At 38.4% G+C, this 42,949-nt stretch carries 34 protein-coding genes, 3 pseudogenes and 1 riboswitch; of the genes and pseudogenes, 11 read left to right on the top strand and 26 right to left on the bottom strand.

All coding sequences use genetic code 11. From position 1 onward, the window contains the following. Positions 1-474: winged helix-turn-helix transcriptional regulator (locus tag P20652_RS17395; protein WP_033017058.1), on the bottom strand; the 474-nt coding region annotated here is incomplete at its 3' end. A 169-nt stretch (positions 475-643) separates the two neighbouring features. Between P20652_RS17395 and putA the strand changes: the two genes are divergently transcribed. Both putA and P20652_RS14935 read left to right on the top strand, forming a co-directional pair. Further along, complete coding sequence (gene putA / locus P20652_RS14930) at positions 644-4,447, top strand: bifunctional proline dehydrogenase/L-glutamate gamma-semialdehyde dehydrogenase PutA (RefSeq protein WP_008166221.1); 3,804 nt, start codon at positions 644-646, stop codon at positions 4,445-4,447. A gap of 116 nt (positions 4,448-4,563) precedes the next feature. Next, entirely contained in the window at positions 4,564-5,757 is a 1,194-nt protein-coding gene (locus P20652_RS14935; RefSeq protein WP_008166220.1) for an HD-GYP domain-containing protein, read from the top strand. 53 nt (positions 5,758-5,810) lie between these two features. Here P20652_RS14935 and P20652_RS14940 read toward each other — a convergent pair whose 3' ends face one another. From P20652_RS14940 to P20652_RS17390, 6 genes and pseudogenes are all read right to left on the bottom strand, one after another. Next, positions 5,811-6,848: a general secretion pathway protein GspB gene (locus P20652_RS14940; RefSeq protein ID WP_008166219.1), complete on the bottom strand. Its 1,038-nt coding sequence runs from the start codon at positions 6,846-6,848 to the stop codon at positions 5,811-5,813. A gap of 11 nt (positions 6,849-6,859) precedes the next feature. Next, positions 6,860-7,777 (bottom strand): ExeA family protein, encoded by a 918-nt coding sequence (locus tag P20652_RS14945; RefSeq protein ID WP_008166218.1) that lies wholly within the window; start codon positions 7,775-7,777, stop codon positions 6,860-6,862. 165 nt (positions 7,778-7,942) lie between these two features. Continuing rightward, complete coding sequence (locus tag P20652_RS14950) at positions 7,943-8,461, bottom strand: DUF1566 domain-containing protein (protein ID WP_008166217.1); 519 nt, start codon at positions 8,459-8,461, stop codon at positions 7,943-7,945. Between the two features lie 9 nt (positions 8,462-8,470). After that, positions 8,471-10,117, bottom strand: a complete 1,647-nt coding sequence (locus tag P20652_RS14955; protein ID WP_008166215.1) for a DUF1566 domain-containing protein — start codon at positions 10,115-10,117, stop codon at positions 8,471-8,473. A 67-nt stretch (positions 10,118-10,184) separates the two neighbouring features. After that, positions 10,185-10,517 (bottom strand): hypothetical protein, encoded by a 333-nt coding sequence (locus P20652_RS14960; RefSeq protein ID WP_008166213.1) that lies wholly within the window; start codon positions 10,515-10,517, stop codon positions 10,185-10,187. Positions 10,518-10,537: 20 nt separating this feature from the next. Further along, positions 10,538-11,241: pseudogene (locus P20652_RS17390) on the bottom strand (DUF2982 domain-containing protein). Positions 11,242-11,487: 246 nt separating this feature from the next. Between P20652_RS17390 and P20652_RS14965 the strand changes: the two are divergent. The 3 genes from P20652_RS14965 (at position 11,488) to msrA (ending at position 16,262) form a co-directional block, all read left to right on the top strand. Then, a complete protein-coding gene (locus P20652_RS14965) occupies positions 11,488-12,540 on the top strand; it encodes an efflux RND transporter periplasmic adaptor subunit (protein ID WP_008166206.1) in 1,053 nt (350 codons plus the stop codon). Between the two features lie 3 nt (positions 12,541-12,543). Then, positions 12,544-15,642 carry an efflux RND transporter permease subunit gene (locus P20652_RS14970; protein ID WP_008166205.1) on the top strand — a complete coding sequence of 1,033 codons (3,099 nt, stop codon included), beginning with the start codon at positions 12,544-12,546 and terminating at the stop codon, positions 15,640-15,642. Between the two features lie 83 nt (positions 15,643-15,725). Further along, positions 15,726-16,262 carry a peptide-methionine (S)-S-oxide reductase MsrA gene (gene msrA / locus P20652_RS14975; RefSeq protein ID WP_008166204.1) on the top strand — a complete coding sequence of 179 codons (537 nt, stop codon included), beginning with the start codon at positions 15,726-15,728 and terminating at the stop codon, positions 16,260-16,262. A gap of 90 nt (positions 16,263-16,352) precedes the next feature. On the opposite strand, the gene P20652_RS14980 is transcribed toward msrA, so the two are convergent. Further along, on the bottom strand, positions 16,353-18,182 hold the full coding sequence (locus P20652_RS14980; RefSeq protein WP_008166203.1) for a TonB-dependent receptor domain-containing protein: 1,830 nt from the start codon (positions 18,180-18,182) through the stop codon (positions 16,353-16,355). Positions 18,183-18,214: 32 nt separating this feature from the next. Then, a riboswitch (cobalamin riboswitch) is annotated at positions 18,215-18,397 on the bottom strand. A gap of 159 nt (positions 18,398-18,556) precedes the next feature. Next, complete coding sequence (locus tag P20652_RS14985; RefSeq protein ID WP_008166201.1) at positions 18,557-19,039, bottom strand: YajQ family cyclic di-GMP-binding protein; 483 nt, start codon at positions 19,037-19,039, stop codon at positions 18,557-18,559. Between the two features lie 152 nt (positions 19,040-19,191). Here P20652_RS14985 and P20652_RS14990 point away from each other — a divergent pair, with 152 nt between their 5' ends. Beyond that, on the top strand, positions 19,192-19,545 hold the full coding sequence (locus P20652_RS14990) for a VanZ family protein (protein ID WP_008166200.1): 354 nt from the start codon (positions 19,192-19,194) through the stop codon (positions 19,543-19,545). Further along, a pseudogene (locus P20652_RS17385) lies at positions 19,538-20,439 on the top strand (ketopantoate reductase family protein). The gene P20652_RS14990 and the pseudogene P20652_RS17385 overlap by 8 nt, the downstream one beginning before the upstream one ends. A gap of 26 nt (positions 20,440-20,465) precedes the next feature. On the opposite strand, the gene thiI reads toward P20652_RS17385, so the two are convergent. Continuing rightward, entirely contained in the window at positions 20,466-21,923 is a 1,458-nt protein-coding gene (gene thiI / locus P20652_RS14995) for a tRNA uracil 4-sulfurtransferase ThiI (protein ID WP_008166197.1), read from the bottom strand. Between the two features lie 96 nt (positions 21,924-22,019). After that, positions 22,020-22,673, bottom strand: coding sequence for a TetR/AcrR family transcriptional regulator (locus P20652_RS15000; protein ID WP_008166195.1), 654 nt, complete (start codon positions 22,671-22,673; stop codon positions 22,020-22,022). 197 nt (positions 22,674-22,870) lie between these two features. Between P20652_RS15000 and coaD the strand changes: the two genes are divergently transcribed. Continuing rightward, positions 22,871-23,365 (top strand): pantetheine-phosphate adenylyltransferase, encoded by a 495-nt coding sequence (gene coaD, locus P20652_RS15005; protein ID WP_008166192.1) that lies wholly within the window; start codon positions 22,871-22,873, stop codon positions 23,363-23,365. 260 nt (positions 23,366-23,625) lie between these two features. Here coaD and P20652_RS21415 read toward each other — a convergent pair whose 3' ends face one another. The 9 genes and pseudogenes from P20652_RS21415 to argC all read right to left on the bottom strand — a co-directional run bounded on the left by P20652_RS21415 (position 23,626) and on the right by argC (position 32,302). After that, on the bottom strand, positions 23,626-23,922 hold the full coding sequence (locus tag P20652_RS21415) for a hypothetical protein (protein WP_008166187.1): 297 nt from the start codon (positions 23,920-23,922) through the stop codon (positions 23,626-23,628). Then, positions 23,915-24,250: a hypothetical protein gene (locus tag P20652_RS17375; RefSeq protein WP_008166185.1), complete on the bottom strand. Its 336-nt coding sequence runs from the start codon at positions 24,248-24,250 to the stop codon at positions 23,915-23,917. The genes P20652_RS21415 and P20652_RS17375 overlap by 8 nt, the downstream gene beginning before the upstream one ends. 1,213 nt (positions 24,251-25,463) lie before the next feature. Continuing rightward, the gene (locus P20652_RS20465; RefSeq protein WP_033017049.1) at positions 25,464-25,997 is read right to left on the bottom strand and encodes a hypothetical protein; all 534 of its coding nucleotides are present in this window, start codon (positions 25,995-25,997) and stop codon (positions 25,464-25,466) included. 15 nt (positions 25,998-26,012) lie between these two features. Beyond that, the gene (locus tag P20652_RS15010; RefSeq protein ID WP_008166180.1) at positions 26,013-26,213 is read right to left on the bottom strand and encodes a hypothetical protein; all 201 of its coding nucleotides are present in this window, start codon (positions 26,211-26,213) and stop codon (positions 26,013-26,015) included. A gap of 257 nt (positions 26,214-26,470) precedes the next feature. Beyond that, a pseudogene (argH, locus tag P20652_RS15020) lies at positions 26,471-28,335 on the bottom strand (argininosuccinate lyase). 49 nt (positions 28,336-28,384) lie between these two features. After that, entirely contained in the window at positions 28,385-29,587 is a 1,203-nt protein-coding gene (locus P20652_RS15025) for an argininosuccinate synthase (protein WP_008166173.1), read from the bottom strand. Next, a complete protein-coding gene (locus tag P20652_RS15030; protein WP_008166171.1) occupies positions 29,584-30,516 on the bottom strand; it encodes an ornithine carbamoyltransferase in 933 nt (310 codons plus the stop codon). The genes P20652_RS15025 and P20652_RS15030 overlap by 4 nt, the downstream gene beginning before the upstream one ends. A gap of 7 nt (positions 30,517-30,523) precedes the next feature. Then, the gene (gene argB / locus P20652_RS15035) at positions 30,524-31,291 is read right to left on the bottom strand and encodes an acetylglutamate kinase (RefSeq protein WP_008166170.1); all 768 of its coding nucleotides are present in this window, start codon (positions 31,289-31,291) and stop codon (positions 30,524-30,526) included. Beyond that, positions 31,292-32,302, bottom strand: coding sequence for an N-acetyl-gamma-glutamyl-phosphate reductase (gene argC, locus P20652_RS15040; protein ID WP_008166168.1), 1,011 nt, complete (start codon positions 32,300-32,302; stop codon positions 31,292-31,294). Positions 32,303-32,524: 222 nt separating this feature from the next. On the opposite strand from argC, the gene argE reads away from it, so the two are divergent. Next, entirely contained in the window at positions 32,525-33,679 is a 1,155-nt protein-coding gene (gene argE / locus P20652_RS15045) for an acetylornithine deacetylase (protein WP_008166166.1), read from the top strand. 79 nt (positions 33,680-33,758) lie between these two features. On the opposite strand, the gene panP is transcribed toward argE, so the two are convergent. Further along, positions 33,759-35,384, bottom strand: a complete 1,626-nt coding sequence (gene panP, locus P20652_RS15050; RefSeq protein WP_008166163.1) for a pyridoxal-dependent aspartate 1-decarboxylase PanP — start codon at positions 35,382-35,384, stop codon at positions 33,759-33,761. A 277-nt stretch (positions 35,385-35,661) separates the two neighbouring features. Here panP and P20652_RS15055 point away from each other — a divergent pair, with 277 nt between their 5' ends. Further along, complete coding sequence (locus tag P20652_RS15055) at positions 35,662-37,548, top strand: bifunctional diguanylate cyclase/phosphodiesterase (protein ID WP_008166160.1); 1,887 nt, start codon at positions 35,662-35,664, stop codon at positions 37,546-37,548. Here P20652_RS15055 and P20652_RS15060 read toward each other — a convergent pair. Genes P20652_RS15060 through mpl form a run of 5 tightly spaced genes read right to left on the bottom strand, consistent with a single transcriptional unit; the run spans position 37,534 to position 41,882 of the window. Beyond that, on the bottom strand, positions 37,534-38,208 hold the full coding sequence (locus P20652_RS15060; protein WP_008166157.1) for a tRNA (guanosine(46)-N(7))-methyltransferase TrmB: 675 nt from the start codon (positions 38,206-38,208) through the stop codon (positions 37,534-37,536). The two genes, P20652_RS15055 and P20652_RS15060, sit on opposite strands and share 15 nt — an antisense overlap. Continuing rightward, positions 38,208-38,975: an ABC transporter permease gene (locus tag P20652_RS15065; protein ID WP_008166155.1), complete on the bottom strand. Its 768-nt coding sequence runs from the start codon at positions 38,973-38,975 to the stop codon at positions 38,208-38,210. Before P20652_RS15065 ends, P20652_RS15060 begins: the two co-directional genes overlap by 1 nt. After that, positions 38,976-39,905 (bottom strand): ABC transporter ATP-binding protein, encoded by a 930-nt coding sequence (locus tag P20652_RS15070; RefSeq protein ID WP_008166153.1) that lies wholly within the window; start codon positions 39,903-39,905, stop codon positions 38,976-38,978. Next, complete coding sequence (locus tag P20652_RS15075) at positions 39,905-40,525, bottom strand: flavin prenyltransferase UbiX (RefSeq protein WP_002961027.1); 621 nt, start codon at positions 40,523-40,525, stop codon at positions 39,905-39,907. Before P20652_RS15075 ends, P20652_RS15070 begins: the two co-directional genes overlap by 1 nt. Before the next feature lies 1 nt (position 40,526). After that, on the bottom strand, positions 40,527-41,882 hold the full coding sequence (gene mpl / locus P20652_RS15080; protein WP_008166151.1) for a UDP-N-acetylmuramate:L-alanyl-gamma-D-glutamyl-meso-diaminopimelate ligase: 1,356 nt from the start codon (positions 41,880-41,882) through the stop codon (positions 40,527-40,529). Between the two features lie 248 nt (positions 41,883-42,130). On the opposite strand from mpl, the gene P20652_RS15085 reads away from it, so the two are divergent. Beyond that, complete coding sequence (locus tag P20652_RS15085) at positions 42,131-42,919, top strand: hypothetical protein (RefSeq protein WP_008166149.1); 789 nt, start codon at positions 42,131-42,133, stop codon at positions 42,917-42,919. The last annotated feature ends 30 nt before the right edge of the window (positions 42,920-42,949 follow it).

The raw sequence follows: 42,949 nt of genomic DNA, 5'->3' as shown, positions 1-42,949 counted from the left end.
GATTAGCAACCCTTCGTCTTTTTTAATCTTTTCGATCACCATATAAGTATGATGAGTACCCACGCCGGGAATATCGACTAAGTCGCCAAGAACTTGTCTGTATTCTTCCATATTAGAAACGCGGATTTTTAATAAATAATCATAACCGCCTGCCACCATGTCGCATTCTACGACTTGTTCTATCCTTAATATGTGCTCTCTGAACACTTTAAATACAGCAGTGTTTGAAGTAACAAGCGATACTTGCACATGCGCCACTAAGCTCTGATTAAGCTTTGCTTCGCTAAGCTTAGCGTAGTAGCCTTCGATATAGCCTTCTTGCTCTAATCGTTTTACACGATCAAGACACGGGCTTGCACTCAAGTTAACCTGTTTTGCGAGGTTAACATTTGAAATTCTGCCGTTCTTTTGAAGAACGTCTAATATGGCTAAATCAATACGATCTAGCATGCGTAATCTATTTGGAATTGTCATAACAGAATTTTATGCGGATAAGTTAAATTTATGCCCTGTAAATTATCGTAAAACGCGAAATTTAACCAGCATATTCTGCTGAAATTTAATTAGAATGCACTCATTATATCACTGGTAATTTACTGGTAATTTATTTTACTTTAAATCTAAACACTCCTGGGAGTTGCTCATGTTATTCAAAGGCGATTTAACTACAAACTGTCCTATCAGACAGAAAATTCGTGACTTTTACCGCATAGATGAAAATGCGGTTATTGATCATATTTTACCGCTTGCAGAAGTAGGCGTAAAAGCACGAAGTCGTGCCTGGGAAAGAGCCCGTCAAATTGTTTTAAACATTCGTAAAGAGCAAGATGGACAAGGCGGTGTTGATGCGCTTTTAAACGAATTCTCACTCTCTAGTGAAGAAGGCGTTGTATTAATGTGTTTGGCCGAAGCACTACTTCGCGTCCCAGACAAAGCAACACAGGATGTTTTGATACGCGACAAACTTGCCAAAGGTGATTGGAGCTCTCATTTAGGAAGTAGCGATTCTTTATTTGTAAATGCATCGTCTTGGGGATTATTAGTTACCGGTAAGATGGTTAACTACACAGACAAAACGAAAGAACAACAGTTCGGCATGCTTAAAAAGACCATTGGTCGTTTAGGTGAGCCAGTTATTCGTAAGTCTGTAAACTTTGCTATGAAAATTATGGGTAAGCAATTCGTAATGGGCCGTACCATTGACGAAGCAATTGAACGTGCTGCCGATACAGAGCAAAAAGGCTATGTATATTCTTATGATATGCTAGGCGAAGGCGCACGCACAATGAAAGATGCGAAGCGTTACTTCGACAGCTACATGAACGCTATACACTCTATTGGTAAAGCGGCAAACAGTCGTGGTCCAATAAAAAGCCCAGGCATTTCAGTTAAGCTTTCTGCAATCCACCCTCGTTATGAGTTCACTCATAAAGACCGTGTGATGGAAGAAATAGTCCCTAGGTTAAAAGAACTTGCACTTGCAGCTAAAAAATACGATATCGGCTTTACCGTTGATGCCGAAGAAGCTGACCGTTTAGATATCTCTCTTGATGTAATTGAAGCCGTATTTAGCGATAAAGACTTAGGCGATTGGCAAGGGTTTGGGTTAGCGGTTCAAGCGTATCAAAAACGCGCTATTTTCGTTATTGAATGGCTAACAGACCTTGCAACCCGTGTTGGTCGTAAAATGATGGTACGTTTAGTTAAAGGCGCGTACTGGGATACAGAAATCAAAACCACACAACAAGATGGTTTAGAGCATTTCCCTGTATTTACTCGTAAAGCAACAACCGATGTTTCTTACAAAGCATGTGCAATTAAAATGCTCGAAGCGCGCGACGTACTTTATCCGCAATTTGCAACGCACAACGCTTACACTGCCGCGACTATTTTAGAAGTAGCCAAAGGCGACAACACTGGTTTTGAATTTCAACGTTTACACGGTATGGGTGAATCATTATTCGACCAAATCGTTAACGAAGAAAAAATTCAATGTCGCGTGTACGCACCTGTTGGTCAGCACGAAGACCTACTTGCGTACCTTGTTCGTCGTTTGTTAGAGAATGGTGCTAACTCATCATTTGTAAACGCGATTGTAGATACAACAAAACCTGTTGAATCATTACTACCAGATCCTGTAGAAACACTGCAAGGTTTACGTAACAAGTACAATACGCAAATAAAAATGCCCATTGATTTATACGGTGAAGAACGTGCTAACTCTAAAGGCATGGATTTAACCGACATTAACGTTATTACCCCTTTCAAAGAGAACCTTGAAAGCTGGTTTAACGCGCATTTAATTGAGCAAAGCCAAGTACCTGAAGGCTCATTGGCTGTTAAAAACCCAGCAAATCATAAAGAAATCATTGGCCACGTTAAACTGCAAACTGGCGAAGAAATGAAGGTGCTGCTTGCTAACGCTGAAGCTGCTTTTGAATCATGGTCACAAACTTCAGTAAAAGAGCGTGCTAATTTACTGCGTCGCGTTGCTGATATTTTAGAGCGTCATAACGACGAGCTAGTCGCTATTTGTATTAAAGAAGCCGGTAAAGTAGCGCAAGATGGTATTGATGAAGTACGTGAAGCAGTCGACTTTTGTCGTTACTATGCAGCCCGCGCTGAAGACTTATCACAAGATGAACGCTTTGAAGCCCGTGGCGTTATTTTATGTATTAGCCCGTGGAACTTCCCGCTTGCAATCTTTTTAGGTCAAGTTGCTGCCGCCATTGTTACAGGTAACACTGTAATTGCTAAACCTGCTGAGCAAACAAGCTTAATTGCCCTTCGTGCAATTGAACTTATGTTATCAGTTGGCTTACCTGAACATGTTGTGCAACCTGTTATCGCTCATGGTAGCGAAGTAGGCAAAACAATTGTTCCTGATGAACGCATTCAAGCAATTATGTTTACAGGCTCTACTGAAACAGGCACATTAATTTCCCAAACACTGGCTGCTCGTAATGACATTCAAGTACCGTTAATTGCAGAAACAGGTGGCCAAAACTGTATGATTGTTGACTCGACTGCGCTTCCTGAGCAAGTAGTTGATGATGTGATCAGTTCTGGTTTTCAAAGTGCTGGGCAACGTTGTTCTGCTCTTCGTGTTTTATTCATTCAAGATGATGTAGCAGATGGCATTATCGACATGCTTAAAGGTGCCCTGGCTGAGTTACACATTGGCGACCCATCGTTACTATCAACTGATGTTGGTCCTGTAATTGATGAAAAAGCACTTAAAAACTTAAATGAACACGTTGAGTACTTAAAAGGTAATGCAACACTGCATTACGAATGTAAAATTCCTGATAATACGCAAAATGGTGCATACTTTTTTGCTCCTCGTTTATACGAAATCAAAGACTTATCAGTGCTTAAACGTGAAGTATTTGGCCCATGTGTTCATATTATTCGCTTTAAATCGAATGAGCTTGATGATGTGATGGATCAAATAAATAACACGGGCTATGGTCTGACAATGGGTGTTCATTCACGTATCGAAGAGCGCTGTGAGTACCTTGCTAAAATGTCACGTGCGGGTAATGTTTACATTAACCGAAACATGATTGGTGCTATTGTTGGTGTGCAACCGTTTGGTGGCCGTGGTTTATCAGGTACTGGCCCTAAAGCCGGTGGCCCTAACTACCTACAACGTTTAGTAAAAGAAAAAGCATCACCAGATAACGTGCAAATGACTAACCTAACGCCAGATGAGCTTGATTTACACCACTACAGCGGTGCGAATGAGCAAGTTAAAAAGCTAATGGCTAACTCAATGCGCGATGAAAAAATTTGGCGTGCAACACCACTAAATGACCGTGTTTCGGCTGTACGTCAGTTGCTTGCTAAAATCGCGACGGTAGAAATTATCGACGATTTAGCTGACGATTTAGCATTAACACTATCAGAAGCACGTGCACAGCTTAACCGCCTTGAAAAGCACATGCGTAAGTTTACTACCCTGCCAGGGCCAACGGGTGAGTCTAATACACTTCATCTAGAAGCACGTGGTTGCGTAGTGTGCTATGCAGATAAGAGCACATCATTTAACTTCTGGGCATTGTCTATCATTACCGCTATTGCCGCAGGTAATACGGTAATTACTGTAGCGTCTGAGCTGTTTTATGATGAAGCTGTTGCCTTTAAAGATAAATTTATCTCTACAGGTGTTGCAGAAGGTGTTTTCCAAGTAGCTAAACCGAATCAGTTACAAGCTATTTTAGCTCACCCTCACCTAGCGGGTGCGGTAGTTGCTGCTCGTTCGTCTCGCTTAGGCTACTTTAGCCAGCAGCTTGCACAGCGTAAAGGCGCAATTTTACCGGTTATTAGCTCTGAGTATTACGATACATTAATCAAACGCCTTATTACTGAAAAAACAATCAGTATTGATACAACGGCGTCTGGTGGTAATACATCACTAATGACACTTGTTGAAGATGATGAATAATTAATCTAACATTTTTCATTAAAAAATAATAAAGGCACTCAAAAGTGCCTTTTTTATTAGGTAACATCGTATAAATTTGTTAGTTTTATACTAGATTAGTAACTGAAGTTGTAAATTTGAAAACTATTCCTATCAATAATTTAATCCCAGGCATGTTTGTACAACGCGTTACAAAGCAAACAGGCAGTATTAAAATTAAAAATCAAGGCTGGGTTAAAACTCAATCTGGTATTAATAATCTAATAAAAGCAGGTATTTTAGAAGTAGAAATAGACCCTGATAAAACCCTCATTGACTCAGTCCCTGAAAAAGATCCTATCGCTATACCTACAACAAAATTAAAGCGTGACCCTTGGCAAAAATCACATAGCGCTGAGCAAGAAATTGGAAAAGCTAAAAAGCTTTACGATGAAGCCAAAACATTACAAATAAAAGCATTTAAAGATATTAAAGCAGGCCGCGATATAGATATTGCGCCATTTAGGGAGCTTGCTAGTGGCTTTATGGACTCGGTTTTTAGAAACCAAGATGCCCTTGCGTGTTTGACGCAAATGCGCCAAAAAGACGCCTACCTACTTGAGCACTCCATTAATGTTTCTATATTAATAAGTATTTTTGCAAAGCATTTAGGTATAGACAAAGATATTATCGAGCAGATGACAACCGGTGCTCTTTTACATGATATTGGCAAAATAAAAATTCCCGATGCAATACTCAATAAGCCGGGTCGCTTTACCGATGATGAATTTAAAATAATGAAAATGCACTCGCTTTTCAGTAAAGAAATATTAGAAGAGTCTGGCTTAACGGGTATTGCAGTTGATATTGCAGGTATGCATCATGAAAGGCTTGATGGTAAAGGCTATCCGTTTGGTAAAAAGGGCGACGAAATAAGTCAGTATGTACGTATGGCATCAATTGTTGATGTATATGACGCACTTACCGCAGAGCGAGTTTATAAAGCAGGTATGGAGCCAATAAAGGCATTTAAAATATTAAAAGACGGATGTCCAGATAGCTTTGACCCTGTGCTGCTTAATAAGTTTATTCAATGTATTGGTATTCATCCGGTAGGAACGCTTGTAAGGTTATCGAGCCAAAAAGTGGGTTTGGTTACCGAGAGTAATCCGGGGGCACCACTAAAACCTGTCGTTAAAACATTTTACAGCGCTAAGCACAGTCGCTATACCGAAGTAAAAGATATTGATTTATCTAATAAAAAAATTGTAGACACTCTTGAGTCAGCGGTTAAACCTAAAGAATATAATATTGATTTAGAACGCTTTTACAAAAATTCTATACTTTCCTAAAAATAATTAAGAGCTCAATACTTTACCGAGCTCTCAATTAAATAACTAAGGGTTTATTCAGGCCAGTCTTGCAAGGCTTTTAAACTAAACTCATAACCATCAAAATCAAGCACACTTTGCTCCGGTGTAATCTCTCTTACAGTTAGAGCGCCAATGCTCTCACCTTCATGAAGCTCCCGGCCATTTAGCTTTATCCAACGCTTATCAGCACTCGATGAATAAATATGCGCTTGATATTTAATACTAGGCAACATTGATTGCAAACCATCCGGTAGCAATTCTACAGGCTCAACGCGTGATGACGTTTTTGATGCGTGGGTCACTTCATAATCTTGATTTTTTTCGGCGTCTTGTACTGCCTGCGCAAACGCATTTTTAAGCGTTGTAGGCACCTCATCAAGCTCAGGATCGCTCATCTGTTGAGATTGGTTACTGCCATTAATAGGCTTACCCAGTACTTTATATTTACTCATATCTAGTTGAGCCGATGCTGTATTTTGACTTTGCCCAAATACCGAAGCGTTTTGTGTATTATTTGGATTGTAATTATTTTGTGGATTAAATACTGGCTGATTATAATTTTGAACTGGTATTACTTGTTGCACGTTCTGCTGATTATAACCCGTTGCGTTCGTGACCTGACTCGATGGCATAGGAATATATTGCCCATTAGGCGTTAATAACATTTGCTGTACACCGTTAGGTGTTTGCACATGGACAAGTTGCCCTTCAATCGTTGCAGTATTTGTTGGAGCTACTTTAGCGGGTTCTAACTTAGCTATTTGCTGTTTTTCAACTTCAGCATCTACCTCTTTAACTTCTTCTTTAGGTGACGATTTTTCGCTTTCAACCACCTTAATTACAGCGGGTTTCGATGTGTTTAATAAAGTAGTACCTTGAAACCACTTACCAGCACTAAACCCACCAGCTACAGCAATAAATGCAGCTAAGCTTGTACCAAATACTAACGCTAATCGTCTATAACGCTTAAGTGCTTGCTGTTGCTTTAACTGCTCTGATTGTAAGTCGTATTGCTCAGCACTCATATCTGATTGCTGCGACTGCTTTAGCGCATCTAATAAATAAGACATAACTTACCTAACTATAAAATAAATGAAAGCCCAATGCCTACGGCAAATAAAGCAGCGAATGCAAGGCTATATGGTACAAATGACGTTGTTTTGTTAGCCCCATTAACTGGCGCTACAAAATCCATGGGTAATGACTCATGTGCTGATTTTTTTATTATATCGCTATCAACTATCAACTGCTGCTTTGCAAAAGTGCCTACCAAAGCTCGCTCACAAACCAAGTTCATTAATCGTGGCACACCACCTGTTAGCTGATGAACAGCTTGCATGGCATCCATCGAAAAAATGCCTTTATCACACCCTGCAACATGTAACCGATGCTTTATGTAAGCAACTGTTTGGCCTTGCGTAAGTGGCAATAAATGGTAACGAGCTGTTATTCTCTGGGCGAGTTGCCTTAATTCGTTGCGCTTTAAAAGCTCTTGTAGCTCAGGTTGACCAACCAATACTATTTGTAATAATTTTTTATGATCGGTTTCTATATTTGTCAGCAAGCGTAATTGCTCAAGCACATTAGGGGCAAGTAACTGTGCTTCATCAATTATAAGTATGGTGTGCCCACCCGATTTATTATTGGTCTCTAAGTGCTTTTTTATAATATCGGTAAGACTTTTAAGCGTCGCATTATGAACATCGTAACTAATGTTGAGCTCATCACAAATACTAGCTAATAACTCCAGCTCTGAAAGTGCGGGGTTATAGATCATCGCTACTTGCGTGTTTTCAGGTAACTGCTCTAACATACTGCGGGTAATTGTAGTTTTACCAGTACCCACTTCGCCTGTTAATAATACAAAACCACCGTCTTCACCTAATCCATAGGTAAGGTGTGCTAAGGCTTCTTTATGTCGTTCACTTAAAAATAAGTAATGAGGGTTGGGCGAAATTGAAAAAGGTTTTTCATTCAGGCCAAAATAGCTTAAATACACCGTGATGTTCCTTCGTAATTAAATCACGGCCTATAATGGCAAAAAAACGCGCTAAGTGACAACGTTGTGAGTGCTTTATTATTGAAATAACGTAAATTTATGTAAAACAAAAAAATGCAGCTGTTTTAAGGCTGCACTTTCATCTATCTAATCTTAGTATGTGCTTTATTCTTCGTAGCGAACTAATCGTAAATACACATTACTCGTTTTAGCATGTAAGCTATTCAACCCACTATCAAATTGATAAACCCACGCTGAGCTCATTGTGCTTACACCTGAGGTATTTGACCAATAGTTTTGAAGCTTAGTGCCCAAAAATATATCTTCATTAATACTCGGCTCTGTGCAACTGTGCTCTAAAATACTCGCCAATTCTTTAATGTTAGGCATTTGCCAATCATCGTAATCTGCGGTTGTATCATTTTTAGCACCACGAAGTGCCTCTTGCCAAGTAAGAGAAGGTGTTGATCCTTCGCAAAGCTGCGTCTCTGTATTATAAATTTGCCCATAACTACAACGTTGCCACATAAGACCCGTTTCGGTATCAGATACTGTACCATCTGTATTTATAGTAAACCTATCTGTTGGTGTTGTGGTATCTGCACCGTCGTAGCACGTTTGCGCCGCTGTAATATTAAAGCTCAAGCTTATAGTTGCTAGTGCACAGAGTAATTTTAATCTCATTATTTTCTCCTAACGGCTTCTAACTAAACGAACATAAGCGGTGTTTTCTTTTGGATAAGCAAGATCGTTACCATCACTCATATCTATAATGTACGCTTGCGATAAACTGGTACCATCGACTGCGGTTTGTGAAGTCCAATAACGTAAATGGCTTAATGCACTTTCACTTGGCATATTGGGGAAAAATGACTCATCAATTAATATACTCTGGCCTTGTTTCCCGTAATCAATTAAACCTAAAAGCTCTGTATAAGTAGGTAATCGCCAGTTTGTACCACCACAAAAATCTATGCTGTTCACTTCGTTTATATAGCTTTGTACTCCACAACTCGTATCATTCGGACAAGTTGAATTGGCTGTACTGGTGTCTGTAAAGGTTGTATCACCTAAATCCCAAAAATAATGATTTTGACCATCACGCACTAACGTATTGGGCACGGTACCAGAGGCAACACTTTTAACCTCCCATACTAAACCAGTCACATTATCACGCACACAACTAAAAGAATTGCTGTCATCAGCAACCTCATCGGCAAACTCATTGAGCTTTGTATAGTCAAACGCTAAATTACCCTTCCCAACTTTATCTAAACGATTAGCAAAACTATCACGACCAAGCTCTGCATCTTGCGCTGGGAAATCATCACTGTCACAGTTAATACGCAGTGTGTTGTTATAGCACTCACCAACACCACTATCATTTATAAGCCCAAGCGCTTTTGGTGACACATCAATAAATAAAGAATCTGTATCAGTACGCCCTTTCGAATCTGTTACTGTTACTTCAAAGCTCAATATAGTGTCAATATCAATATCTGAGGCAATAAATGTCGTTGTACATTGGCTGCTATTACTTAATGTTTCGGCATTACCAGTCAATTGTTGCCAACGGCATTGATAAGTATCAGTGACCGATTCACTCTGGGTTGCATCGAGAGTGACCTGTTCAAATTCTTCGACATTTTGATCAGCGCCTGCATTTGCATCTACTAATTCATTTGTTTTATTAAGCGTCATTGAATATTCTGTGCTCGCCTCACCCCCTTCATCATCAGTGACGGTTAACTGCCAAGATAAATTTACGTTAGTTTCTAATAATGGGTGAGAAAAGCTCAGTGTTGACTCATTAAAGCTCGTAATATCTAAATCAGGACCCGACAATAATTGCCAAAAATAACTATCAATTTGGCCATTTTCATCTGGATCACTCGACTCAAGAGCACTTAAAGTAATTGTGTCTTTGTATACAGAAGGAAGTGTTTCAGGCAAGGTTTGTGTCACAACAACAAGGGGAAGTTGGTTATTAGAGCTCACTGAAATAGCAATATCATCACTAACAGCGCTACTACCCGTACTTTGATAGCTTACTCTTAGGATTATTTCACTGTCTGCTTTTACATCAGGTGCTGTAAGTGTTTGTTCAGCGCCATCAAGCGGAAAACCTTCTAAGCTTGGGCCACTGACTTGTTGCCACGTAAACGTACCATCAACGGGAGATCCCTGTGCTGTAATGGTAAATTCACTTTTTTCAATAACCTGTAAATCTGTCCCAGCATTAACGGATGTTTCTAAAGCTGTATTATCACCACCACCACCGCCTCCACACGCACTAAGCAAACCACAAGAAATGAGGGGGATTAAAGCAAACGCTTTCATACGCAGCACCTTTTATGTCAATAAATCACTATGTGTAATTACAAGCAATAAAGATGCCATTAAAATGCTACATATAAGCATCTTGGTGAATACGTACAAATAACTTGGTGCCTATTTTACTATAATCAACTTTATACTCACGACCATCTAAAGCTTGAATAAAAAGTAACTGTTTCTCTTCGCCAAACACGTCTGCACTACTAACATGAACAAGTTCTAGGTAACGCTCTTTTGCATCTCGACGATTTTTTGGCAGCTCTTCTTTAAACGGCTCTAAGCCATGCTGAGTTACTTTAATTCGAGGATGGACCTCAGAATTGACAATCACTAAATCAAGTTTTTTGTCTTTATGTATTATGGTATTTCGACCACTTTTTAAAAAGGCTCTTTCTTGGCTCATTTTATTTCCTAAGCCGCTGTTTAATTATTAACTTGCGACGATATAAACTGACGGGGATTGCACTTCCACTTATTTAAATTAGCGCTAAATACCCAAATATCTCTATCTAATACACTGGCAGGTAACAATAAATCATAACCAGTTAACAGCTTAAGGTGCTTAGCTCTGTTAGCAAACATAGCTATAAGCCCGGTATAGCTGATTCCCTTTTGAGATGTGTATTGTGTGTCTTCTATTAACCATTCTGATGGGCAATTGCCATTTTTGCAATGTTTTTGAACGGCTTGAATAAATAAATATCGCTGCTCTATTAAGAGTTTTCCTGCGATCCTTGGTGCAATATTAACTAAAAATCATCTATATCATTTACTTTTACACCAACCGCATTTAACTCCACGTAATCACTACCGTTCTCGACTTTAGGTATTCCACTGTACTGATAGTTATTGTGGGGAATACTTACAACCCCATATTTGTGACAGTAAACTAACTCTGACTCACTCAATATTAAGCTGTAAAATGGCTCTTGAGTTTTTAAAAAACCAATAAAAACAGCTGCTATGCATAGGCTTACTATAAATATCTCAGGTATGGTTATCTTATCTGGTCTTAATAAATTAAAAATCATAATAAAAACTAACCCCATAGCGCCTACTACAAGAGTTTCCATACCATGACTTGCACCTTGTGCTCGATATTTAATTATATTGTTGTCTTTATCCATATTGATAAAACACCATATAAAATATAAACATAATAACAGCCCATAAAACAACTTTTCTCGTTGTTATACATACGCTGCAGGAAGTCTTAAATTTCATGCATAACCACCTTTTCCTCAACAAAATAGGGATAATAAATAAATCTTATTTACTTTTACGCTTAACGCACAAATTAACGAGACACATAACAGTCTTTTCTCGGTCTTATTTCGTACAATACGTATAATTAATTTTCAGGTGTGAAAACGATGTACTCAAAACAATCAGGAAAAGCGCTTTTTCCATTTATTATTGCGTTACTTTTAATATTTAGCGTTTATTTATATTTACCATCAAGTCATGGAAAACAAACAGACTCTTCTCAAAAAATTACGCAGGTATCTGCGCACACAGTGACCTCACAAGAAAATGCAGTAATGATTGAAGCCATCGGTAGTGCCCGCGCTAACCAAGCTATTTATATTAACAGTGCGCAAAACGATTATGTCACAGGTATTTACTTTAAAGATGGTGATTTAGTCAGCAAAGGGCAAAAGTTAGTTCAATTACAAAATAAGCAAGAGCAACTTATAGTTAAAGAACTTAATATTAATTTGCAAGAAGAAAAACGCCAACTTAATCGTCTAACTGAGCTTTCTCGATCACAATCAACGGCTAAATCATTACTAGAGGAACAACTCTCTCGTGTTGATGCTACAAAAGCTCAGCTAGAAAATGCTAAAACAAAACTTGATGAAATGCTAATCACGGCTCCTTTTTCAGGCCTTTTAGGTAAACGCGAAATATCAATTGGTGCGTATGTTGATAGCACAACAATTATCACAACCCTTGATGATGTTAGTATTATTAAGGTCGATTTTAAAGTACCAGAAAAATACTTAGCGCAACTTATTGTTGGTTTGAAAGTACTCACTCAAAACGATGCTTACCCTGATCAAACTTTTACAGGCAAGGTTACGCATATTAGTTCTCGTATTGATTCTGTAACACGTAGCGTCGAAGTAACTGCAAGCTTTGCTAATAAATCAGGTCTATTACGCCCTGGTATGCTTTTAAATACCGCACTAGAACTAAGCAGTAATCAAGCACTGATGGTGCCAGAAAAAGCCGTTATACCGTTACAAGACAAACACTTTGTTTTTCAAATTCAAGATGGAATAGCCAATAAAATTGAAGTACATGTAGCTAGCAGAAACAATGGCTGGGTTGCTATTGACGAAGGCTTAACTGATGGCGAACAAATTGTTACTGAAGGGCTAATAAAAATTCGCTCTGGAAGTAAAGTAAGCGTAAAGGGGTAATACGTGAAAATTACTGATACTAGCGTCAAACGCCCTGTTTTTGCCATTGTAATTAATTTACTCCTTCTTACTTTTGGATTGGTTGCATTTACTATGTTGCCACTTCGAGAGTACCCAGATATTGAAACGCCGATTGTAAATATCAGCACTGAATACACAGGTGCTTCAGCCGAAATCATAGAAACTAAAATAACCCAAATAATTGAAAACCGTATTTCAGGTATTGAAGGTATAAAAAGTATTAACTCTTCGAGCCGTAATGGGCGTTCAAACATTACCATAGAGTTTGATATAAGCCGCGATATAGATGCTGCTTCTAACGATGTACGTGAGCGTGTTGCACGAGCACTCGATAGCCTCCCTGAACAAGTACGCCCGCCAGAGGTGTCTAAATCAAACAGTGATGAAAGCCCTATCGCATGGTTTGTATTAAACAGCGAAACAATGGATTCGCTAGAGTTATCTGATTACGCGCAGCGTTTTATTGTTGACCGCTTAGCCGTAGTCGATGGCGTATCTAACGTACGTATTGGTGGAGAACGTCAATACGCGATGAAAATTTGGCTAAATCGTCAAGCAATGGCTGCACGTGGTATTACATCAAGCGATATAGAAAACACACTACGCACTGAAAACGTTGAGTTACCAGCCGGTGAAATAGAATCGATTGACCGTGATTTTACCGTGCGTACAGCACGTAGCTACAAAGATCAGCGCGATTTTAATAACCTTGTAGTTAAACGTGGCGAAGAAGGTTATCTAGTACGTTTAGGCGAAGTTGCTGATGTACGTTTAGAGGCTGCCGATGACGAAAGCTTATTTCGTGGTAACGGGCGAAATATGATTGGCTTAGGTATTGTAAAACAAGCCAAGGCAAACACACTTACCGTAGTAGATAACGCACGCAGTGAGCTTGAAAAAATAAAACGAAACCTTCCGGAAGGTACCACGATTCAGGATAGTTATGACTCATCTGTATTCATCAAAGAATCAATAAGTGAAGTATACAGCACCCTAGCCGTTTCGATGGGTTTGGTAGTACTCGTTATATTTTTGTTTTTAGGCAATATTCGAGCAACCCTTATTCCCGCGGTAACAGTACCTGTCGCCTTAGTAAGTAGCTTCATGTTTTTACTCGCTATGGGTTACTCAATCAATTTACTAACTTTACTTGCATTAGTGCTCGCAATTGGCTTGGTTGTTGATGACGCCATTGTAATGCTTGAAAATATTCACCGTCGTATTGAATTAGGCGAGCCTCCACTATTGGCAGCATTTAGAGGCGCGCGCGAAGTTGGCTTTGCCATTGTCGCAACTACACTTGTGCTCATATCGGTATTTGTTCCTTTGGTATTTATGGATGGCCGTATTGGTGCATTATTTACTGAGTTTGCTATGGCGGTAAGCGCCGCTGTATTTTTCTCAAGCGTTACCGCACTAACACTTGCACCGGCTCTGTGCTCTAAAGTACTAAAAGCATCTGACAAGCCAAATAAATTTAGCCAGTGGATGGACCGCCAATTTATAAAAATAGAATCGAGCTACCGTAAATCACTGACCACGAATATGACCCGCAAATGGGGTTTAATGGTGAGCTTATTACTTGCAGGGTTTGTAAGTTACTCACTCTTTTTACAAGTTCCATCGGAACTGACACCTAAAGAAGACCGTGGTACATTCTTTATTATGATGAGCGGCCCAGAAGGCGCGAGTTACGAAAATAATGCCGCTAATATGGCTAAAATTGAAGAGCGCTTAATGCCTTACTCTGAATCGGGTGAGCTAAGTCGTGTACTTGTTCGAGTGCCTGGTTGGGGCGGAAGCGGCGGTGTTGCGATTGTTGGAATGGCCGATTGGGATAAACGCAAACGTTCAACGTGGGAAGTAATGGACGAAATAAGCGGTAAAATGCAAGAAGTTACCGATGTTCGTGCATTTGCAATTATGCGCCGTGGTATTGGCGGTGGTGGCTCATCTCGCCCAATTGAGTTTGTATTGCAAGGCAACGATTATGCACAACTAGCTGACTGGCGTGACCGTATAATAAAGCGTGCAGAGTTAAATCCTGGTTTAGTAAGAATCGATCATGACTACAAAGAAACCTTCCCACAGTTTTTAGTCAGCATAGATAAAAACAAAGCAGCAGATTTAGGTGTTTCGGTATCAGATGTAGGCCGTACACTAGAAACAATGCTTGGTCAGCGCCGTGTTACGACCTTTATTGACCGTGGTGAAGAGTATGATGTAATTTTAAAAGGCACAAAAGAAGACTTTGCTAACCCTACTGACATTTCAAATATATACCTTAAATCACGAAGTGGTGAACTAGTCCCACTTGACAGTCTTATCAGTTTAAAAGAAGAAGCAACCGCATCGCGCTTAAACCGATATAACCGCATGCGCGCAATTACACTAAGCGCCAATCTTGCTGACGGTTATACGCTTGAGCAAGCGCTTAACTTTTTAAACGAAGTAGCCGCGCAAGAAAACGATATAGATGGCGCAATAGACTACAAAGGAGAGTCGCAGCTTTATTACGAAGGCGCATCAGCAATGACCTACGTATTTATACTTGCACTCACCGTTACCTTTTTAGTACTGGCAGCGCAATTTGAAAGCTTTATGCATCCGTTTGTAATTATGCTTACCGTACCACTTGGTTTAATGGGCGCTATGTTCGGACTTTGGGCTACAGGACTTACCTTAAATATTTACAGCCAAATAGGTATTGTCATGCTCATAGGTTTAAGTGCTAAAAACGGTATTTTGATTGTAGAATTTACTAACCAGCTGCGCGATAAAGGCGTTGAATTTAGTGAAGCTATTTTGCAAGCAGCAACTCAGCGTTTGCGCCCTATTATTATGACCTCGCTGACCACGGTTATGAGTTCGGTACCTTTAGTACTTGCTTCAGGCCCGGGCGCTGAAAGCCGTATGGTTATTGGTGTAGTCGTGTTTACAGGGGTAGTCGTATCGACCTTACTAACTCTTTTTGTTGTACCTGCAGCTTATTATGCATTAGCGCGCAACACACAATCACCAGAGTTTTTGCAACAAAAACTCAATAAGCAAGCCGCAGAAAAACCTTTAGAAGAGATCTAACCTGCGTATAGCGCCGTAACGTTATTGTTACGGCGCATACAATTTATGCTTGGCATAACCTTATACACATTTTAGGAATACTTATGAGCTCAACAACGCAAGTAGCAACATTTGGTGGCGGCTGTTTTTGGTGTATAGATGCCGCATTTAGACGCGTAAATGGCGTATTAAATGTAAGCTCTGGCTACACAGGTGGAAGCACAGAAACGCCTACCTATAAATCAGTATGTTCAGGCACAACCGGTCACGCTGAGGTAGTTAAAGTGGAGTTTGACAGCTCAGTGGTTACTTATGAGACTCTTCTTGCTATGTTTTTCACACTGCATGATGCAACGCAGCTAAATAGACAAGGTAACGATGTAGGCACGCAATATAGAAGTGTTGTTTATTATCATGATGCAACACAGTTAAAACAAACCAATGACATTATAGCTCAACTACAAAGCCATGTAAGTGATCCAATTGTGACAGAAGTAAGTCCTGCTACCACTTATTATCCAGCTGAGCACTACCATCAAGATTACTATAATGAAAACCCAGAGCAAGGTTACTGCAGCATTTTAATAGCACCTAAATTACATAAATTTGAAACCGTGTTTGAAGAGTTCTTAGCTGACTAGCTAATGTGAGTAGTTAAATTGATAAGTTAAACTTAGCTACACATTAAAAAGCCCGACATAAGCCGGGCTTTTTAATATTAATAAATACCGTTAAAACTGATAGCTTGCGCCTGCAAAAAAGCGACGCTCTGGCGTGTTGTAGTAATACACTTCACCCGTTGTAAAATCAGTATTTGAATCAACAGCGTTATATTCTTTATCAAATAAGTTTTCTACACGAAGCGAAACTTCAATATGTTCATTTACTTGATAATTACCCGCTAAGTTCCAAAGCGTGTATGATCCTAAACGAGTCACAGCACCTTGTCGGTCGCTACGGTATTGCATGTCTAAGCTTGCATCAAAAGCACCAAACTGTTTTGCAAGTTCCCAGTTAAAAGTACGTTTAGCAACATTACGCAACTCTGCGCCCGTTTCTTCGTCTTCAGCGCTTAAGTAAGCAAAGTTAAGGTTGCTATCAAAACCAAAAAGCTGCTGTGAAAGAGTAAACTCAACGCCTTCATAGCGCGCTTCATTTAAGTTGATAGGAAAAAAGTTAGAATCTAAAGATATCTTATCTTCAATATCATTTCTAAAAATAGCAACGTCAATACTTGCTATATCAAAATCTACATTTAACCCAATCTCTTGATTTAATGATTTCTCAGGCTCTAAATCAGGATTAGATGAAGGTGGAAAACCAGGAAATGCCGGAAAGTATAAATCGTTAAATGTAGGTGCTTTAAAACCAGTGCTTTGGCTTATGCGGAACGTGGCGTCTTCAGATAAATGATAACCCGCAGCGGCTGTATATGTTGTTTCATCACCAAACTGTTCATCATCGTCTTGGCGAATTGTTAAATTAGCTAACACTTTTTCAGCATTGTAATAAGCCCCAACAAATACTGCTAATACATCACGATCTTGCATATCATACTGCGTTGAACTGTGCGATACATCATCGTTGTACCAGTTAACACCACCGCTAATATTAAGCTCTTCAGATAATGTATATTGACCGTTATAATCAAATTGCACACGTTTCGTTATAAAATCATTTACACCAAATGCTGAAGTATCGTGAGAATCATCTGTTGAAATAGCAATATCAATACTATGCGATTGGTTAGTGTAGTTTTTACTCCAACCTGCAGAAAGCTGATAGTTTTTAAAGTCACCTGTTTCGATAGTACTTGTGGCTGGACTAAAACGACTGTCGTAATCTGCATAGCCTTCACTGTATTGGCCTAATAACTTAAAGTCGCCGTAATGTGCATCGGTGTAGTTTATTTTAAAACCAAGGTTTTTATTTTCATAGCCATCTTCATCTGGTGCAACGCCTTGCAGCGCATCAAAGTTATCTGTTTTTTCAAAGCCTGCGTTAAATGCTGTTGTTATATCATCTGATTTTACAGAGCCTGCAACTTGATAATTTTGATAAGAGTCTGAACCAAGTGTAGCGCTTAGAGATAAGTTATCTGACTCACGCGTAATAATATTAATAACACCAGCGAGTGCATCAGAGCCATAAACAGCCGCGCGAGAGCCTTTAATTATTTCTATGCGTTCAATACTATTTAGAGGGACATTATTTAGTGCTTTTTGACCTAGTGTTGCTGAGCCTGTACGAACACCGTCAATCAAAATCAACGTATCGCCTGAGCCCGTACCACGAAGTGACACACCTGTATTTTGACCAAAACCACCGTTTGGATTAACCTGAAAACCCACTCGCGTGCTTAAAAGTGTAGGTAAATCGCGTACGTTACTTGCTTCTATTTCAGCACGTTCAATAACGTCTACACTCGCTAAAACGTCATTAATTGATTGTTCGAACTTGTTAGCAGTAACCGTTATTTTTTCAATTGAGTGATCAACAGCAGATGCAGAAAATGAAAGCGCAGCACAAATTGCAACGCCAAGAGTTGTTTTATTTAACATGATGTCCCCTATCCTTGCCCACCGCAAAGACTTAAGTAAGATTACATCAAGGCCGGTCTCCGGACTCAGTGACACATTTTTTTGCATTACTTTACCGTTGCGGGGGCAGTGTTGGAATTAAAATCATCATGACTATGCACCAACTTCCCGATTATCTTACTAAAAAAATCATTACATTGAAGTGTTTAGCAAGCACCTTGAAAATAGGCGGTTATTGTGAGTACTTTATTAAAAAATGTCAATGGACGTCTATACAGCTAAAATTAAAATAATGATATTTAAGCTAATACGATCGGCTTATAAAAAAAGCCAAATTACCCTAGGCGCAATTTGGCTTTTGTATTTATAAAACAGCCTAAATAGGCACTTTATAATTAATCTCGGAAATTTTTAAACTGAAATGGCTGACCTAAATCGGCACTGCGTACAACTTGCATGGCTTCTTGTAAGTCGTCTCGCTTTTTACCCGTTACACGCACTTCTTCACCTTGAATAGCGGCTTGCACTTTAACTTTAGAATCTTTAATAGCTTTAACTACCTTTTTAGCCATGTCTTTTTCGATGCCCTGCTTTAAGCCCACATTACGAAAAACATTTTTACCTGCACGGCTAATATCTTGAAGTTCTAGGCTTGATACATCCATACCACGCTTTGATATTTTGCTCGCTAAAATGTCGAATAATTGCATAACCTGAGAATCAGCTTCAGCTTTAAGCTTTATTGTTTTATCGTTTAACTCAATAGATGCATCAACGCCTCTAAAGTCAAAGCGAGTCTCTAGCTCACGATTTGCGTTATCTACTGCGTTTTTAGCTTCGTTCATTTCTACTTCAGATACAATATCAAATGAAGGCATTGGTTTGCTCCTAACTATTTAATCTTAATTTTATGGCGCAATTATAACGCTAAAATTATAAATATTTACAATTTTCTGCATCTTGTTCAGGTGCGATACTAATTTAGTTTGATATACTCCAGTTTCTTTTTTAAGCGATTTTAGGATTTGTCGTGACAAGGCGTGTTTATCAAGCAATTTTTTTAATCAGTATCGTAGCATTTACCTTTTTATTTGCTAAAGAAGTAAAAGGCAGTGTTACAAATTTATTCCCTCATGTTGATAAAGTAGCCCACTTTGGGGTTTTTTTCATACTTGCAATTATTATGGATAGAGCGTTTAAGCTTCCTTTGTACGCACAAATTTTTATACTTGCAGGTTATGGTGCCTCAATTGAAATAATGCAAGATGCACTTCCTTACAGGCAAGCGTCACTGGGTGACTTTGCTGCTGATTTTATCGGCGCTGCGAGCTATTTCTTACTAAAAGTGATTTTCACCACTGGCAAAAAGAACCCATATGACTAATATTCTTGTTGTAGGTGATGGCGCAATTGGTTTATTACTTAGCCATTTTTTAAGCGCCCAACATAATGTAAACGTGTTGACACGTAAAAACACAAACAACACACGCTTTTATAGTCGAGATAGCTATGCCTCAAAAAAATAAATGCCCGTTTTGTCTCGTTAAATCAACTACGTAACTTAACCGAATTTGATATCGCTTTATTCACCGTTAAGGCATTTCAAGTGCAAAATGCATTTGAACAAGTAAAGCCTTTTTTATCAAAGCATACTAGCGTAATACTCTCGCACAACGGCATGGGGAATGTTGGAACGCTAAAACAGGAATTAAGTAAGCATCAAGCGTTATATTTTTTAACCACGACGATGGCTGGATTTAAATCAAATCAATACATCGTACAGCACACGGGTGATGGGCAAAATGTAATTGGTGGATGTAATGAATTAGCACTTAAAAATACTGCAAACATAACTGAGCAATTAAAAGAAATCCCCCACTTAACAGCCACAAATAACATTCAACAATTACGCTTTGAAAAGCTAATGATTAATATTGCAATTAACCCGCTAAGTGCTTTACATAATGTTAAAAACGGTCAGTTACGTGCGCCTCAATACAACTCAACTATTATTAATTTATTAACTGAGGCATGCAATATAGCGAAAGCGCAAAACCTTAACATTACTTTAATTAACGCACTTACAACAGCGTATAAAGTAATGACCCTCACCGCAGAAAACTTCTCGTCAATGAACCAAGATGTAGCTCATAATAGATCAACTGAAATAATGGCTATTTGCGGTTATATTAGTGAGCAAGGTAAGCTCTATAATATTAAAACACCCTATAACAACGATTTGCTTGCTAAAATTATGGCAAAAAAAAGCGTGGTATAAACCACGCTTATATTAACGCATTAACGTTACGGGCGGTAAACTTTAACAGTTTCATAGCCTTGCTCATGCAGCATAAGTGTTTGAAGTTGGCTCATTACCCCTCTGTCGCAATACAAATAGTAGTCTGTGTTTTTTGGTAAATCACCAAACTTAGTTGCTAGACGAAAAAACGGCAAATGCACTACTTCAATACCGTCGATTGCAAGCGGTGCGGCTTCCTCTTCCTCTGGTGAGCGAATGTCCACAACAACGGAGCCTACGGGTAAATCTGCAACAGATTCAGCTTCTTTTAATTCTTGTTTAGCTTCTACGTCAATATCACGCACATCCATTACACGTGCTTTATCTACAACGGTATCAAGTACATCAAAATCGAATTTTTCCTCTTCACCAAGAATTACATCAATTTTAGCTTTAACTGTTGGCTTTTTAGAAATTACACCACAGTACTCAGGCATCGTTTCAGCCATCTCAGCGGTGCCGATTTGACGAGCAATATTAATAATTTCTTGTTTATCATGTTGAATTAGCGGGCGTAAAATAAGCGTATCAGTAACGCGGTCAATCACGCTTAAGTTAGCAAGTGTTTGACTTGATACCTGACCAATACTTTCACCTGTGACAAGTGCTTGAATATTTAATTTTTCAGCAATCACACTGCCCGCGCGCATCATCATACGCTTAAGTACAACACCCATTTGGCTGTTTTCAACATTTTCTAAAATTTCAGCAACAACAGGTTCAAAATCAACAGTTACAAACTTAACTTTATGAGTTGAACTGTATTTTTTCCATAAGTAGTAACTTGCTTGTTTAACACCAATTTCGTGCGCAGCCCCGCCTAAATTAAAGAATAAAAAGTGTGTGCGGGCACCTTTGCGGATCATTTGATAACTTGCTACACCAGAGTCAAAACCACCCGACATTAGCGAAAGCACATCTTCTTGAGTTGGCAACGGAAAGCCCGCCATACCAAAATGCGTTTGCGAAACAATGTAAGCTTTGTCGTCTTTTATTTCTAGGCGTATTGTTATTTCTGGCCGGCTAAGCTTTACGCTTGCGCCTTCAATATGCTGGTTTAAACCACCACCAACATAACGTTCTAAATCAGTTGAAGTAAAATCGTGTTGCCCTATACGTTTTGCACGAACACAAAAAGTTTTACCTACGATTGTATGCCCAACTAACGCTAATGTTTTTTGATAAATATCATCAAGCGTTTCAAATTGGGTCTCGGTGACTTCAATAAACTGAACAATACCTGGTATGCGCTTGAGGCTGTCAATAAAATCAAGACGAACTTGCGGGCCCTCAACTTTAGTTACAACTGAGATATTGTCCCAGTTATTCATTACTTGTACTTTCTCGTCAACACGACGCAATACAATCTTAATGTTATTTTCTAACACTTTAGTAAAGCGTTTACGAACCGAACGGCTTTTAATGGCTATTTCGGGGTGTAGTTTGACGATAAATTTAAGCATAGTTCACTCTTAGACTGCGGGAATTCGCGCTCCCTGATATTTGGCGCGCGATTATAGCAAAAAATCTAGCGTCTAGGAAATAGCCAACGGCAGTAACTACACAACAGCGGGAGCTTGTTGCGCTAATTCAGTGTACTTGTCTCGTAGTAAGTTCATCTTATCGATGCTTTTATCCGTACTGTACGCCCTAAATAACGTAAGTACTTTTAAAATACCGTGATATATATCTTGTTCAGCCAATTCGCCACTTGGTCTACGAGCTTTAATGTAAGGCGTCCAAAAACTAACTGTTAACTTTAATGTATGCGCCAGTTCAATGACATCGTGTTCATCAATCGCGATCATTTCGCTATCGCGAAGGCCAAGTATAACTTTACGAACCTGTTCAAGTAGCTCGAGTTGAAAATCAATGTAGGCTTGTTTTAAATCTGTATCTCTGGAGAGTATATCGCCAAGATTGTCGTAAAAAAAATGATAGCGCCACATCAATTCAAATAACGAATCGAGATAAGCGGTTAAATGGCTAAAAGCATCATCATCTTTATTAATTGGTTTGAAGTGAGTATTTAAATGATCACGATACAACGCAAAAATATGACGAATAATGTCTTCTTTATTTTTAAAATGATAATAAAGATTACCCGGGCTCATCCCTAATTTTGATGCAATATGGTTTGTTGTTATTGCACGTTCACCTTGCTCATTAAATAGCGAAATACTGGTGTGTATTATTTTATCCTTGGTATTCATATGCTAACACTCTAATTATATTATGGATTACATTACATTAATAATAGGCTACGCAGTATAAACAAATATTTATGAATAAAACACTCTTACACTATTTCACACCTTTTGGTGTATTAGTAAATGAGCCTTTTTTAGCAAAGCTGATTTGTGTAAAAAACACTGTTAGACTAGCGAAAAAATAATAGATAGTGAACTTTATGAACATTACTGCAATTTATCCTGGCACTTTTGATCCACTTACAAATGGTCATACCGATCTTATTCAGCGCGCTGCAAAAATGTTTGATACCGTGCTAGTCGCTATTGCACATAATCCAAGTAAAAAACCCTGCTTTACCCTTGAAGAACGTGTTGAACTTGCTAACACTATTTTAAGCCACATAGACAATGTTAAGGTGATTGGTTTTTCTGGTCTGCTCGCTGATTTAGCAAAAGAGCATAGCGCCAATGTTTTGATTCGTGGAATTAGAGCAGTGTCTGATTTTGATTACGAATTTCAATTAGCTAACATGAACCGCCGCCTGAACCCAGACTTAGAGAGTGTATTTTTAACACCTGCAGAGCGAAATTCATTTATTTCATCAACACTCGTTAAAGAAGTAGCTCGTCACAATGGGGATGTTAGTGAGTTTGTAGACCCTATGATAGTAAAAGCACTTAAAACTAAACTTGGTGATGGCGCAAGTAATTAGCTTACACTCTCACCTTACATTAGCGTATAGACATATACGCTAACTCGATTGTTCAACAAAACGAGGTTTTAGCTTTTTGATTAGCCATACCAATTTTAACAAGTCTTTGTTTATAATAAGCACAAGTGCCATGGTGAAATCAATAAAATACATACCAAAGACATAGACCGTCCAAAGCCACCAATAGCAGCATGTTTCAGCAATTACAGTGTCGTAATGCATACCTAAAAACAAAAATGCGTTAATAGAAAGACCTACAATTAAGTAGTAAAAAGCAGTTGGTACTGTTTTTTATATGCAAATAACCAAAGCAGTAAAATAGCAATGGTAACAAAGTCATAATAAAAGTAATTTAAATAAGGGGGTGCAGTACTTGTACCCATAAACAGGCTAGAAATATACGATACCAACATTATAAGTGACAAATGAACTCTGCTTTTATCAACTTTATTTATACTAGCAGACAGGTTATATAAAAATGCAATTAAGATAAACCAAGTAAATAGTATGCCCACATTGGCTCCTAAATCAACAATTCCCCAAAGTATGTCAGCCATTAACTTTTCCCTTAACAGTACTATTTATTAGCCATTTTTTAGCCTTATCTAAACCCAAGAAATCTTTTTTTATAAAAAATATAGCTATCATCAAAAAATCCACAGTGTTTACACCTAATATGTATACCCACCATAACCACCAAAACTCATCGTTATACAAAACGTCATAATCAATATACATCGCAAAAAAAAGAGACATGTTTATAGATAAACCAAGTATCAAGTAAGTCGAAATTATATTTTTTTTGATATAAAAAGTAGAAAAAACAATAACTAAAAGAGTAAGAAAATCAAATAAGAAAAAATCGAAGTAGGTAATAGTACCCATGTTAATAAATATACTTGATGAATAGGAAAGTGACATAATTAACGATAATCAAACGTTACCTTTATTAGGATTATTAATTGAGTAGACTAATGAATACAAAAATGCCATTAAAAAACCCCACTGCACAAGTCCCCCTGTGTAGAACAAAAAATCGGTATTTACAAGGAACTCAATCATATACAGCCTTTAGTAAGTTCGGTAAAAATATTCAACTCATTTAACAGTGATGATGTTTAATCAAAACACTATAATTTGCACGTATTCACGTATTTATTTTAAGTAATCGTAAATTAAATTTATGTAGGCTAAGAGAATTTTTATTTATGAAAAATATAGCTATCATTGATAAATCGACCACATTAATACTTATTGAATAGAATGACCAAAACCACCAAGGTTCGTAATTATTAAAAACTGATACATCTATATACATACCAAGAAATAATAATGAGTTTATAGTCAACCCTAACAACAAGTAGATCGATATAAGATTTTCAATAATGAAAAACCTTAAAATAAAGATGGCGAAAATAGTTGTTATATCAAAAAAAAGAGTTGAATGTACGATATGTCTTGTATATCGATAAACAGGCTTGAGGAGTAAGAAATTGTCATAGCCAATGATAACCATACAGCTTCTTTCTTGGGTGTGTTAATACTTACAACTAATGAGTACAAAAAAGCAATTAAAAAGCCCCATTGTACAAATGCACCTATGTAAAAAGAAATTGCTGGATTAACTAGAATATTATCCATTATTTTTGAAACTTTTATTGAACACTAGTGACAGAATCATAAAAACATCAAACATACTTACACCAATAGAATAAACACTCCAATACCACCATGGCTCATAGTTATATAAGACATCTATGTCATAATGAATTATTAGAGTAAGAACAGCATTTATTGTTAACGAAAAGATAATGAAGTAAAAAACTGCAGAGCGTTGGAGCACTTTGAAGTACTGTAAAGTTAACAGAGCTAAAATTGTAATGAAATCATAAAGCGCCCAGCTTAAATATAAACTTTTTAATAAGTTTATATAACCACTAGAAATATATGAGCAGAGCATAAGCGCAGATAAATAAACAGAGGATTTGTTTTCTGTATTTATACTGGAGGCTAAACAATACAGGAAGGCCATTAAAAAGCCCCATTGTGTGAAAGCGTTTACATAATATAAAAAAGCGCTAGTTAAGTACATTGTAAACTAGGTTACTTTGTGGGTATCATTTGACTTGAAGTAACTGATGGTTTTGTTCTTTAATTTATGAAGAGCAAGGAGGTCTCTGTCAAAAATGAGGGACACTACCATGAGTAAATCTATAACCGTAACACCTACAGTGTAAACATCCCAAAGTAACCATGGCTTTTGATTATGGAGAATAAAGGCGTCTAGGTGCATTGATAAAGTTAGTAATAAATTTACTGATAAGCCGATTAATAGGTAAATGAATGATGGAGTCGTTTTTTTTATTATTTTATATGCAATACAAAGCATTGCTATAGTAAAAAAATCATATAAAGCCCAGTCGAAATAAGTTAACTCATTAATTGATAACCATGTTAAAAAATAATCCGACGAAGAATATGAAACCATCATTACAAAAGAACTTAACAGTAAAGTAGTATCCCTTTTAACCCCTAATGAATAAACGAATATATTAAACAAAAAAGCCATTAAAAATGCCCACATATTTAGGGCTGAAAGGGAAAAGTAACCAAAGAATTCAGTTAAAAACATCTAGAACCTTATAAACTATTTAGGACGAAGGTGACCTGGTAAAATAGTTCCCGAACGTTGCAATTCATCGCTCGCTGCACTCATCGCCTCTTGCGAAAAACTTACTGTATCAGATTGTAGGGTTTTAGGGCTAGCAGTTTGTTCCATTGCAGGCTTTAATTGTTGTGTTTTGTTGTATGCTTGCATTTGTACTTGGCTATTAGCTGAAACTTGCATGTAATTGATCCTTTTAATATTTAAATGTAATTGACGAAGTATCTACTTGCGTCATTATGTTGATATATGCATTACCGGTTTAAAATAGCTCTTATGCTATATCCATTAATATAAAGCAACCAATGTGCCAACTTTTTTTGGCGCACTAAATTCATCTAAAAAACATTTATTCAATCAAACTAAACAGCTCCGACCAGCTTGCCGCAGACATAAAAAAACGCACAGGGGTAACCGTACGTTTTTTGTATCCAGGGAGTTTAAGCTACGTATTTACACGGGATCTCCGTACTTTTACTTAGCTTTAAAATATATTCCATTGCTACCTCGTCACAATTTTCTTTACGAAGACAAAGTTCACAATCTTTCATTACTTTTTCAGGCAGGCTTTCTTTAGAGCAAAACGTGAAACGCTGCTTTTCGAAAAAGTCAGGGACACGCGTTAACACTATCACGCGATTAAGCGCCAATTTTTTGGCTTTAACCAGTAAATGGTCAACTAATTGCCGCCCTTGACCGCTAACTGCACTTTGTGGGTCTATGCCTAACGAGCGTATCTCAGCTAAACCTGTGTCGTATATATACAGCGATGCACAGCCTGAAACCTTACCGTCTATTTCAGTAACGGCAAATTCATTAATAGAATGAACCATATCACTTTTCGCACGTGGCAAGTTTTCGCCTACCGTTGCCCAATGTTGAATTAGCTTAGCTATTGATTCAACATCATCTAGGTTGGCGTCACGAACAGTTATCTGTTGTTTTTTTTGGCTGCCTTAATAGCACCGGTTACTTGTTCAATTGATGTACCGCCAAGTGCTTGACGCGCTTTTATACACGCGTCAATTTCAAGTACCGGATAAACATCATTCTCAAACACGTCGCTTACCGATTTATATTGGTCAAGCGATAGCTCTTCAAGTGTTTTTCCTTCACTAATAGCAAGCTGAACAAGCACACCTACAATATGATGCCCTTCTCTAAAAGGTACGCCTTTAACGACTAAGTAGTCAGCAAGTTCTGTCGCATTTGCGTGGCCACCTTTTGCCGCAGCAAGCGTACGCTCGCCTTTTACTTTTACGCCTTTAATACAGGCTTGTGCCATATGAATACACGCAAGCCATGTTGGCATAGCATCAAAAATACCTTCTTTATCTTCTTGCATGTCTTTGTTGTAGGCAAGCGGCAATGCTTTTAGGGTCATCATCATGGCGCTAAAGGCACCAAATACGCGACCCGTTTTACCACGAATAAGCTCAAGTGCATCTGGGTTCTTTTTTTGTGGCATTAAAGACGAGCCAGACGTTACGTTATCCGCAAGCTCTATAAACCCAGCTTCGCCTGAGTTGTAAAAAATCAAATCTTCAGACATACGCGATAAATGGATCATTGAAATTGACGCACAGCTTAATAGCTCAACAACAAAATCGCGATCTGAAACCCCATCAAGGCTGTTTTTAGTGGCGCCAGTAAAACCTAAACCTTGTGCAAGCGCTTGACGGTCAATTGGATAAGCAGTGCCAGCCAACGCGCCACTGCCTAGCGGACAATAGTTCATACGAGCTTTAGCGTCTTGCAAACGGCTTTCATCACGCTCTAGCATCTCTACATAAGCCATACACCAGTGGCTAAATAGTACTGGTTGTGCACGTTGTAAGTGCGTGTAGCCAGGTAAAATAGTACCAAGCTCTCGCTCAGCTAATGCAACAAACTCTGCTTTTAGCTGCGCAATCGCTTTTAAAATATGATCGGCGGTATCGCGGCACCATAACCTAAAATCGGTAGCAACTTGGTCATTACGGCTTCTGCCTGTATGTAACTTTTTAGCTAAGTCACCTACTTTTTCGATTAATGCAGCTTCGACATGTGAATGAATATCTTCAGCACCTGAGGTTGCTACAGCGGTTGGATCTGCTTTTACTTCTTCAAGTAGCTCATATAATGCCGATACTAATTCTTTGTGCTCATCACTTGATAATACGTTCACTTGTTCAAGTGCGCCAGCCCATGCAACAGAGCCAATAATATCTTGCTCTGCTAACTGGTAGTCAAAGGGAAGAGAGTCGTTAAATTGCTTAAACGCCTCATCTGGACCCGTAGAAAAACGTCCGCCCCATAATGCCATGAAATCTCTCCAAACCCTGTAGTGCCCCTTTTATAAGAGGCGTAATAAATTACTTTTTAGCGAGTGCTGAAATTCTGCTTGAAAGCGAGAACAAGCGAATAAAGCCTTCAGCGTGTGACTGGTCGTACACATCATCTTCGCCAAATGTCGCAAATGCTTCGCTGTATAAGCTATTTGGTGACTGCTTTTGAACTGCAGTTACCTGACCTTTGTATAATTTGAGTACCACTTCACCTGTTGCTACTTTAGAAAGTGCTTCTGCACCAGCTAAAATAGAATCTTTAAGTGGCGTAAACCAACGGCCGTCGTATACTAAATGCGAGAACTCGCCGCCTAACACTTCTTTCCACTTACGGCTTGCTTTATCAAGTACTAGCTCGTCTATTGCTTGAAGCGCCGCCATGATAACGGTACCACCTGGGGTTTCGTAACAACCGCGTGATTTCATACCGACTAAACGGTTTTCTACAATATCAACACGTCCAACACCATGAGGCGATGCAATATCGTTTAATTTAACTAAACAATCGTAAGGTTTAAGCTCTTCGCCATTTACAGCGACTACTTCACCTTCAACAACTTTTAATGTTACTAGTTCTGATTTATCTGGGGCTTGCTCTGGAGAGTTAGTCCAAGTCCAGACTTGTTCAGTTGGTTGACACCATGGGTCTTCAAGCTCACCACCTTCGTGCGAAATATGCCATGCGTTAGCGTCACGGCTATAAATTTTTGTAGCAGATGCTGAACACGGAATGTCACGCTCTGCTAAATAATCAAGTAATGATTCACGGCTCGATAAGTCCCACTCACGCCATGGCGCAATTACTTTTAAATCAGGTGCAAGGGCTGCAAAACATGATTCAAAACGAACTTGGTCATTACCTTTACCAGTACAACCATGCGAAAGTGCATCAGCACCTACTTTACGCGCAATTTCGACCTGTGCTTTAGCAATAATTGGGCGCGCCATAGACGTACCTAATAAATAAGTACCTTCGTAAATTGAGCCTGTTTTAAGTGTTGGGTAAATGTAATCACTTACCATTTCATCTTTTAAGTCAACGACATAACATTCAGATGCACCAGAGGCAATTGCTTTAGCTTCTACGCCTTCAAGTTCTTCAGCGCCTTGACCTACATCGGCAACAAACGCGATTACTTCACAGCCGTAGTTTTCTTTTAACCATGGCACGATAGCCGACGTATCAAGACCACCTGAATAGGCTAAAACGACTTTTTTAATTGAACTCATAGGTGTTCCTTAACAAAATTTGGATTTAATAATGTAACTAGCAGAGCATTTTGCGCATGCATACGATTTTCTGCTTGTTGAATAATTTTTGATGCTGGGCCGTCCATTACCTCAGAGGTAATTTCAAACTCACGGTGTGCCGGTTGGCAATGTAATACCGTAGTCGCACCTGTTTGATCTAGCAATGCCTGGTTTAATTGATAAGGCATGTATTTTTCTTTTACTTGCTCAAGCGGTGTTGTATCACCCATTGATACCCATGTATCTGCGTATACAACGTTTGCACCAACGGCCGCTTCAACTCTATCGCTCACCATAACTGATGCGCCATTCATTGCTGCAATTTGCTCTGCTTTTTTTAGTATTTGTGAATCTGGCGAACACCCTTTTGGTGTTACCGCTACAAAATCAGTACCTAGCGTTGCAGCGAGCAACATCAATGAATGAGTCACGTTATTGCCTTCACCTAAGTAAGCAACTTTAAGCTCACTAACATCGCCATGTACTTCTTGAAGCGTTAAAAAATCAGCAAGTGCTTGGCAAGGGTGGTACAGGTCACACAGACTATTTACTACAGGTACTGATGCATATTCACCTAATGTGGTTAATGTGCTGTGCTGGTTTACACGCGCCACAATACCGTCAGCCCAAGTAGAAATATTAAGTGCAAAATCTTTAATTGATTCACGTGCACCCATAGCGCCATTTTGCTGATCTAAATAAACAGCATGACCACCTAAACGATTAATACCAATATCGAATGACAAACGCGTACGTAAACTTTGTTTTTCAAATAACGTTACGATTGATTTGCCCGCTAATACTTGGCTGTATTTTTCTGGTTTTGCTTTTATATCTTGCGCTAACTTTAATAAATTAAGTGCGCCTTCTTGGTCTAATTCTAAACCCGTTAAAAAATTTTCAAACATAATAAACCTATGGTGTAATTTTAGTTCCGACATGCTTGCCTTGGAGCAAGTCAGTTAAATTTTCTGGCTTTTGCCAGCTGGAAATATACACACCGCGTCGTAAATGTTGGGCAGCGTGAAGACTGGTCTTAACTTTGACCTCCATCCCGCCCACAATTACTCCTTCATTTATTAAAGTATCAATGTGTTTTGTGTCAAGTTGATGTAACGGTTGTTTATTTGCATCAAGTACTGCTTCCACATCCGTCATAAAAATAAGCTCTGCATTTAAATTACTGGCAATAGCTGCCGCTGCTTCATCTGCATTTACGTTGTACCATAAACCTTGTTCATCAAAGCCGATAGAGCTAACAATAGGTAAACGATTAATTTTAAGTAAATCGTTAATAATAGAATCATCGTTGCTAGTGCATTTACCCACCAAGCAAAGTGCTTTTAATTTTTGGGTTGCTGTAACACCCGCCTCAAAAAGACTTAAGCCGACAGGCTTATGCCCTGCGCTTATAGCTTGAGTCATTAATTGTTTATTAGCGCAACCTGCAAGTGCACCCACTATATAAGGCATTTGCTCTGCTGGACTAATACGTAAACCTTGGTGTTTAGCACTAGCAAAACCCGCTTGCTTTAGCCATGTATCTACTAAAGAACCACCGCCATGAACAATGACAAACTCATCATTTTTTTGCTCGCTTAGCACGTCAAATAACGCTTTTGCTGCATTTTCTGTATTAAGTACTGCACCACCGAGTTTAATAACCCACGTTTTTTTACTCATTTAAAACGCTCCTTTTAAGCCCGTCGTGTGTTCTAAATTCATAGAAATATTAATACACTGCAAAGCTTGTCCAGCAGCGCCTTTTAATAAGTTATCGATGGCAGATATTACAATTAACTGCGTGCCTTGTTGCTGCCAACCAATATCAACAAATGGTTGCTTAGCAACACCTTTAATTGAAGGTATTTTATCGCCTAACAAACGAATTAATGGTTCGTTAGCAAGCACTTGATAAGCCGATGCAACGTCTTCCTTGGTAACACCTGGCTTAAGTTGTACATAAATAGTTTCTAAAATACCACGCGGAAAGTTACCCAAATGCGGAGTAAATAATACTTTGTGGCCAAGGTGTTGTTCTATTTCAGGACCGTGGCGATGGTTAAACAAACCATAAGGTGCAAGCGATACCTCACAAAAATGTGTTCCTACACTCGCTTTACGCCCTGCACCTGTAACTCCCGAAACGGCATTAATAATAATACTTTGCTCGCTCAATAAGCCTGCTTGTTTAAGCGGTTTAAGTGCATTAAGTGCGGCAGTTGGGTAACAGCCTGCAACAGCAATTAGCTTTGCATTGGCTATAGCATCATGGTTCCACTCTGCTAAACCGTAAGCCGCTTCGTTTAAAAGCGCTGGATGTTGATGCTCAAAACCATAGTAAGTAACGTAGTCGTCATTGCTTGCTAAGCGATAGCCACCTGACAAATCAAATACTTTTTTACCCATAGCTAAAAATTGAGGCGCTAAATCAACACTTACTTTGTGATCAGTACATAGACATACGTAGTCAGCATCACTTTGAATGTCATCAAAAGCTGATGCGCTAAGAGGAAGTAAAGGATTATCTAATAGACCAAGATGCTCTGGGTATAAATCACTTAGTAATTTATTTTTATCTAAGCTACCTTCTGATACATAACAGCCTGTTAAGGTAAGGTTTGGATGATTAGCAACTAAGCTTGCTAACTCTGCGCCGCTGTAACCGCTTGCGCCAATAATCACTACATTCATTTGTTACTCGTTATCTTAAATTAATTACTACTTGTCTATAATGTTCGATTAAACTAGCTTAGACGCTAATTAAGTCTTTTTTATTAATGAAGTTTGATTATCGTCGCATTATTTTCATAGCGTTACTTTAATATATTTATGCTTAAAAAGTGAATTGATATTCATCATAAATACTTTTATATTGTTATGCAATTAAATTGAATACTTATTTTGGATTTTTTTATGCCTTTGCCTTCGTTTATTTCTATGTACCAACAATTAATTGCAGCCCCTTCTATTAGTGCAATTGAAGACAGCCAATGTATGAGTAATAAAAGTGTTATTGAGCTACTTGCGCAGTGGTGTGAAACTCTTGGTTTTACGTGTGAAATTATTGAATTAGAAGGGGGTAAGGGCCGCTATAATTTATTAGCTAAACGTGGAAAAGGCGATGGTGGTTTAATGCTTGCAGGGCATACCGATACAGTGCCGTTTGATGACAGCCGCTGGAATCATAATCCGTTTAAACTTACCGAACTCGACAACAAACTGTATGGGCTTGGAAGTATTGATATGAAAGGTTTTTTTGCTTTTGTGTTGCAGGCTATTAGCGAACTTGATGAAAAACAGCAAACTCAGCCTATTTTAATACTCGCTACCGCCGACGAAGAAACGACAATGGCAGGCGCACAGCAAATTTGTAAACACCCAAATTTAAAACCTGCACACTGTATAATTGGTGAACCCACTGATATGACTCCAGTATTTACTCATAAAGGACACATGAGTACAGCAATCAGAGTGGTTGGTCGCTCTGGGCATAGCTCCGATCCCGAACGTGGCCTTAACGCCATCGAAGTTATGCATAAAGTGATTGCAAAACTACTGATATTAAAAGAGCAATTAAAGCATAAGTATTCAATAGAACACTTCGAAATACCTTATCCGACATTAAATTTTGGTAATATTCACGGTGGCGATAACGCGAATCGAATTTGTGGCTGCTGCGAAATGCACATAGATATGCGCCCACTACCCGGACTAAGTGTACAAGAGTTACAAGCCTTATTACTTGATGCAACAAAAGAAATAAATCAGCAATATCCAAATGCCGTGAGCGTTATTGATTTGCATGAACCAATTCCTGCCTTTACTGGCAATACCGACAGCGCGTTGGTGATATTAGCTGAAAAAATAGCAGGGCAAAAAGCCATTGCTGTTAATTACTGTACTGAAGCACCTTTTATTCAGCAATTAGGATGTGAAACCATTGTAATGGGGCCTGGCTCTATTAACCAAGCACATCAACCCGATGAATTTTTAGCAATGGAAAAAATAAAACCATCACAACAAATTATCAGTAATATAATTAAAACGAGCTGTTTTAGCCCTTCTTAAACTCTTGTTAAAAATCAACAAAAAAGGCGCTAACTTGAATAAGAGCGCCTTTCTTAATTATAAATAACGATGTTTATAATTACATATACTTACTTAAGTACTTTTTAAATACAGGATCGGTTTTAGCTAACTCTTTTTGCTCTGCTAAAATCTCTTTTAAAATAGCACCTGATGTAAGCGGGTTTGCAAGTACGACTCTAAATACAACAGTAGGTTGATTGTCGTATTTAGAAGGTGTTAAACGCGTACGCGATACAAATGAGCGACCAGATTCTCGTTGACGTTTTTGCATACTCGCAGTGAAGCGATTTAACGAGGCAAAAATATCTAACCGAGTTGCGGCATCGGCATCAGCTATAGCCTGTTTAATTTGCTTAGGTACATAACGGTACGTCAGTAAACATAACTCGGGCTCTGAAATAAGCTCAAAGTCTTCATCTTCTTTAATTAAATTGGCAAAATAATGTGCTTTTTTAATACTGCGATCGATTAGCATTTCGTAGCCTTTACGACCTATAACGCGTAAGCAAGCATGTACTAACATTGCCATACCAGGTCTGCTGCCCTCGAGTGTATGACTGCCTAAGTCTTTAGAACCTTTACGTAAAATATATTCTGCATGATGCTCTATTGCATCAGTTGCAGCAGGATCTTTAAATAAAACTAAACCCGCACCCATTGGTACATACATTTGTTTATGTGCATCGATAGTAATTGAATCAGCACGTTCAATGCCTTTTAATAAAGGGCGATGTGTGTTTGATAATAGTGTTGCTCCACCCCAGGCTGCATCCACATGAAAATGACATCCAATCTCTTCGCTCAAATCAGCCATGTCATCTAATGGGTCAATATTACCGGTTTCGGTTGTACCCGCTACACCAATAATAGCCATTACTTTAATGCCTTGTGATTCAAGCTCAAAAGCTTTTTCGCGCATAGCATTTACATCTACTTTGTTGTCTTCACTGGTTTTAATACCAATTAAGTTATCGCGACCAATGCCTAATAAATCAACCGACTTACCGAGTGAATAGTGCCCACGTTCAGATATTAAAACAGCTAACCCTTTATAGCCGTAATGTAGCATTCCAGCAATAAGACCCTGTGCGCCTATGCCTCTAAAATCGCCATCGGGTTTTAATAAGCGGTTTCGCGCAATCCAAAGCGCTGTAATATTAGCAACCGTGCCACCGGAGCAAAATGCACCTAATGATGTTTTAGCACTGTGCATCCATTTAGAATAAAACGAGTCATCCTGTGCGTATGCTAAATGGTGCATCATGCCTAAAACCTGACGCTCAAGAGGCGTGAATGCTTTTGAGGTTTCTATTTTTACTAAATTTTGATTTAGCCCGACCATCAGTTTTGACAGTGGTAATAGAAAATGCGGCAAAGCAGAGGTCATATGACCAATAAAACTGGGAGCAGCAGTATGCACAGAATGCGCAACAAGTTGCTCCATTATGTCTTGTGCATACGCAGATACAAACGTTGGATCCTCAGGGATCACGGCAGATTGAAAATCTTTTTCTATTACATGTAATGGTTTTTCAATTGCCGCTATATTTTCATTTAAGAAACCCGCTAAATTACTCGAAATTTCAAGCTCGATTTTGCTTAAAGTTGAGTCTGGCGCTTCAGGTACAGTAAATATACGCTTAAGGCTTTCTTTAGAGGCGACGGCACAGCGCTTTTGATCCATCTTAATACCTAGTGTGTGTGTGTAGCTAGAACACTTAATCACCTATAAAAAAGCCCAAATTTCGACTTTATTTTAAGTAATTGTGTTTTTAAATAATTGCGCTAACTTTACTGCAATATAACTAAAATGTCTCGCTTAAAGCCATAAAAGCAGTCAAATGCATGACAAAAAAATGATAATTTAATTATTATTTCATTCAGCACAATAAGTTGGAATTAATTATTGGGCATTTATATATTTTGCGTATAATAAACATGACTACAAAAAAGGGACATACATGCTTAAAGGAAGAGTAAAAATAAGTTGGCTAATGGCTGGATTCACATTGTTTTTTGTCAGCCTACTTACCTACGTTTATTATACTTATCAAACTACCCGTGCTGATATTATGCAATCGATTGATAATCGCCTACTCAATGCCGCCACCAGCGTTAAACATATATTAGGTGAAGAGTATTTAAGTGACGTAAATAAAGGCGAATCCATTAACTTTGCAACTTATCATAATAAAAGTAAACAGCTCTCTGAATTTGCTCAAGCACTTGATATTGCTTATGTATACTCAATGATTTTAAAAGATGGTAAAGTTTTTTTTAGCTCATCAAGCTACACGCAAGATGATCAAAATAATGGCAAAGTAACTCAGTTTTTAGATCTCTACCCTGAAGCCACCGATGCTAACTTAAGTGCTTTTTATTCAACAGAGCCTGTATTTGAAATATCGAGCGATCAGTGGGGCCACTTTAAGACTATTTTTATTCCTTACGTTGACCCTATTAGCGGCAGTACCTATTTAACGGGTGCCGATATAACTATTTACAATTTAAACGAGCAACTTAAAGAAAGCGTATCAACAGCTGCGGCAATGGCTAGCTTCTTCTTTTTTATAGCAATACTTGTTGCTGCAATTTATGTTTATTTATTAAAACGCTCTTTAGCAACCGACTCGAGTACTGGTTTTGCCAATCATATCGCCCTTGAGTATTTTCTTAAAAAAAATAATGCCCACCATATGCAACTTGCTGTAATTTGGATTAATGAAATAGAAGACATAAATAGTTTTTACGGTACCGAAGTAGGCGATAAAGTAATGAAAAATTTACTTATGTATTTTAAAAACCGCAGTTCTATACGTTGTCATATATATCGCTTAGCGACCAACAAACTTGTGCTTCTTGCACCAAAAGAAATTCCATATGATGAGTTTAATGACTTAATTGAAACTTATAATTTTAATACTCCACTGTTAACTGACCCATTTATTTATATTACTTTATGTGCAGGTATCGCTAGTGGTAACAAATCGCTACTGCTAGAAAATGCCCATATTGCGGCGCTTCAAGCTAAACAAGGTCGACATACTGTCGTCAATTATTCCAAAGCATTACACGATGTAAAAGTGCAATATCAATACAACGTAGAAATGGCTAAAGAAGTACGTGAAGCGTTTGATAACAACCGTATTGTCCCCTATTTTCAACCTATTTTTGATATAGATACAAATCAAATAGTACAGTATGAATGTCTAGCGCGCATGCTAACCAGCACTGGTGAAATACTAAAGCCTGACGCATTTTTGAACGTTATTACCCGTTCAAGAATGGATGGTTTATTAACCCGCACTATTTTCTCGCAATGTATTAGCCGCTTTAGAAAAACTAATGTTTGTTGGAGCTTAAATATAACAGCCCAAGATATGCTCGACCCTAATTTAAGTGAATATATAGCTGATGAACTAAAACGCTACCCACAACCGAGTAACATCACGTTAGAACTTTTAGAAACTCAAGCTATTGCTAACTTCTCAGAAGTAAAAGCATTTATAGCAAAGGTTAAAACAAGGGGAGTTAAAGTTGTTATTGACGACTTTGGCAGTGGTTATTCAAACATATCAAACGTATTAAAACTTGAAGTTGATGGCATTAAGTTAGATGGTGCTTTAATCAAACAAATTGTAAACGATAAAGATATTTACTTATTTATTGAGCACATAGCCAGTTTTGCTAATCAACTTGGTTTGCAATTAATAGCAGAGTCGGTAGAAAACGCAACAATTGTAACGGCACTAAAAAAAGCAGATGTGACGCTGATGCAAGGCAATTACTTTGCTCACCCAGCGCCTTATGTTAACTCGGAAAATGAAGACGTATTAACAATCTGCTAGATTAACAATGAGTCGGTGGCTTTGCTGGCCACTGGCCCAATATTTACGCTCAAAAGGTGTAATTGCATCGTCCGACTCATAAAGTGTTACATCGCAAGGGTTACCTGTTAATTCAAGCGCCCGAGCAAACTCTTTAACGTAAATATCCCAATTGCTGCGCACTTCTAATGCACCGCCTAACTTAACGATGAATGGAAAAATAGCTGCGCCATGCCAGCGTCTTCTAATATGCTTAGATTTAGGCCATGGGTTTGGATACAACAAATAATGATGGCTAGGCTGCCAATTAGCAGCAACCGCTAAACGCCAAAAGTCATTTAAATCAGCTTGCACTAAAATGTACTGCCCACTGTCGGTTTGCTTATATTCAACATCGTGCTTATCAAGACGATGCGACGATTTATCAATACCAATTACAAGTGCATCAGGATGGCGCTTAGCTAAGTTAGCTGAGCTTTCACCCACGCCACAACACGAGTCTAAAATAAGCGGGCCACTAAAGGCTTGTACTTTAGCATTAACTTCATCAAACGCAGCTTGAGTATGCGCTGCAATTGGTTTTTTAAACTCAGCCTCTAAGTGCTTTTTTACTATTTCATCAAGCTTTTCGTGAATACCCGCTTGATTAGATACAATACTACGTGAATTTGCATCACTCATTAATGTCTTAGCCCCACACCTTTTTTGATCAATGTAAGCGCTAGTGTAAATAACGCTGTTATAAATACTAAAATAACCCCAAGAGCCAAGCTCAAATCAACATCCGACACACCTAAAAAGCCATAACGAAATGCGTTAACCATATAAATTATAGGGTTGATTTGTGATACATTTTGCCAAAACTCTGGCAATAGCGTGATTGAATAAAACACCCCGCCTAAGTAGGTTAAAGGTGTTAAAATAAAGGTGGGGATAATACTTATATCGTCAAAGCTATTTGCGTAAATTGCATTTATCAAACCGCCTAATGCAAATACAGCAGAAGTTAAAATAACCGTCGCCATAATCACAAAAATATTATGAATTTGAATATCAACAAAGAACAATGATACGCAGGTGACTATGAAGCCCACCATAATACCGCGCGTCATACCACCACCCATATAACCCAGTACAATGATGTAGTTAGGTACAGGTGCAACGAGTAGCTCTTCAATGCTTTTTTGAAACTTTGTTGAGTAAAAACTAGAGGCCACATTGGAATAAGAGTTAGTAATAACCGACATCATTATAAGGCCAGGTACAATAAATTCCATATAACTAAAGCCGCCCATGTCGCCAATGCGTGAACCAATTAAGTTACCAAAAATAACAAAATATAAACTCATCGTAATTGCAGGTGGTACTAAAGTTTGCACCCAAATACGTAAAAAACGAATACACTCTTTAATCCATAAACTTTTTAAGGCTACGCCATACTTAAACATTTATTCGCCCCGCCCTTGCTCTAATAATCCTACAAATAACTCTTCTAATCTGTTTGCTTTATTTCGCATACTCAACACGGTATTACCTTGAGTTGTAAGCGCACCGAATACCGCATTTAAACCCTGTGATTTAGCAACTTCTACTTCAATAGTGCGGTCATCTGTCATCGTAAATTTATATCCATCAAGCGTGACCGGGTTTACCGGCATTTTCAAATCGAGGATAAATGTTTCTTTATCAAGTTTTGCAAGAAGCGCTTTAATGGTCGTGTTTTCAACAATTCGACCACTGTCGATTATGGCAATGTTTTTACACAACAACTCTGCTTCTTCAAGATAATGCGTAGTTAAAATGATGGTTACACCTTGTTCGTTTATCTTGCGTAAAAATTCCCACATTGAACGACGAAGCTCTATATCAACACCTGCTGTTGGCTCATCAAGTATAAGTAACTTTGGTTCGTGCATCAGTGCGCGAGCAATCATTAAGCGGCGCTTCATACCACCTGAAAGCGTACGTGCTTGCTTGTCTTTTTTCTCAAGTAACCCAAGTTGCGCTAAGTATTTATCGGCGCGTTTATGAGCTTCACCACGTGGCACACCATAATAACCGGCTTGATTAACAAGTATTTGGCTCAGTGTTTCAAACTGGCTAAAGTTAAACTCTTGCGGCACTAAGCCTAAATGCGCTTTTGCAGCTTCTAAATCAGTATCAATATCGCAACCAAAGACTTCTACTTTGCCTTTTGTTTTATTAACAAGTGAGGAAATAACCCCAATAGTGGTTGATTTACCCGCTCCATTTGGGCCAAGCAAAGCGAAAAAATCACCTTCGTAAACTTGTAAATCAACGCCTTTAATAGCCTCAACACCATTTTTATAAACCTTAGTAAGGCCTTCTATATTTAAAGCAATACTTTGCTTAACCATTACTTACCCTCACCATAACCCCAACGTTTTGTTAGGTTATGTTCAATGTTTAAATGATCTAAAATTCTTGCCACCATAAAATCGACTAAGTCTTCAATACTTTGTGGCTTATGATAAAAACCAGGCGCGGCTGGCATAATAGTTACCCCTAAACGAGATAACTTCAGCATATTTTCTAAATGAATTTCGTTAAATGGTGTTTCTCGCGGTACTAAAATTAGTTGTCCGCGTTCTTTAATAACAACATCGGCGGCGCGCTCTAATAAATTATCTGACGCCCCTACCGCAATTGCAGAAACAGATCCTGCGCTACATGGGCATACTACCATTTTTTTAGGAGCAGCAGAGCCCGAAGCCACAGGGCTGAACCAGTTATCTTTACCATATACTTTTAACTGTTCGGGTTTAGCATTAAACAGCGTACTTAACTGCTCAGTTGCTTTATCTTCATTACCAGAGAGCTTAATATTTGATTCTGTATCAAGCACCACGCGTGCTGCACTTGAGATGAGTACGTAGACCTGAAATTGCTGCTCTAGTAATACTTCAAGTAACCTTAACCCGTAGGGCGCACCCGATGCACCACTAAAAGCGAGCGTAATTCTATCTTTAAATTGCACACTATTCTCCGCTGTATTTATCAGCTAAACCATCAACAAGATGTTGATGAAGGCCATTAAAACCGCCATTGCTCATAATTAAAATATGTTGATTAGGCTCAATATTTTCAAGCACTTTATCAATAATTGCTTGTGTGCTATTAAAGCACTGCATACCTGCTTTATCTGCTTGCTCTTTTAGGGACCAGTTTAAGTTCTCCGGCTCAAAAAGTAGCACGTCGTTAGCATCACGTAGTGAATCTAACAATGTATGTTTGTGCACGCCCATTTTCATGGTATTTGAGCGAGGCTCCAAAATAGCGATAATTTTTTCATCGCCTACTTTGGCACGTAAACCCGCAAGCGTTGTTTTGATCGCTGTTGGATGGTGCGCAAAATCGTCATACACTTTTATATTATTTATATCGGCTTTGAGCTCCATACGTCTTTTAGGGCTAATAAACTCCCCTAACGCATCAATACTATGATCAACGGCTATACCCACATGACGCGCAGCTGCAATAGTCATAATCGCATTTTTAACGTTATGCTCGCCTATTGCTTGCCAGCGAACAGTGCCCTGCCTTTCGTTGTTTAAAAGTACATTGAACTCACTGCCATCTGCTTTTAATAACTCATAATTCCAATCATCGCCAAGAGTTTCGCTTTCGCTCCAAAGCCCTTGTGCTATTACGTCATTAAGCGCTACGTCTTGCTTAGGCCAAATTACCTTGCCGCTTTGAGGTAATGTACGCATTAAGTGATGAAATTGTTTTTTTATTGCGTTTAAATCTTCAAAAATATCAGCATGATCGAATTCAAGGTTATTTAAAATAAGCGTACGCGGAAGGTAATGCACAAACTTACTGCGCTTATCAAAAAAGGCGGTATCGTATTCATCCGCTTCTATTACAAAAAACGGTGTTTTGCCCACTTTGGCCGATACGCCAAAATTTTGAACTACACCACCAATTAAAAAACCAGGCTTTAGACCCGCATATTCTAATACCCAAGCTAACATACTCGCTGTCGTTGTTTTTCCATGCGTGCCGGCTACAGCAAGCACCCAAGAGTTTTGTAATAAGTTATGCTTAAGCCACTCAGGGCCTGAGGTATAAGGTAAACCTTTATCAAGCACATATTCAACACACGGGTTGCCACGGCTCATTGCATTACCAATAACCACCATATCTGGTTTTGGCTCTAATTGAGATATGTCGTAACCTTGAGTCAACTCAATACCAAGCTCTTCAAGTTGCGTACTCATTGGCGGATAAACGTTTTGATCAGACCCTGTAACCTTATGACCCAACAATTTTGCAATGGCTGCAATACCGCCCATAAACGTGCCACAAATGCCCAAAATATGTATATGCATATACTTTCCTTAAATCGTCCGCCTACTTTACAGCTGTGCAAAGTTTAATGGCACTATAATGCCAAAATTCGTGCTTAGTTACTATGTACGTCTCAACAATTCCCGTGTGTAAAAAACACGTTTATTAATTTTTAAGCGTTAAAAACTCATATAGGCATTCTCACTTGCCTCGAATTGCTTTTAATCAATTATTATCAATGCTATAAACCAGCTTGCTGTATAACTTTAAAACTTAAAAAGGACTTAATATGAAAAAACTATTCTTTATAGCCTGTATCTTACTATGCCAAAAAAGCCTAGCTTTGGAATTTGCTAAGTACCCAATAGAACTTAGTTCAGGAGAAGGCGTTAATGTTGTTATTGCCCCAACAACAGATAAAAAACAAGCTTTAGTAAAAGTTACAGGCATAAACCATGATATTGATGGCGTTGTATTTTTAACCGATTTAAAACCCCATGGTAGTAATAAAGCTTACAAATATACTTACGATGGTACACAAAGAAGTTTAGTAAGTGTTGAGGAAGGCTACCGTTGTTGCTCTTACAATCTTTATATTCCAGACACTCGTGATGGAACTTATTTATCAAAAAAAGAAGAGTCAAACCCTGCAATTGTTGACGATTTAAAAGCACAATACGATCAACAATTAAGTAAAGGTACCCAAGCTAAACTAGCAAAATTTAACCGTAATAAACATTTAGAGTATCAACAAAAAAATATAGCTGCCGCTAACAGCAAAATAAATAAGCAATGTGGATTAAAAATAAATACCAATGTAAATTGGGAAAGCATTGATGATGAAAACCTCAAAGAATATGCAGTGGGTTCGTTTTGTGCACAAGTTGCAAACGAAATGGCATATATGTGCGAAAAAGACCAAAATTTTAAAAATGACATAGTGCAGTTCAATGCTATTGAATGCAAATTTACCAATGAGCTAAAACTACGTAAAAATGGCAATACACTTATATTTAGAACAGCGCCAAAAGCCGCTAACCAACGCCGCTTTATTGAAGCTTATTTATTAAATTTATAAGCTGAATTTAAAACAAAAAAAGCACCTAAA

Source organism: Pseudoalteromonas sp. BSi20652 (assembly GCF_000239855.1).
In the GTDB taxonomy this organism is placed as follows: Bacteria; Pseudomonadota; Gammaproteobacteria; order Enterobacterales; family Alteromonadaceae; genus Pseudoalteromonas.
The sequence above is the reverse complement of the archived record's forward strand: the minus strand, read 5'-3'. Positions and strand labels throughout refer to the sequence as shown.

What these genes read in the sequence shown, in the direction of transcription:
- putA (WP_008166221.1), top strand. Translation starts at nt 644, where the DNA reads ATGTTATTCAAAGGCGATTTAACTACAAACTGTCCTATCAGACAGAAA.
- P20652_RS14940 (WP_008166219.1), bottom strand. Translation starts at nt 6,848, where the DNA reads ATGTCTTATTTATTAGATGCGCTAAAGCAGTCGCAGCAATCAGATATG.
- P20652_RS14950 (WP_008166217.1), bottom strand. Translation starts at nt 8,461, where the DNA reads ATGAGATTAAAATTACTCTGTGCACTAGCAACTATAAGCTTGAGCTTT.
- P20652_RS14955 (WP_008166215.1), bottom strand. Translation starts at nt 10,117, where the DNA reads ATGAAAGCGTTTGCTTTAATCCCCCTCATTTCTTGTGGTTTGCTTAGT.
- P20652_RS14960 (WP_008166213.1), bottom strand. Translation starts at nt 10,517, where the DNA reads ATGAGCCAAGAAAGAGCCTTTTTAAAAAGTGGTCGAAATACCATAATA.
- P20652_RS14965 (WP_008166206.1), top strand. Translation starts at nt 11,488, where the DNA reads ATGTACTCAAAACAATCAGGAAAAGCGCTTTTTCCATTTATTATTGCG.
- msrA (WP_008166204.1), top strand. Translation starts at nt 15,726, where the DNA reads ATGAGCTCAACAACGCAAGTAGCAACATTTGGTGGCGGCTGTTTTTGG.
- P20652_RS14980 (WP_008166203.1), bottom strand. Translation starts at nt 18,182, where the DNA reads ATGTTAAATAAAACAACTCTTGGCGTTGCAATTTGTGCTGCGCTTTCA.
- P20652_RS14985 (WP_008166201.1), bottom strand. Translation starts at nt 19,039, where the DNA reads ATGCCTTCATTTGATATTGTATCTGAAGTAGAAATGAACGAAGCTAAA.
- thiI (WP_008166197.1), bottom strand. Translation starts at nt 21,923, where the DNA reads ATGCTTAAATTTATCGTCAAACTACACCCCGAAATAGCCATTAAAAGC.
- P20652_RS15000 (WP_008166195.1), bottom strand. Translation starts at nt 22,673, where the DNA reads ATGAATACCAAGGATAAAATAATACACACCAGTATTTCGCTATTTAAT.
- coaD (WP_008166192.1), top strand. Translation starts at nt 22,871, where the DNA reads ATGAACATTACTGCAATTTATCCTGGCACTTTTGATCCACTTACAAAT.
- P20652_RS21415 (WP_008166187.1), bottom strand. Translation starts at nt 23,922, where the DNA reads ATGGCTGACATACTTTGGGGAATTGTTGATTTAGGAGCCAATGTGGGC.
- P20652_RS17375 (WP_008166185.1), bottom strand. Translation starts at nt 24,250, where the DNA reads ATGGGTACTATTACCTACTTCGATTTTTTCTTATTTGATTTTCTTACT.
- P20652_RS20465 (WP_033017049.1), bottom strand. Translation starts at nt 25,997, where the DNA reads ATGTTTTTAACTGAATTCTTTGGTTACTTTTCCCTTTCAGCCCTAAAT.
- P20652_RS15010 (WP_008166180.1), bottom strand. Translation starts at nt 26,213, where the DNA reads ATGCAAGTTTCAGCTAATAGCCAAGTACAAATGCAAGCATACAACAAA.
- P20652_RS15025 (WP_008166173.1), bottom strand. Translation starts at nt 29,587, where the DNA reads ATGAGTTCAATTAAAAAAGTCGTTTTAGCCTATTCAGGTGGTCTTGAT.
- P20652_RS15030 (WP_008166171.1), bottom strand. Translation starts at nt 30,516, where the DNA reads ATGTTTGAAAATTTTTTAACGGGTTTAGAATTAGACCAAGAAGGCGCA.
- argB (WP_008166170.1), bottom strand. Translation starts at nt 31,291, where the DNA reads ATGAGTAAAAAAACGTGGGTTATTAAACTCGGTGGTGCAGTACTTAAT.
- argC (WP_008166168.1), bottom strand. Translation starts at nt 32,302, where the DNA reads ATGAATGTAGTGATTATTGGCGCAAGCGGTTACAGCGGCGCAGAGTTA.
- argE (WP_008166166.1), top strand. Translation starts at nt 32,525, where the DNA reads ATGCCTTTGCCTTCGTTTATTTCTATGTACCAACAATTAATTGCAGCC.
- panP (WP_008166163.1), bottom strand. Translation starts at nt 35,384, where the DNA reads ATGGATCAAAAGCGCTGTGCCGTCGCCTCTAAAGAAAGCCTTAAGCGT.
- P20652_RS15055 (WP_008166160.1), top strand. Translation starts at nt 35,662, where the DNA reads ATGCTTAAAGGAAGAGTAAAAATAAGTTGGCTAATGGCTGGATTCACA.
- P20652_RS15060 (WP_008166157.1), bottom strand. Translation starts at nt 38,208, where the DNA reads ATGAGTGATGCAAATTCACGTAGTATTGTATCTAATCAAGCGGGTATT.
- P20652_RS15065 (WP_008166155.1), bottom strand. Translation starts at nt 38,975, where the DNA reads ATGTTTAAGTATGGCGTAGCCTTAAAAAGTTTATGGATTAAAGAGTGT.
- P20652_RS15070 (WP_008166153.1), bottom strand. Translation starts at nt 39,905, where the DNA reads ATGGTTAAGCAAAGTATTGCTTTAAATATAGAAGGCCTTACTAAGGTT.
- mpl (WP_008166151.1), bottom strand. Translation starts at nt 41,882, where the DNA reads ATGCATATACATATTTTGGGCATTTGTGGCACGTTTATGGGCGGTATT.
- P20652_RS15085 (WP_008166149.1), top strand. Translation starts at nt 42,131, where the DNA reads ATGAAAAAACTATTCTTTATAGCCTGTATCTTACTATGCCAAAAAAGC.